The sequence below is a fragment of the Sphingomonas colocasiae genome (assembly GCF_019880585.1).
GTDB lineage: Bacteria > Pseudomonadota > Alphaproteobacteria > Sphingomonadales > Sphingomonadaceae > Sphingobium_A > Sphingobium_A colocasiae.
Map to the genome: position 1 here is coordinate 1 of NZ_JAINVV010000012.1, position 57215 is coordinate 57215.

51 protein-coding genes are annotated in these 57215 nt (G+C 65.7%); 28 read left to right on the forward strand and 23 right to left on the reverse strand.

Going from position 1 to position 57215, the window contains the following annotated elements:
* The first annotated feature begins 250 nt into the window (after positions 1 to 250).
* A complete protein-coding gene (locus K7G82_RS23840) occupies positions 251 to 1720 on the forward strand; it encodes a lipopolysaccharide biosynthesis protein (RefSeq protein ID WP_222992471.1) in 1470 nt (489 codons plus the stop codon).
* 216 nt (positions 1721 to 1936) lie between these two features.
* On the opposite strand, the gene K7G82_RS23845 is transcribed toward K7G82_RS23840, so the two are convergent.
* Complete coding sequence (locus K7G82_RS23845; RefSeq protein WP_222992472.1) at positions 1937 to 2365, reverse strand: CBS domain-containing protein; 429 nt, start codon at positions 2363 to 2365, stop codon at positions 1937 to 1939.
* A 71-nt stretch (positions 2366 to 2436) separates the two neighbouring features.
* On the opposite strand from K7G82_RS23845, the gene K7G82_RS23850 reads away from it, so the two are divergent.
* Both K7G82_RS23850 and K7G82_RS23855 read left to right on the forward strand, forming a co-directional pair.
* A complete protein-coding gene (locus K7G82_RS23850; RefSeq protein WP_222992473.1) occupies positions 2437 to 2730 on the forward strand; it encodes a hypothetical protein in 294 nt (97 codons plus the stop codon).
* A complete protein-coding gene (locus tag K7G82_RS23855; RefSeq protein WP_222992474.1) occupies positions 2727 to 3110 on the forward strand; it encodes an acyl-CoA thioesterase in 384 nt (127 codons plus the stop codon). The genes K7G82_RS23850 and K7G82_RS23855 overlap by 4 nt, the downstream gene beginning before the upstream one ends.
* A 103-nt stretch (positions 3111 to 3213) precedes the next feature.
* Here the strand turns inward: K7G82_RS23855 and K7G82_RS23860 are convergent, their stop codons facing one another.
* The 7 genes from K7G82_RS23860 to hisS form a co-directional block, all read right to left on the reverse strand.
* Positions 3214 to 4764: a DUF4139 domain-containing protein gene (locus tag K7G82_RS23860; protein WP_222992745.1), complete on the reverse strand. Its 1551-nt coding sequence runs from the start codon at positions 4762 to 4764 to the stop codon at positions 3214 to 3216.
* Positions 4765 to 4792: 28 nt separating this feature from the next.
* Positions 4793 to 6154 carry a DUF4139 domain-containing protein gene (locus K7G82_RS23865; RefSeq protein ID WP_222992475.1) on the reverse strand — a complete coding sequence of 454 codons (1362 nt, stop codon included), beginning with the start codon at positions 6152 to 6154 and terminating at the stop codon, positions 4793 to 4795.
* A gap of 113 nt (positions 6155 to 6267) precedes the next feature.
* Positions 6268 to 7707 (reverse strand): porin, encoded by a 1440-nt coding sequence (locus tag K7G82_RS23870; RefSeq protein WP_222992476.1) that lies wholly within the window; start codon positions 7705 to 7707, stop codon positions 6268 to 6270.
* 72 nt (positions 7708 to 7779) lie between these two features.
* Positions 7780 to 8631 carry a DUF4167 domain-containing protein gene (locus K7G82_RS23875; protein WP_222992477.1) on the reverse strand — a complete coding sequence of 284 codons (852 nt, stop codon included), beginning with the start codon at positions 8629 to 8631 and terminating at the stop codon, positions 7780 to 7782.
* Between the two features lie 271 nt (positions 8632 to 8902).
* Positions 8903 to 9727: a peptide chain release factor N(5)-glutamine methyltransferase gene (prmC, locus tag K7G82_RS23880; protein ID WP_222992478.1), complete on the reverse strand. Its 825-nt coding sequence runs from the start codon at positions 9725 to 9727 to the stop codon at positions 8903 to 8905.
* A complete protein-coding gene (prfA, locus tag K7G82_RS23885) occupies positions 9711 to 10793 on the reverse strand; it encodes a peptide chain release factor 1 (protein WP_222992479.1) in 1083 nt (360 codons plus the stop codon). The genes prmC and prfA overlap by 17 nt, the downstream gene beginning before the upstream one ends.
* Positions 10790 to 12034, reverse strand: coding sequence for a histidine--tRNA ligase (gene hisS / locus K7G82_RS23890; RefSeq protein WP_222992480.1), 1245 nt, complete (start codon positions 12032 to 12034; stop codon positions 10790 to 10792). Before hisS ends, prfA begins: the two co-directional genes overlap by 4 nt.
* Positions 12035 to 12122: 88 nt before the next feature.
* Here hisS and K7G82_RS23895 point away from each other — a divergent pair, with 88 nt between their 5' ends.
* The 3 genes from K7G82_RS23895 (at position 12123) to ppa (ending at position 15291) form a co-directional block, all read left to right on the forward strand.
* The gene (locus tag K7G82_RS23895; RefSeq protein WP_222992481.1) at positions 12123 to 12767 is read left to right on the forward strand and encodes a DUF1345 domain-containing protein; all 645 of its coding nucleotides are present in this window, start codon (positions 12123 to 12125) and stop codon (positions 12765 to 12767) included.
* A 65-nt stretch (positions 12768 to 12832) separates the two neighbouring features.
* On the forward strand, positions 12833 to 14737 hold the full coding sequence (locus tag K7G82_RS23900) for a M61 family metallopeptidase (protein ID WP_222992482.1): 1905 nt from the start codon (positions 12833 to 12835) through the stop codon (positions 14735 to 14737).
* Positions 14738 to 14748: 11 nt separating this feature from the next.
* Positions 14749 to 15291, forward strand: coding sequence for an inorganic diphosphatase (gene ppa, locus K7G82_RS23905; protein WP_222992483.1), 543 nt, complete (start codon positions 14749 to 14751; stop codon positions 15289 to 15291).
* Positions 15292 to 15462: 171 nt separating this feature from the next.
* Here ppa and recQ read toward each other — a convergent pair whose 3' ends face one another.
* Together recQ and K7G82_RS23915 are read right to left on the reverse strand one after the other, a co-directional pair.
* Positions 15463 to 17229: a DNA helicase RecQ gene (gene recQ, locus K7G82_RS23910; RefSeq protein ID WP_222992484.1), complete on the reverse strand. Its 1767-nt coding sequence runs from the start codon at positions 17227 to 17229 to the stop codon at positions 15463 to 15465.
* Between the two features lie 255 nt (positions 17230 to 17484).
* On the reverse strand, positions 17485 to 19293 hold the full coding sequence (locus K7G82_RS23915; protein ID WP_222992485.1) for an ABCB family ABC transporter ATP-binding protein/permease: 1809 nt from the start codon (positions 19291 to 19293) through the stop codon (positions 17485 to 17487).
* Positions 19294 to 19379: 86 nt separating this feature from the next.
* On the opposite strand from K7G82_RS23915, the gene K7G82_RS23920 reads away from it, so the two are divergent.
* Entirely contained in the window at positions 19380 to 19643 is a 264-nt protein-coding gene (locus K7G82_RS23920) for a hypothetical protein (protein ID WP_222992486.1), read from the forward strand.
* A 771-nt stretch (positions 19644 to 20414) separates the two neighbouring features.
* Positions 20415 to 22226 carry a tetratricopeptide repeat protein gene (locus K7G82_RS23925; protein ID WP_222992487.1) on the forward strand — a complete coding sequence of 604 codons (1812 nt, stop codon included), beginning with the start codon at positions 20415 to 20417 and terminating at the stop codon, positions 22224 to 22226.
* 152 nt (positions 22227 to 22378) lie between these two features.
* On the opposite strand, the gene K7G82_RS23930 is transcribed toward K7G82_RS23925, so the two are convergent.
* Both K7G82_RS23930 and K7G82_RS23935 read right to left on the reverse strand, forming a co-directional pair.
* Positions 22379 to 23311, reverse strand: coding sequence for an RcnB family protein (locus tag K7G82_RS23930; protein WP_246623836.1), 933 nt, complete (start codon positions 23309 to 23311; stop codon positions 22379 to 22381).
* Between the two features lie 106 nt (positions 23312 to 23417).
* A complete protein-coding gene (locus tag K7G82_RS23935) occupies positions 23418 to 23972 on the reverse strand; it encodes a (2Fe-2S)-binding protein (protein ID WP_222992488.1) in 555 nt (184 codons plus the stop codon).
* Positions 23973 to 24061: 89 nt separating this feature from the next.
* On the opposite strand from K7G82_RS23935, the gene K7G82_RS23940 reads away from it, so the two are divergent.
* Positions 24062 to 24859 carry a DODA-type extradiol aromatic ring-opening family dioxygenase gene (locus tag K7G82_RS23940; protein WP_222992489.1) on the forward strand — a complete coding sequence of 266 codons (798 nt, stop codon included), beginning with the start codon at positions 24062 to 24064 and terminating at the stop codon, positions 24857 to 24859.
* A 151-nt stretch (positions 24860 to 25010) separates the two neighbouring features.
* Here K7G82_RS23940 and K7G82_RS23945 read toward each other — a convergent pair whose 3' ends face one another.
* A complete protein-coding gene (locus tag K7G82_RS23945; protein WP_222992490.1) occupies positions 25011 to 25772 on the reverse strand; it encodes a class II aldolase/adducin family protein in 762 nt (253 codons plus the stop codon).
* A gap of 230 nt (positions 25773 to 26002) precedes the next feature.
* Between K7G82_RS23945 and rpsU the strand changes: the two genes are divergently transcribed.
* Entirely contained in the window at positions 26003 to 26209 is a 207-nt protein-coding gene (gene rpsU, locus K7G82_RS23950) for a 30S ribosomal protein S21 (protein WP_156680378.1), read from the forward strand.
* 30 nt (positions 26210 to 26239) lie between these two features.
* Positions 26240 to 26845: an FKBP-type peptidyl-prolyl cis-trans isomerase gene (locus K7G82_RS23955; protein WP_222992491.1), complete on the forward strand. Its 606-nt coding sequence runs from the start codon at positions 26240 to 26242 to the stop codon at positions 26843 to 26845.
* Positions 26846 to 26955: 110 nt separating this feature from the next.
* Here K7G82_RS23955 and K7G82_RS23960 read toward each other — a convergent pair whose 3' ends face one another.
* From K7G82_RS23960 to pyrE, 5 genes are read right to left on the reverse strand one after another with little or no spacing between them, the layout of a single operon-like run.
* Positions 26956 to 28050, reverse strand: coding sequence for an AI-2E family transporter (locus K7G82_RS23960; protein ID WP_222992492.1), 1095 nt, complete (start codon positions 28048 to 28050; stop codon positions 26956 to 26958).
* Between the two features lie 12 nt (positions 28051 to 28062).
* Positions 28063 to 28950, reverse strand: coding sequence for a signal peptidase I (gene lepB, locus K7G82_RS23965; protein WP_246623837.1), 888 nt, complete (start codon positions 28948 to 28950; stop codon positions 28063 to 28065).
* Entirely contained in the window at positions 28947 to 29363 is a 417-nt protein-coding gene (acpS, locus tag K7G82_RS23970; RefSeq protein WP_222992493.1) for a holo-ACP synthase, read from the reverse strand. Before acpS ends, lepB begins: the two co-directional genes overlap by 4 nt.
* Positions 29364 to 29370: 7 nt before the next feature.
* Complete coding sequence (locus tag K7G82_RS23975; protein WP_222992494.1) at positions 29371 to 30093, reverse strand: pyridoxine 5'-phosphate synthase; 723 nt, start codon at positions 30091 to 30093, stop codon at positions 29371 to 29373.
* Positions 30090 to 30677: an orotate phosphoribosyltransferase gene (pyrE, locus tag K7G82_RS23980; protein ID WP_222992495.1), complete on the reverse strand. Its 588-nt coding sequence runs from the start codon at positions 30675 to 30677 to the stop codon at positions 30090 to 30092. The genes K7G82_RS23975 and pyrE overlap by 4 nt, the downstream gene beginning before the upstream one ends.
* A gap of 190 nt (positions 30678 to 30867) precedes the next feature.
* Here pyrE and coxB point away from each other — a divergent pair, with 190 nt between their 5' ends.
* The 11 genes from coxB to K7G82_RS24030 all read left to right on the forward strand — a co-directional run bounded on the left by coxB (position 30868) and on the right by K7G82_RS24030 (position 41433).
* The gene (coxB, locus tag K7G82_RS23985) at positions 30868 to 31971 is read left to right on the forward strand and encodes a cytochrome c oxidase subunit II (protein ID WP_222992496.1); all 1104 of its coding nucleotides are present in this window, start codon (positions 30868 to 30870) and stop codon (positions 31969 to 31971) included.
* Positions 31972 to 31975: 4 nt separating this feature from the next.
* Positions 31976 to 33658 (forward strand): cytochrome c oxidase subunit I, encoded by a 1683-nt coding sequence (gene ctaD, locus K7G82_RS23990; RefSeq protein ID WP_222992497.1) that lies wholly within the window; start codon positions 31976 to 31978, stop codon positions 33656 to 33658.
* Positions 33659 to 33832: 174 nt separating this feature from the next.
* Complete coding sequence (gene dld / locus K7G82_RS23995; RefSeq protein ID WP_222992498.1) at positions 33833 to 35539, forward strand: D-lactate dehydrogenase; 1707 nt, start codon at positions 33833 to 33835, stop codon at positions 35537 to 35539.
* Positions 35540 to 35629: 90 nt separating this feature from the next.
* On the forward strand, positions 35630 to 36535 hold the full coding sequence (locus tag K7G82_RS24000; protein ID WP_222992499.1) for a heme o synthase: 906 nt from the start codon (positions 35630 to 35632) through the stop codon (positions 36533 to 36535).
* Entirely contained in the window at positions 36532 to 36660 is a 129-nt protein-coding gene (locus K7G82_RS30105) for a hypothetical protein (protein WP_281423060.1), read from the forward strand. Before K7G82_RS24000 ends, K7G82_RS30105 begins: the two co-directional genes overlap by 4 nt.
* The gene (locus tag K7G82_RS24005; protein WP_222992500.1) at positions 36657 to 37220 is read left to right on the forward strand and encodes a cytochrome c oxidase assembly protein; all 564 of its coding nucleotides are present in this window, start codon (positions 36657 to 36659) and stop codon (positions 37218 to 37220) included. Before K7G82_RS30105 ends, K7G82_RS24005 begins: the two co-directional genes overlap by 4 nt.
* 39 nt (positions 37221 to 37259) lie before the next feature.
* On the forward strand, positions 37260 to 38108 hold the full coding sequence (locus K7G82_RS24010; protein WP_222992501.1) for a cytochrome c oxidase subunit 3: 849 nt from the start codon (positions 37260 to 37262) through the stop codon (positions 38106 to 38108).
* A 19-nt stretch (positions 38109 to 38127) separates the two neighbouring features.
* Entirely contained in the window at positions 38128 to 38493 is a 366-nt protein-coding gene (locus K7G82_RS24015; protein ID WP_222992502.1) for a DUF983 domain-containing protein, read from the forward strand.
* On the forward strand, positions 38490 to 39119 hold the full coding sequence (locus K7G82_RS24020; protein WP_222992503.1) for an SURF1 family protein: 630 nt from the start codon (positions 38490 to 38492) through the stop codon (positions 39117 to 39119). Before K7G82_RS24015 ends, K7G82_RS24020 begins: the two co-directional genes overlap by 4 nt.
* A gap of 44 nt (positions 39120 to 39163) precedes the next feature.
* On the forward strand, positions 39164 to 40567 hold the full coding sequence (thrC, locus tag K7G82_RS24025; protein WP_222992504.1) for a threonine synthase: 1404 nt from the start codon (positions 39164 to 39166) through the stop codon (positions 40565 to 40567).
* Entirely contained in the window at positions 40564 to 41433 is an 870-nt protein-coding gene (locus K7G82_RS24030) for a class I SAM-dependent methyltransferase (RefSeq protein WP_222992505.1), read from the forward strand. Before thrC ends, K7G82_RS24030 begins: the two co-directional genes overlap by 4 nt.
* A 121-nt stretch (positions 41434 to 41554) precedes the next feature.
* On the opposite strand, the gene K7G82_RS24035 is transcribed toward K7G82_RS24030, so the two are convergent.
* Both K7G82_RS24035 and K7G82_RS24040 read right to left on the reverse strand, forming a co-directional pair.
* Complete coding sequence (locus K7G82_RS24035) at positions 41555 to 42601, reverse strand: beta-propeller fold lactonase family protein (RefSeq protein WP_222992506.1); 1047 nt, start codon at positions 42599 to 42601, stop codon at positions 41555 to 41557.
* Between the two features lie 37 nt (positions 42602 to 42638).
* Positions 42639 to 44951: a TonB-dependent receptor gene (locus tag K7G82_RS24040; protein ID WP_222992507.1), complete on the reverse strand. Its 2313-nt coding sequence runs from the start codon at positions 44949 to 44951 to the stop codon at positions 42639 to 42641.
* Between the two features lie 430 nt (positions 44952 to 45381).
* Between K7G82_RS24040 and K7G82_RS24045 the strand changes: the two genes are divergently transcribed.
* Entirely contained in the window at positions 45382 to 46434 is a 1053-nt protein-coding gene (locus K7G82_RS24045; RefSeq protein WP_222992508.1) for an NAD(P)H-quinone oxidoreductase, read from the forward strand.
* A 42-nt stretch (positions 46435 to 46476) separates the two neighbouring features.
* Here the strand turns inward: K7G82_RS24045 and K7G82_RS24050 are convergent, their stop codons facing one another.
* Positions 46477 to 47826, reverse strand: coding sequence for an MFS transporter (locus K7G82_RS24050; protein ID WP_222992509.1), 1350 nt, complete (start codon positions 47824 to 47826; stop codon positions 46477 to 46479).
* A gap of 186 nt (positions 47827 to 48012) precedes the next feature.
* Between K7G82_RS24050 and K7G82_RS24055 the strand changes: the two genes are divergently transcribed.
* The 5 genes from K7G82_RS24055 to K7G82_RS24075 are packed head-to-tail and all read left to right on the forward strand — an operon-like array spanning position 48013 to position 55108.
* Positions 48013 to 48942, forward strand: coding sequence for a 2-hydroxyacid dehydrogenase (locus tag K7G82_RS24055; protein WP_222992510.1), 930 nt, complete (start codon positions 48013 to 48015; stop codon positions 48940 to 48942).
* A gap of 1 nt (position 48943) precedes the next feature.
* Positions 48944 to 49777 carry a class II aldolase/adducin family protein gene (locus K7G82_RS24060; RefSeq protein WP_222992511.1) on the forward strand — a complete coding sequence of 278 codons (834 nt, stop codon included), beginning with the start codon at positions 48944 to 48946 and terminating at the stop codon, positions 49775 to 49777.
* Between the two features lie 50 nt (positions 49778 to 49827).
* Positions 49828 to 50676 (forward strand): enoyl-CoA hydratase, encoded by an 849-nt coding sequence (locus K7G82_RS24065; RefSeq protein ID WP_222992512.1) that lies wholly within the window; start codon positions 49828 to 49830, stop codon positions 50674 to 50676.
* Positions 50673 to 52979, forward strand: coding sequence for an acyl-CoA dehydrogenase family protein (locus K7G82_RS24070; protein WP_222992513.1), 2307 nt, complete (start codon positions 50673 to 50675; stop codon positions 52977 to 52979). The genes K7G82_RS24065 and K7G82_RS24070 overlap by 4 nt, the downstream gene beginning before the upstream one ends.
* An 11-nt stretch (positions 52980 to 52990) precedes the next feature.
* Positions 52991 to 55108: an acetate--CoA ligase family protein gene (locus K7G82_RS24075; RefSeq protein ID WP_222992514.1), complete on the forward strand. Its 2118-nt coding sequence runs from the start codon at positions 52991 to 52993 to the stop codon at positions 55106 to 55108.
* Positions 55109 to 55130: 22 nt separating this feature from the next.
* On the opposite strand, the gene K7G82_RS24080 is transcribed toward K7G82_RS24075, so the two are convergent.
* Together K7G82_RS24080 and K7G82_RS24085 are read right to left on the reverse strand one after the other, a co-directional pair.
* Positions 55131 to 55952, reverse strand: coding sequence for an alpha/beta fold hydrolase (locus tag K7G82_RS24080; protein ID WP_222992515.1), 822 nt, complete (start codon positions 55950 to 55952; stop codon positions 55131 to 55133).
* A complete protein-coding gene (locus K7G82_RS24085) occupies positions 55949 to 57151 on the reverse strand; it encodes an LLM class flavin-dependent oxidoreductase (protein ID WP_222992516.1) in 1203 nt (400 codons plus the stop codon). The genes K7G82_RS24080 and K7G82_RS24085 overlap by 4 nt, the downstream gene beginning before the upstream one ends.
* Positions 57152 to 57215 lie beyond the last annotated feature (64 nt).

Sequence of the window (57215 nt, forward strand, 5' to 3'; positions counted from 1 at the left end):
GAGCCAAAAACGCGGACGCCTGACCTTCCCCCTCTTACCGGGGCTGACCGGGCATCCTAGTTTTTTGCGACCGCTGCCAGAGCCAGTGTGGCCCCCCGCTGCGGTGAGAGGGCATATATGGAGGGCCTCCACACCCGTCAACCGCCATTTTTGCAAAATTGTTTCAGGCTGCCGTTCTATGCTCGGCAAAGCCGGAAAAACCGGGCTAATGGCGCAGTGACACGAGAGCGAAGCCAGACGGAGCGATTGGGTGGAAGACGCGGAGATTCAGGACGGCACCTTCGCGAATCGGGTGAGAAGCGCTGTTTTCTGGCGTTCCGGCAGCCAAATCGCGTCGCAGATCGTGATGTGGGGCTCCACCCTGCTGGTCATCCGCATCCTGAATCCCAGTGATTACGGGCTGTTCGCGATGACGCAGGTGATTCTCGCGCTCTTCAATTTCCTCAACGGCTATGGATTCGCGAGTTCGATCATCCAGTCCGATTCGGTCGAACCGCATCGAATCAGGCAGGCCTTCGGCATGTTGCTGCTGCTGAACGGCGGCCTTGCGATTCTCCAGCTCACGATCGCCCCTCTCGCGGCCGACTATTACAACCAGCCGATGGTGGCGGATCTGCTCCGCGTTCAGGCGCTGCTCTATCTGGCCACCCCCTTCATCGCCCTGCCCGACGTGTTGCTCAGCCGCGCGCTCGATTTCCGCAATCAGGCCAAGGCCAATTTCGCATCCGCGATCGTCGGCGCCGCCACCGCGCTCGCCTGCGCGCTCGCCGGCTGGGGGGTCTGGACGCTGGTCGCCGCGCCGATCGCGCTCTTCTATACGCGTGCGATCGCGCTCAACCTGGCGGCGCGCGTGCTGGTGTGGCCCAGCTTCGATTTCCGCGGCGCCGGCGCCATGTTCGGCTATGGCGGCGCGATCCTGATCACCCAGCTTTTCTGGATCGTCCAGAGCCAGTCCGACATCTTCATCGGCGGCCGCACGCTCGATCCCCATGCGCTGGGCATCTATGCCGAAGCGCTGTTCCTGACGCAGATCGTCGCCACCAAATTCGTGCCGCCGCTCAACGACGTCGCCTTTCCCGCCTATTCGCGGCTCCAGCATGACCGCGAGGCCTTTTCCGCCGCCTTCGTGAAAGCGATCAAACTGATCATGCTGGCGACCATGCCCATCTATTTCGGTCTCGCCGCCACGGCGGAGCCGCTGGTGGTCGCGATCTTCGGCATCAAATGGGAGGAGATGGTGCCGCTGGTCCGCGTGCTGGCGCTCGCCATGCCCTTCGTGACGCTGCAGATCCTCTATTCGCCCGCCACCAACGGCGTCGGCAAGCCCTGGATCGCGGCGCGTTCATCGATCGCGGGCGCCGCGATCATGACCGCCGCCTTCCTGATCGGCGTGCGCCATGGCGGCATGGGCCTGGCGCTCGCCTGGCTGATCGGCTTCCCGCTGTTCGCATTGGTCGCTTCGGCGATGTCGCTGCCCGCGATCGGCGTCTCGTGGCGCAGGCTGGCGCTGGCGATCGCGCCCGCGCTACTGGTCTCGGCGGCGATGGCCGCTCTGGTCTGGGGGCTCGACGAACTGCTGCCCCCGCTCAATCCCTTCGCCCGGCTCGCTCTGCTCGTGCCCGTCGGAGCAGCCGCTTATGGCGCCCTGCTTTTCCTGTTCGCGCGCGCCACGCTCGACGAGTTGCTGCGCCTGGTGATCAAGCGCAAGGCGGCGGCATAGGAATAGAGCTAAAAGTCTGTTGAGAATGTGCGGAAGAGCACATTTCCAAGGCCGCACCGCCCTCCACGGGCATTCCAACGATGCTTCGCATCGCCGGAACCTTGGCCTGTTCCGCCCGCTCCCCCACCCGACCTCCCAACGGCAGTATCATCTGGGAGGTCGGGTGGGGGAGCAGGCCGGTGCGGCATGCGCCAAAGGCGCATCTCCAAATGGTCTCTAGGCGCTCTGGATATAATCGCGCATCGCCGCCGCCTCCGATTCGATCCGGTCGATGCGATGCTTCACCAGATCGCCGATCGAAACGAAGCCGACGAGCGCGCCGCCGTCGATCACCGGCAGATGGCGGATGCGCCGGCGCGTCATCATCGACAATGCGCCGATCGCGGGGTGATCCAGATCGACGGTGATGACCGGCGCGGTCATCGCTTCGCGCACCGATCGCCCAAGCGCGGCCGCGCCGTCGCGGGCCAGGCAATAGATCACGTCACGTTCCGAAAACACGCCGACGACGGCGCCCCCTTCCACCACCGGCAATGCGCCGATCCGCTTTTCGGCGAGCAGCGCGACCGCGTCCGCCACGCTCGCGTCGACGCCGATGGTGATGACGGTGTGGGGATTGCCCTCGACGACCTTTCTGATGGTCATGGCTCGACTCCTCTCCAATTCCAGTGTCGTGCCCGGTTGATGTTCCCACGAACCGGCCGCAAAGGAAAGGCATGACCGACGAGAAGCCCGATCTTTCCGATCCGGATTATGCGCGATTCGCCTGGGCACGCTATCGGCGGCTGATGGCATGGATGGCGCTGGTCGCCGTCCTGTCCGTGATCGCGGCGATCGCCTATCTCCACGCCGTGCACGGCCCGATCCCGATCCATATGCTGATCGCGACGATCCTCGGCATCGGTCTGTCGGTGATGCTCGGTGCCGGCCTGATGGGGCTGGTGTTCCTGAGTTCGGGCACCGGCCATGACGAACGCATTCAAGATCATAGCGAGGACGAACCACGATGAGCGCCGATTGCCCCCAGGATCCCGTGCTGCGCGTCGTGCCCGGGCCCAGCGACATCAATTCCAACGGCCATATCTTCGGCGGCTGGGTGCTGAGCCAGATGGACATCGCGGCCGGCATCGTCGCGGCACGAACCGCGCAGGGGCCGACCGCCACGGTCGCGATCGATTCGATGGCCTTCATCGCGCCGATCCACCTGGGCGACGTGATCTCCGTCTATGCCAATCTCGAACGACGGGGCCGCACATCGATGGGCATAAAGATCGAGGTGATCGCGACGCGCGATCGCGGCAACAGCCAGGTGAAAGTGACGGAGGGCCTGTTCACCTTCGTCGCGCTCGACGAGAATCATCGCCCGCGCCCGCTGCCGCCGGCGGAGTGATATGTACCAAGACGCGATGAACTTGACTCATCGCATCTTGGCCAGGCTCACGCGATGCTTGAGCGAACCGGCCCCGGATGCGTCATTCGGGGCCCCATATGAATCAGCGTCCCCGTTCCAGCCGGACGACATAGGTGATGGACGCGGTTCCGTTCTCCGGCACGGTCACCGGCAACACCCAGCCGCCCCGCCCGCGCTCGATATCGGGTGATCGCTCGATCAGGTCATAGGGCACCAGGATCTCGGCCTTGACCGGAACGGGCCGCGCATTGGTCAGGTCCACGCGCCAGTCCTGCCGTTTCTTCGTCTCCGAGACCTTGATCAGCCGCCATTGCACGTCCGCGCTCTGCCCGATCGGCAGTTCGACCCGCTCGTCCACCGCCAGATCGGACAGGTCGGCATTGCCCACCAGCAATTCGTGTTCCTCGACCGTCTCGAAGATCGCCACCGCCCCGGCCGGCAACGGCAGGCCCAGCCCTTTCTCCTTGCTGTTCTTTCCCCTGAGCAGGAACGGCATCGCCCGATAATCGGGCTGCCCCATGCCGGCATTGACCGAATAGATGCGATCGAACGCCGCATCCGACTGATCGATCATCGCGACCTGCTTCTGCCCCTGCGCGGAGACGGTCACGCGTTCCGGCACGCGATAGAGTTTGAGATCGCCCAGATCCTCCTGCTGCGCGACCATCGCCACGGGCGCGGGCGGCGGAGGGGGTGGCGGTGGCGGCGCCATCGCATAGGCGACGCGCCCCCGGCGCTGCGCGGTCACGACGATGGAATCGGCCGATTCCATCATCACCTCCTCCTCGAATTGTGGCCAGGGCAGACGCGTGAAGACATATTTGGGATGCGTGCTGGTGATATCCATCGGCCAGCATTGCAGTTGCAGAGCCGATCTGGGTGGAGCGAGCGGCGGGGCATTGCGCTCCTTGCGCGGTTGTCCGGCGACAACCTGCAACCGGGCGTCCTTGAAACTCTGCACGCCGCCGTTCGCGACCGTCAGCCAGGCGAACAGGCCCAGCTTGCCCGTCGTCGCGTTCATCCGCGCGACATAGCTGGCCGACCAGTCGAAGCCCTGCGCCATATAGGTGAGCTGGATCGTCGCGGTCACCGGCCGATCGCTGCTCGTCAGCACCGACAATGTCGGGCGCGCCGACAGATCGGCCGGCACCTCGGGATAGAGCATCCGCTCGGGCAGCCCCGAACACCCCAGCGCCTCGAAACCTTCGGCGGTCTGCAGGATCACTCCGCCATTCGGCCCGGCCTGCACGATCGCATCCTGCTCGATCACCTTGCCCGTCTTGCGGTTGGTCCGCTTCAATCGCACGCTGCGCTTGAGATAGGCGTCGACCAGTCCGGCGGGCGAGATCAGCCGCGCATCGCGATTCTTTTCGCGAACGCCGTTGGGCAAACCGGTGACGATCGCCGTTTCCGGCAACAGCCCTTCCGCCACGCCTTCGAACCGGATCACATTCTCGCCCGCGGGAATCGTGATCGTTCGCGTCTCGCTGATCAGCGCGTAACCGCGCGGCCAGTTGCGATCCATCGCGCCGCTGCCGCGATTGGGCGCGCGATAGATGGTGACCGACGCGTCGGACACATCGCGCGATACCACGGTCTGCGCCGGCGCGGAGGCCGCCCAGCCCAGCAGCATCAGGAAAAGCGCGAAAGCGCGCACGCGCTCAGTACCGCGTGTCGAAGGTCGCGGTCAGCTCGGTCGTGCCGTTGGCGGCCACCGGCACCTTCCATTCGATGCGATCGGCCGAAACGCGCGCGCCCTCGATGCTCTGTTCCGCGATGCGGACATCGCCCCACAGTCCGTTCTGCGCGACATCGACCGTCACGGCCTCGGGTCGCGCATTGGTGACGATGTAGCGCATCCTGGTCTGCCAGCGCCGATTGGACAGCTTCGTACGCGCCTCGACCACGGTCTTCACCTTCACGTCGAAAGCCTCGCCGGTGCGGATCGCCATCGCCGATCCCATCGGCGTGTGATCGATGCGGCTTTCGCCGATGAACTGCGGATCGCCGCGCGCGTCGCGCAGATAGACGCGGATCGTGCCGGCCGGCAGCTGATCGCCCAGTCCACCCTGTTTGGAGGTCGAGAATTTGATCGCCGTCACCGCGCTGCGCGGCGTATCGTTGCTGCCCAGCCAGCCATTGACGAACTCATAGGCCTTGCGCGCCGGGGCCCCCTTCACGTCGAGGAAGCTCACCTGTTTCTGCTGCGCATTGGCGATCGTGGTGCGTTCGGCGAGCGGATAGAGATAATAGTCGCCCAGCCGCTCGCGCGTGCCGCTTTCGGTGCCCGCCGCTTCAAGCGTGGCGTTGAGCGCATTGAAACGGTTCTGCCCGCCACCGACATTGCCGGCGACCAGCAGCGTATCGGCATTGGTATAGGTGGTGCCGGTGTTGTTGGTGAGCGTGACCCAGCCCTGCATGTCCGCCGCGCCCGATTTCTCGTCGAACAGCATCACATAGTCGCTCGTCCAGCCCATGCCCGGCGTCAGATAGGAAAGGCGCGTCTGGACCGCCCCCGCCTTCGCAGCGTCGATCGTCACCGACAATGTCGGCCGCGCGCGCAGATTCTCCGGCACCTTGTCGAACACCACGCGCACCGGCAGTCCGTCGTCGCGCAGCACTTCGATACGGCCGCCGATCTGGAGGACGATGCCGCCATTGGCGGCGAGCACGCGCGCCTGCTCGCGCGTCTCCGCGCCCGTCGCCGGGTTGGTCCGCACGATGGTGATCATCTGGCCGACCGCCTTCTCCATCAGCTTGTCGGGAGACAGCAGGTCATAATCGAAATTCTGCTCGACGATCGCGATGCCCGATCCCGCCAGGCTCGCCGTCTCCGGCCGGATCTGTGCGGAGACATCGGGAAATTCCTGGCGGCTGCGCCCGGACGGCACCGTCAATGTCCGCGAATCCTGCACCAGCGCGATATTGTTGTTGTAGATGGTGACCGCGACATCGCCCTGCGCGGTCTGCGCCGCCGCGGCGCCAGGCATCAGGATCGCCGCCAGGATCAGGCCGTTACGCATCACGCATCTCCCCTTCAGACGCGGCGATGATGCCGCATCGGGGGATCGATGCGAAGCGCAAAAAATGCTCTGACCACGGAACCGATCCCCTCCCGCGGACGGGAGGGGGATGTTCAGAATTCCACCTGTGCGCGCAGCACCATCAGATCGGTCGAATATTGCCGCTTGTCGACAGGCAAGGCCGATCCCGGCACGACCAGCGCCGCCGATGGTCCGCCTTCCAGCTCCAGATGCGAATATTGCATCAGGAAGCGGATGTAATCGACCGGGTTCCAGATCGCGCCCAGCGAATATCCCGTCTGCTTGCCCCCATTGAGCAACACCGTGCCGCCGACCACGTCGGTCAGATCGACCAGGTCGACACGTGCATTGAGCTGGAGCGCCCCCCAGCCGCCATTGCCGACCGGACGCAGCACCCTGGTGCGATCCCATCGGCCGGTTCTGTAGCCGCGCGTCTCCCCGGTCAGATAATAGCCCATCTCCGCATAGCCGCTCACATAGCTTGGGCCGTTCGCGTAGAAGAGCCCCCCCTTGTCGAGCGACGCGCGATAATCGCTGACCCACAGTTTATGACCTTCGCCGGCGATGTGGAACGGCCCGAAAATGCCCGCCAGCTCCACGCCCAGCACATCGTCTCCGCCCGCGGTCAACAGCCCCGAATCGATGAAGCGGAAATCGGTGATCGTCGTCAGCGGCCGGGTGCGATACCGCACCTGCGGCACATCGGTCCGATTGCTGCGATGCTGGAAGCTGGCGCCGATATGAAGCCGCGCCTTCTCACCCAGCTTCGGCGAAAAGGTGCCGCGCACGCTCGCCTGCCAGCCATCGTCGCCGAAATCGCTGGTGACGCCGGTCTGATAGAGGCCGGCGGTGATGGTATAGCGATCGGCCGGATCGAGCAGGGCCAGCGATGCGCCGATCCGCCGATTGAAGTTGAACGCCTCGGTTGCCTGATCGCGATCACCGAACGAGGTCAGCCGCGAACTCGTCATCACGTCGAGGCCAGACAGCGGATAGGCGTTGCCGATCGTCAGCAGCAGCGGCGTGCCCTTGGGCTGCCAGGTCAGCACGACATCTTCATAACCGACATTGCCGTCGGCGAAGTTGAATTCGGCCTTGTAGCCGAAGCCGCCAGGCAAGCTTCCCTCGGCGCCGAAAACCGCGCGACGCAGACGCGTGCGATTGCCGAAATTGCCCGTCGCGTTCAGCGCGTCCGATGGATTGTAGACACGGCCGCTGTCGAACTGGAGGAACCCCTTGGGCTTGAAGCTGAAGCCCGACGCCTTGTCCTCGAACTGCGGCGCGCCCTTCCAGGCGATCGCGGTAGCCGGTGGTGAGGCCGGCGCGGCAGCTGGTGCCGCGGCGATGGCCGGAGCCGCCGTGGCCGCCCGCGATTCGGCGAGCTGCCGTTCAAGCTGATCGACCTTGTTGCGCAACGCATCCAGCTCGGCCCGCAACGCCTTGAAATCGGCGGTCGCGGGATCGGACTGCGCCATGACCGGCGCATCCACGAGCAGGGCTGCTGTCACGCTCAGCAGCACCATCGATTTCATCGCACCCTCTCCGCTAAAAGGAAGGGCGACGCCTTGCGGTGCCGCCCTTCAAAGTCAATCGATTCGGAGCCTTCAGCCCTCCGCCGCCGGCGCCTCGGCCACCTTGCGCGGCCGGCCACGGCGCTTGGGCGCCGGTGCGGGCTCGGCTTCGGTCGCTTCGAGCGCGAGCTCGGGTGCGCTTTCCTCGACACGGATGCCAAGCGAAGGCGGCAGACGATCGGCCTCGATGCCGGCGTCCTGCTCTGCGTGATGATGGCCATTGGCGGCGCCGTTGCGGCGCGGACGCAGGCCGCGCGCGGCGCGCGGCGCCTCGACCGGCTGTTCCTCGCGCACTTCGACGGGCGCTTCCTCGACTTCGGCCTGAACGGGCTGCTGGCGCGGGCGACGCTCCCGCTGCTCGCGGGGCTGGCGCGGCTCACGCGCTTCCCGCGGTTCGCGCGCCTCGACGGGCTCACGCTCTTCCCTGGGCTCACGCGCCTCGCGCGGTTCGCGATCGTCGCGGCGCGCGCGCTCACGGCGCGGTTCGCCACGATCCTGATCGCCACGGCCACGGTCTCCGCGACCCTGATCGCCCCTGGGCTGATCGATATCGTCGCTGTCGACGCCGGCCTCGCCGCGCAGTTCCTCGCCCTCGTCCTCATCGTCCTGATAATCATCACGGGGGCGACGATTCTCTTCGAAACGGGCGCGGCTTTCGCTCAGCACGCGGAAATAATGGTCCGCGAACTGGAGGTAATATTCGGTCATCACGCGATCGCCCTGGGTCTGCGCATCGCGGGCCAGGGTCTTGTATTTCTCGAGCAACTGGCTGGCATTACCGCGCGCACGATTGTCGATGCGGTTGCCCTGCTCGGGACGGCCAGGACCGCCCTGTGGGCGCTGACCGCCACGGCCGCGACGGCGGCCGGACTGACGATTGTTCATCAACTGACTGGTGTCCTCGCTCTTGGCGTACTTACACGACGCTCCCGGTCTTCCCGTACACAGCCCCCAATCCGAGCGCGGCGCCAGCTTCGCGAAAAGCGGGCGCTTCCCATCCTCCTGCCGCGATCCAGCGGACCTCAGCGACAGCATGACCATGGGGGCAGGGGTACGGCAAATCCAGCGCTATAAGCTGTCGATCTGCCCGTCCCTGCCCCCTATCTAGCGATCCGGATGGCCAAGGCCAAGGGGTAATCTGATCGATCTGTCGCGATTATCGCGCGAACAGGATGGCGCGATCATGTCCCGCCAGATCGCGACGACATGTGACGCTCTCCCCCTCCGCCGCGAACAGCGCGCTGACCGCTTCGCGCTGGCTCGCGCCGATCTCGAGCGCGGCCAGTCCGCCCGGTGCGACGAGCCGGACGATCTGCGGCACGACGATGCGATAGGCATCCAGACCGTCGATACCCGCGAACAGCGCTTCCGCCGGTTCGTGCCCGACGACGTCGACAGCGAGCACCTCGTTCGTGCCGATATAGGGCGGATTGCACAGAACCAGATCGAACGGTCCGTCGATCCCTTCCGCCCAATCGCCTTCGACGAAACGCACGCGCGCGCCGAAGCCGAGATCGGCGGCATTGCCCCGCGCGATCGTCAGTGCCTTGGCGCTCGCATCCACGCCGATCCCGTTCGCCTGCGGCCATTGATCGAGCGCGGCGAGCAGCAATGTGCCGGGCCCGGTGCCGAGATCGAGAATCCGCGCGGGCGGGCGCGACGCGAAATGGTCGACCGCCGCCTCGATCAGCGTCTCGCTGTCGGGCCGCGGGATCAGCACGCCCGGGCCGACGGCCAGGCTGATCGTCCAGAAGTCGCGGCGCCCGGTCAGATAGGCGATCGGTTCCCCTGCCACACGCCGCGCGACGAGTGCGGCGAACCCCCTAGGCTCGGGCGTGTCGCGCCGTCCCATCAGCAGGGCGCCGCGCGAAATGCCCAATATATGCGCCATCAGCAGTTCGGCATCCAGCCGCGGCGTCGCGCTCGCCTCCGCCAGTCGCGCGGTCGCGGCGCGCAGCGCCGCGTCAACCGTTTCCGGCATCCAGATTCGCCAGCCGCTCCGCCTGATCCTCGGCGATGAGCGTGGAGATGAGTTCGTCGAGCTGCCCTTCGAGGATCTCGGGCAGCCGGTGCAATGTCAGGTTGATGCGATGATCGGTCACCCGCCCCTGCGGGAAATTATAAGTGCGGATGCGTTCGGACCGGTCGCCCGATCCGACCATCGACTTGCGCGCGCCGGCCTGCGCGCTCGCCACGCGCTCGCGCTCCAGCTCGTAAAGCCGCGCGCGCAGCACCTTCATCGCCTTGGCCTTGTTCTTGTGCTGCGACTTCTCGTCCTGCTGGCTGACGACAAGGCCGCTGGGCAGGTGAGTGATGCGCACCGCCGAATCGGTGGTGTTCACATGCTGCCCGCCCGATCCCGACGCGCGGAACACGTCGATGCGCAGGTCCTTGTCGTCGATATGGACATCGACCTCCTCGGGTTCGGGCAGCACCGCCACCGTCGCCGCAGATGTGTGGATGCGCCCACCCGATTCGGTGACGGGAACGCGCTGCACGCGGTGAACCCCGCTTTCGAACTTCAGGCGCGCGAACACGCCCTGCCCGGTCACGCTGGCGACCACTTCCTTGTAGCCGCCGATGTCGGAGGCGTTGGCCGAGATCAGTTCGATGCGCCAGCCCCGGGTTTCGGCGTAGCGGCTGTACATGCGGAACAGGTCGCCCGCGAACAGCGCCGCCTCGTCCCCGCCGGTGCCGGCGCGGATCTCGAGCATGGCCGGGCGCTCGTCCGCCGCGTCGCGCGGCAGCAGCCGGATGGCGAGCGCGCGTTCCGCCTCGGGCATGCGCGCGTTGATATCGGCCAGTTCCTCGCTCGCCATCTGGCGGATGTCGCTGTCCGGATCCTGCGCCATCTCGCCGAGCACGACGATTTCGGCACGCAGCCGGCGCACTTCGCCAGCGGCCGCTGCCACGGGCTCGATCTCCGCATATTCCTTGGACGCGGCGACGAACCGATCGGGCGGCAGGTCCGCCGTGGCGAGCATCGCCTGCAATTCGTCGCGCCGCGCCTCGATCGCGGCGATGCGCTCGGCCGAGATTCGCGTCATCCGTTGCCGAGCGCCCCGACGATCGCGCCGAACGCGACTTCATCCTGCTGCCCCGTCGCCAGACGCTTGACCGAGGCCATGCCCTTGGCGACCTCGTCGTCGCCCAGGATCACCGCGAAGGTGGCGCCGCTCGCCGATGCGCGCGTCATCCGCTTCTTCATATTGCCCGAAAAGCCCATATCGGCGGCGATGCCGGCGCGGCGCAATTCCGCGATCAGCGCGATCGCCTGCGCTTCGGCGGCCGCCCCCATCGGGACCAGCACCGCAACGGGCGCTTCGGGCGCGGGCTGCGCGATCAGCATGGCCAGCCGCTCGATCCCGGCGGCCCAGCCGACGGCCGGCGTTTCCGGCCCGCCAAGCTGGCCGATCAGGCCGTCATAGCGGCCGCCGCCCAGCACGGTGCCCTGCGCGCCCAGCCGATCGGTGATGAACTCGAACGCGGTGTGGCGATAATAGTCGAGGCCGCGCACCAGGCGCGGGTCGCGCGTCCAGGGCACATTCGCGGCATCCAGGCCGCGCGTCACCTTCTCGAAGAAATTGCCTGCCTCGACCGAGAGATAATCGTCGATCGACGGCGCGGAATCGGCGATCGGCCGATCCTGCGCTTCCTTGCTGTCCAGGATGCGCAGCGGATTCTTCTCCAGCCGCTCCAGGCTCTGCTCGGAAAGCTGGTCGCGATTGGCGGTGAAGTGCGCGACGAGCGCATTGCGCCAGCCCGTGCGCGTCTCTGCGTCACCCAGCGTGTTGAGATTGAGCGTCACCCCATCGGCGATGCCGAGTTCCTCGAGCAATTGCTGCCCCAGCACGAGCAATTCGACATCGGCGGCGGGCTGATCGGTGCCGATGATCTCGGCATCGAGCTGGTGGAACTGGCGGAAACGCCCCTTTTGCGGCCGCTCGTACCGGAACAGCGGACCATGCGTCGCCAGCTTGAGCGGCGTGAACTGCTGCCAGCCCTCGGTCAGATAGGCGCGCGCGATCCCGGCGGTGAATTCCGGCCGCAAGGTGAGCGAATCCCCGCCGCGATCCTCGAAGCTGTACATCTCCTTGGAGACGACATCGGTGGTTTCGCCAAGCGAGCGCGCGAACACCGCCGTCGCCTCGAACACAGGCACTTCGACGCGCTGGAATCCATAGAGCCGCCGCACGCGATCGAAGGTATCGACGACATGCGCGAAAGCGCGCTGGGTTTCCCCCAGCATATCCTGGGTGCCACGGATGCGATTGGGTGTCTGGGCCATAGGCTGCGCTCTCTAGTGCGTCATCGCCCAACGTGGAAGCGCTTTGCGCGGCTGGCGGACCAACGCCCGAGCCGCTAGCCTGCCCGCGATGACAGCGCGGCAAACAAACGGCATCGGCAACCGGATCGCGCCACCGCGCTTCCTGTGGTTCGGCGCGACGCTGCTCGCCGGCTTCGCCGTCGCACTGCAATGGCTGGACTGGCGCCATGCGGTGCTGGCCGCGTTCAGCCCCGCCGCCGCGCTCTTTCTCGCCTCGATCGTGCCGCTGCTCGGGCAGGATGCGGACAGGATGCGCGCCAACGCCGCGCGCAACGACGCCAATCGCGTCGTGCTGCTGCTGTTGACGGTGCTGCTCGCGCTGGTGGTGCTCGTCGCGGTCGCCTCGGTCCTTGCCGAACGCGGCACGCCAAGCCCGGGCGCGATCGCGCTGATCGTGACGACGCTGGTGCTGGCCTGGACCTTCGCCAACACCGCCTTCGCGCTCCACTATGCACATCTCCATTATCTGCCCGGCAAGGGCGGCGATCGCGGCGGCCTGCAGTTTCCGGGGACGAAGGAACCCGATTATCCCGACTTCTTCTATTTCAGCTTCACGCTCGGCATGACCTTCCAGACCTCCGACGTGACGATCGCGACGCGCCATATGCGGCAGGTGGCGCTGCTGCAGAGCGTGGCCGCCTTCGTCTTCAACATCGGTATACTCGCCTTCACGATCAACGCCCTGGGTGGGTGACGGGCTGGACCTTCGGGTCTGGCGGGGTAAATTGGCTGTTTCCCCCCTCCCCATGAAAGCCGTTCATGAAATCCTGCCTGATGTTTCCGCTGCTCCTCGCCGCAACGCCCGCGCTCGCGCAGAACACGCTGCCCCAGCCCGCCTTGCTGGTCGATACCATCCCGGCGCCACGCGACGTCGCCTATCCCGGCACCATGACGATCGACGTCGACGCCACCGATGTCGATCGCGCGATCCTGAAGGTGAAGCAGATCATCCCCGTCGCCAAATCCGGCCCGATGACCCTGCTCTTCTCCAAATGGCTGCCGGGCAAGCATGCGCCGCGCGGCGAGATCGAGAAGCTGGCGGGGCTCCGGATCAGCGCGGGCGGCAAGACGATCGCCTGGCGGCGCGACAATCTGGACGTCTACGCCTTTCATATCGACGTGCCCTCGGGCGCCCGGCAGCTCGACATCGCGTTCGATTTCGTCTCCGCCACCCAGGGCGACCAGGGCCGCATCGTCATCACGCCCGCGATGATGAACCTCCAGTTCGAAATGGTCTCGCTCTATCCCGCCGGCTATTTCACGCGCCGCATCCCGGTGCGCGCCACCGTCACCTATCCCGATGGCTGGAAGGCGGCGTCGGGCCTGCCCGCGCGCGCGACGGGATCGACCTATGCATATGAGACCACCGACTATGAGACGCTGATCGATTCGCCGGTCTTCGCCGGCAGGCATTTCCGGCAGGAACAGCTCGCCCCGCGCGTCCGGCTCAACATCGTCGCCGACGAAGCCGCCAATCTCGCCGCCACCCAGCCGCAGATCGACGCGCACAAAAAGCTCGTCGATCAGGCGATCAAGCTGTTCGGATCGCAGCCATATGACCGCTACGAATTCCTGCTGGCGCTCACCAGGCAGATGGGCGGAATCGGCCTCGAGCATCACCGCTCCTCCGAAAACGGCGTGAACCCCGAATATTTCACCGAATGGGACAAGGGGCCGGGCCGACGCGGATTGCTGCCGCACGAATTCACGCATAGCTGGAACGGCAAGTTCCGCCGGCCCGCCGGCAACTGGACGCCCAATTTCAACACGCCGATGAACGACGACCTGCTCTGGGTCTATGAAGGGCAGACCCAGCTCTGGGGCTATGTGCTGGCCGCGCGGTCCGGCCTGTTCACCAAGCAGGAGGCGCTCGACGCGCTCGCCACCGTCGCCGCCAGCCTCGACATTCGACGCGGGCGCGACTGGCGCCCCCTGCGCGACACCACCAACGATCCCGTGATCACCGCGCGCCGCCCCAAGGGCTGGACGAGTTGGCAGCGGTCCGAGGATTATTACAATGAAGGCATGCTCGTCTGGCTGGAGGCCGACGCGATCATCCGCGAGAAGACCGGCGGCGCACGCGGGCTCGACGATTTCGCACGCACCTTCTTCAAGGGGCGTGACGGCGACTGGGGCACCAGCACCTATGAGTTCAACGACGTCGTCACCGCGCTCAACGGCGTGGTCGCTTATGACTGGGCGGGTTTCCTGACGCAGCGGCTGACCGAAACCGCCAGGGGCGCGCCACTGAACGGCTTCACCAAGGGCGGCTATCGCCTGACCTATGGCGAGACGGCGACCGGCGCGGTCAAGGATGCCGAACGCACCGGCGAATCGGTCGATCTCGTCTATTCGCTGGGGCTGAGCGTCGGCAAAGGCGGCAAGATCAGCCAGGTGATCTGGGATTCGCCCGCCTTCGACAAGGGCATGACGGTCGATGACGAGATCGTCGCGGTCAACAACCGCGCCTATTCGGGCGACGGCATCCGCACCGCGATCACCGATGCCAAGGACGGCAAGTCGCCGGTGCGGCTGCTGGTGAAATCGGGCGACCGATATCGCGATGTGACCATCGACTATCGCGGCGGGCTGCGCTATCCGCGCTTCGAAAAAATAGGTGCCGGAGAGGGCAGCCTGGACAAGCTTCTGTCACCACGATCCTGAAACGGAATAGCATGAATATCGATCTGATCCCGGTGGGCGACAATCCGCCGGAAAGCCTGAACGTCATCATCGAAGTTCCCGTCGGCGGCGAGCCGGTGAAATACGAGTTCGACAAGAAGTCGGGCGCGTTGTTCGTCGATCGCATCCTGCATACGCCGATGCGCTATCCGGCCAATTACGGCTTCGTTCCCCACACCCTGTCGCCAGACGGCGATCCGCTCGACGCGCTGGTCGTGGCGCGCTCGCCCTTCATCCCCGGCAGCGTGGTCCGCGTCCGTCCGATCGCGGTGCTCAAGCTGGAAGACGAAGCCGGCGGCGACGAGAAGCTGCTGACCGTGCCGGTCGACGGCACCTTCCCCTATTATGAGAATGTCGACGAGAAGGAGCATCTGCCCGCGATCGTGATGCAGCAGATCGAGCACTTCTTCACCCACTACAAGGATCTGGAGCCCAAGAAATGGGTGCGGATCGGTAGCTGGGGCGACGCCACCGAAGCCCGCCGGATCGTCATCGAAGCGATCGAGGCCGCCGAAGCCGCCAAGAAGGCGAAGTAAGGGCTGCCGCCAGTCCTGGCAGCCCCTTTTTCCAATGCCCTTCGGATGTCATTCCCGCGAAAGCGGGAATCCAGCTTCTTCTTTTTCCTGATGCTTCACGGAATAGCTGGATCCCCGCTTTCGCGGGGATGACATTGTTGGGCCGGCCGGCGAGACCAAACGCCCCGGGCCTTACCGCCCCTCGAACGCCAGGATCGTTTCCAGAAACGCCTCGCCATAGGCTTCGAGCTTGCGCGCGCCGATGCCCGAGATTCGCCCGAGCGCGGCGAGATTGATTGGGCGGATCATCGCCATTTCGCGCAGCGTCGAATCGTGAAAGATCACATAGGGCGGCACATCCGCCGCCTGCGCCAGGTCGCGGCGCCTGGCGCGCAGCGCCTCGAACAGCGGATCGCCGATCGGATTGGCCGAACCATCGCGCTTGCGCCGGCGCTCGCGCTTGGGCGGCAGCACCAGATCCACCGTCTGCTCGCCCTTCAGGATCGCACGCGCCTCCGGCCCGAATTCCAGCCCGCCATGTTCGGACGTGCGCAGCGCGTCGCGCAGTTGCAACGCGCGCGCGACTGGCTTGATCAGCAAGGCTTCCTCACCGTCGACGATGCCGAACACCGAAAGTGCGTCATGCCCGCGCTGCATCACCTTCTCGGTCGACTGGCCGAGCAGCACCGCTTCGATATGGCCGACTCCGAAGCTCTGACCAGTGCGGTAGACCGCCGACAGGAATTTGCGCGCGGTTTCGGTCGCATCGATCGCGGCGGGCGGATTAAGGCAATTGTCGCAATTGCCGCAGGTCTCCGCCGGCTCCTCGCCGAAATGCTTCAGCAGGATGCGGCGACGGCACCCGCCGGTCTCGACAAGCGCGCCGAGCGCACTCAATCGCGCCCGCTCACCGGGCTGGCGCTGCGGCTCGACCTCGCCGATGCGCTGGCGCGCGCGCACGAAATCCTCGGCGCCCCAGAAGAGATGCGCCACCGACGGTTCGCCGTCACGGCCGGCGCGGCCGGTTTCCTGATAATAGGCCTCGATCGACTTGGGCAGGCCGGCATGCGCGACGAAACGGACATCGGGCTTGTCGATGCCCATGCCGAAGGCGATCGTCGCCACCATCACCATATCCTCGCTTGCGACGAAATCATGCTGGTTCTTCGCGCGCACCGCCGGATCGAGCCCCGCATGATAGGCCCGAACCTGCCGCCCCTTGCCCGACAGGCTGGCGGCGAGCTTCTCGGTCGCGGCGCGGGTCTGCACATAGACGATGCCGGGGCCGGGCTGTTCGGCGACGAGATCGGCGATCTGCTGCGTCGTGCCCTGCCGGGGGGTGATATGGTAACGGATGTTGGGCCGGTCGAAGCCGGCGACGATCAGCCCCTCATGGGGAATGCCGAGCTGGACGAGGATATCCTCGCGCGTGTGCGCATCCGCCGTGGCGGTCAGCGCCAGCCGCGGAACATCGGGAAACTCGTCGAGCAACGGCCGCAGCAGGCGATAATCGGGGCGGAAATCATGCCCCCATTCGGAAACGCAATGCGCCTCGTCGATCGCGAAGAGCGACACTTTCGCGTCGCGCAGCAGGTTGCGGAATCCCTCGCCCGTCGCGCGTTCGGGCGCGGCATAGAGCAGGTCGAGCTCGCCCGCGCGGAACCGCGCCAGCGTTTCCGCGCGATTGTCGTCGGCGGAGGTCAGTGTCGCCGCCCGGATCCCGATCGCGGTCGCTGCGCGCAACTGGTCGTGCATCAGCGCGATCAGGGGAGACAGCACGATGCACGTCCCCTCAAGCGCGACGGCGGGAAGCTGGTAGCAGAGCGACTTGCCGGCGCCGGTCGGCATGACCGCCAGCGTATGGCGATTGCCCATGACCCGATCGACGACGTCGCGCTGGACGCCGCGAAAACCCGGGAAGCCGAATGTGGTTTGGAGGATCGCCTCGGGGGATTGCATGGCTTCCCCTAACCGCGCCCGCCGGATTCGTCATGCTGAACTTGTTCGGTCTCTCCGTACAACCGTGACCATGCATGTCGAAGGCCACCGATCCATGCTCCCGGCGATGTCGCCCCAGCGAAAGCTGGGGCCCATGCGATCTTTGAACCACGGTGCGATTGAACGCATCGGATGGGCTCCAGCTTTCGCTGGAGCGACAGAGAGAGTCACGCCAACTTCAAGCTCATACGCGGGTATGGAACCCATAACTGCTGGTCACGCCTCTTCCATCTCCGCCTCTGCCTGCTGCCGCATCCACATCTCGGCATAGAGCCCGTTTTTCCTGAGCAGACTGCGATGGGTGCCGCGTTCGGCGATACGGCCGGCTTCGAGCACGACGATCTCGTCTGCATCGACCACGGTCGACAGCCGGTGCGCGATCACGATCGTCGTGCGCCGCGCCGCGACCGTGCTCAGCGTCGCCTGGATTTCCGCCTCGGTGCGGCTGTCGAGCGCGCTGGTCGCTTCGTCGAGGATCAGGATCGGCGGATCCTTGAGCAGGGTGCGCGCGATCGCGACGCGCTGCTTCTCTCCGCCGGAAAGCTTCAGGCCGCGCTCACCCACCTTGGCGTCATAGCCATCGGGCAGGCTCTCGATAAAGCCATGGATGGCTGCCCCCCGCGCCGCGGCTTCGATCTCGGCCTGCCCGGCATCCTCGCGGCCATAGCCGATATTATAGCCGATCGTGTCGTTGAACAGCACGGTATCCTGGGGGACGATGCCGATTGCGGCGCGCAGGGAGGTCTGCGTGACCGCCGCGATATCCTGCCCGTCGATCAGGATGCGCCCGCCCGTCACGTCGTAGAAGCGGAAGATCAGCCGCGCGAGCGTCGATTTGCCCGCACCCGATGGCCCCACCACTGCCAGCGTCCCGCCCGCCGGTATCTCGAAGCTCACGCCCTTCAGGATCGGGCGCTCCGCATCATAGGCGAAGGAGACGTCCTCGAAGCTGAGCCGCCCCGCCGTCACCACCAAAGGCGGCGCACCGGAATGGTCCGTCACCTCCGCGCGGGTGTCGATCAGGTTGAACATCGCATCCATGTCGATCAGGCCCTGGCGCACGGTGCGATAGACCATGCCGAGCAGGTCGAGCGGGCGGAAAAGCTGGGCAAGCAGCGTGTTGACCAGCACCACGTCGCCGGTCGTGAAGCGCCCCGTGCTCCAGCCCCAGACGGTATAGCCCATCGCCCCGGCCATCATCAGGTTGGTGATCAGCGACTGGCCGACATTGAGCATCGCGAGCGACGTCTCGTTCTTCACCGCCGCATCGGCATAGGCTTTGACCGCCTTGCCATAACGCGCGGCTTCGCGGCGTTCGGCGTTGAAATATTTGACCGTCTCGTAGTTGAGCAGCGAATCCACAGCGCGCGCGACCGCGCCGGTGTCGAGCTCGTTCATCCGTTCGCGGAGCTTCGCGCGCCAGTCGGTCACCGCACGGGTGAACCAGATATAGGCGATGACCATCGCGAGCGTCGCGGCGACCAGCCCGAAACCGAACTTGACCTGAAAGATGATCGCGACCGCCCCAAGCTCGATCACCGTCGGCGCGATGTTGAACAACAGGAAATAGAGCATCACGTCGATGCTCTTGGTGCCGCGCTCGACCACCTTGGTCACCGCGCCGGTCCGCCGTTCGAGGTGGAAGCGCAGCGACAGGCCGTGGAGATGTTCGAAGACATGCGCGGAGAGGCGGCGCGTCGCGTCCTGGCCGACACGCTCGAAGATCGCGTTGCGGATATTGTCGAACAACACGCCGCCGAAGCGCGCGGCGGCATAGGCAACGACCAGCGCGATCGCCAGCGACGCGGCCGGCTCCATCCCCGGCACCATCCGGTCGATCGCCGCCTTGTAGGCGAAGGGCATCACCAGGGTCATGCCCTTGGCGATCAGCACCAGCAGCAGCGAAACAACGACACGAACGCGCAGCCCCGGATCGTCCTTGGGCCAGAGATAGGGCAGAAAGCGGCGAAGCGGTGCGAAGCCGGTCGGCGGGCGGTCTGTGGAATCGGTGGCGATCGGCGGCATCGCGCCTATCTAGGATGCGGCCGGCCTTCCGCCAATGGATGGAACCGGCCCCGCCATCATCGGTTGTTTCCTTGGAAGGAGCGGCCATGATGGAAGCACTGACCTATGTGATGGCGATACTGGGCTGCGCGGACGGCGGCGGCGCGTGCACGGAGGTTCGCCTGTCGCGCTATCGCTTCGCGGATCGCGCGCAGTGCGAACGCGCGATCGCTCCGATCCTCTCCGGTTCCACCGATGTCAGCTACCCCACCATCGCCGCGCGTTGCATTTCCGAACGGCATTATGCCGCACACAACGGCACAGCCGCGACCCGCGCAACGCTTGCGAGCCTGCAGCGATTCACGAACTGACGACCAGTCCGCTGAAGCGTCCAGCGAGTTCGGGAAAAGCCAGCGAGTTCGGGAAAAGCCAGTGAGTTCTGGAAAAGAAAGTGAGCCGGCGACGACAGTGTGGGGTTAGCCGCCGCCGGCTCGGAGATGCGCACATCTGCCGCCTGAGCGCGTCCGGTGGGGACTGAACGCAAGTGTCAGGCATTATCCGCACACATCGGCTCCGAACCGTGACCCGGCAAACGCAGCAAGACCAGAATCGCCACATTTACCGGCTCGTGCACGGAGCCGGATCGAATTTCGTTCCACCGTTTCCGGCCGCTGATGGTCGCGATATCGCAACCATCGAAACCTCACAGTGCCGAACAGCGGTTCAAAACCTTCGATCGAGTATGGATATGCCTGCCGATCGGTAGTTACGGGAGTTTCAGACCGTCTCATACCGTTACTTGAGCGGCCAATGCCCCCCGCCCCGGTCGCACGGGAAAGTTTCCGTTAAGGATTTTCTTTAGGGTTCCGTTACTTCCGGCGCTTTTTGACCCATGTTATCAGGTTGCCGCGCAGGTGCTTCAATCAACCGTTTGTACCGTTCAAAAGGTTACACTACCGAAATGACCACTGATTCTCCTGCGTTTCCCTGCTGTTTGCTGGTGATCTGGTCAGATCATGGGGAAAGATTGCGTTCCAGTATGATGGGTATCGCGTGACATGAACGTCGATGTAACCTGCGAATGATGTATGATGTAACCGTTACATGGCATCCGAAGCCGCGTGGCAACCGAAGGGAAGCTGATGGCCGCTGAGGAAAAACCTCAGGAGACAGGGCCCGAGCCCGGCCGGATCATGGCGGAGCTCGAAGCGATCTTCCGCACGCCCGAATTCGAGCGTGCACCCGTGATGCGGCAGTTGCTCAGCTTTCTTGTCCGTACCACGCTCGCCGGCGGCGGTGACGAACTCAAGGCCTATACGGTTGCCGTCGAGGGGCTGGGCCGCGATCCGGACTTCGATTCACAATCGGACAGCTATCCCCGCGTCCAGGTCGGCCGTCTGCGCAAGATGCTCGACGCCTATTATGCGAATAACGCGAACGCCTCGCTCGAAAACGGGGTCCGCCTGCATGTGAAGCAGGGATCCTATCGCGTTCACTTCGCCCTGCCCGATACACCCTCCGCGCCCTTGCGATCGCCGGTGTGGGAGCAGGCCGAGGATGTTCCGGCCAGGACATTGTTTCCGGAAAGCCCGCGTCGCTCGCCTCCTCTCCGGCTTCCGCGAGCGCCGTTCCCCTGGCGTCTGGTGGTGATCGGGACAATATTGCTGATCGCGTTCATCGCGTTGGTCTGGATCGTCCGCAGCGCCGGCGACCTTCGTGCACCGCTGCGGCAGGTGTCGCAGGCGCCGGTGCTCGAACTCGGCGAGATAACCGCCAATGGCGGGCCCGATGCGCGGGTGCTCGCCGCCGCCGGACGGACCTTGCTCGAAGATGCGCTGCACCGCTCCTGGTTGATACGGGTGCGCGAAAGCGATCCTGCCAGCAGTCGCGATCTGCCCGATGTCGATCAGCCTATCTACCGGCTGATCGGCCGCGCCGATACCAGTGGCGCATTCGGAGGCAGGCAGATCGCGCTGACCCTGCTCGATCTCCAGACGGGCGACCAGCTCTGGTCCGACGTGATCGACGTCACACCGCAGGCCTCCGTCGCCGGACAGCCATCCACGACACTGACCGATCGGATGCGCCCAGCGATCATCGCCCTCATCTCGCCATTCGGCGTTATCGCCTCGCATCAGCGCAGCCTGCTGCAGCCGGTCGGCGAGCCGGGCTATGCCTGCATGCTCGATTACGAAGAGTATTTCCGATATCGTGATCCGGCGGCGCGTACGCGCGTCCGCGATTGCGTGCGCGAAACCGTTCTGCGGGAGCCGATGGATCCCGTTGCGCTCGCGGCGGCCGCGTTCATGAATCTGGATCCGGCAATCGGCGGCGGCGGCCCCGACGGGCTCACCCGTGCCGCCGATCATGCACGTCGCGCGGTGGCCGCCAATTCCAAGAACGCCGAGGCACTGGTTGCGGATTCGCGGGTCGCGATGATGCACGGCCAATGCACGCGCGGCCGCGACCTCGGGCTGCGCGGCACAAGCCTGAACCCCTATAATCCGGAACTTGCCGGCATGGTCGGCTATCTGCTGATCACTTGCGGCGACCCTGACGGCGCCACAATGTTGCAGCGCGCCGTTGCAGAAGATCCCGACGTTCCGGCCTTTTACGGTGCGGCGTTGATCCTGGCCCTGGTCGAACGGGGCGAAACGCCGGCCGCCCTTCATGTCGCTGACACCATCAGGCCGCCCGGTGCCGGCATGTATGGGCAATATGAGGTAACGCAGACCTTTGCTGAAGCCGCGCGCGGCAATATTCCGGCGGCGCGCGCGCACTGGGCCAAAGCGAGCCGGACCGCCGGCAAATCGGCGACGGACGTCAATGCCGTGCTGTCGCGCTATTTCTACGTCGAATCACTGCGCGCCCGCATGGCGGCCTATCTGCGCCGAACGGGCGTGATCACCGAGCCCGGCGCGACGCCGCCAGCCACCGATCGGCCAGCCAGCTAGAGCGCTGTTCGGAAGAGCCCTCCCGCTCGGGAACGCAGAGCCGGGCTCCCATGGAATGACATCATCGCAAATATCCGGAGCAGAATCGCGACGAGCACGAAAAAGGGCGCCCCGCACGATGCGGGGCGCCCTCCGCCCTAGCCCCTCAGGGCTTACCAGAAGAAGTCGTGGATCACATCGACGACATAGCCGGTCCGGACATCGACCAGGATGACGTCGTCATAATAACGGACCCAGCGATACGGGCCGTAGGCGGGCGGCAGGCGATACGACCAGGGATCGTCCAGCCAGTAGCTCGAACCGAACAGCAGCGAGTTCAGCGTGACGCCGATCGAGAAGCGGCGATAGCCATAACCCCATCCACGCGGCGCATAGTAGCGCCCGACCCGATAGGCGTTGCGGTTATATTGGCGATAGCGCTGCCAGTCGTAGCGATTGTCGCTGCGCCAGTTGCGATCCCAACGGCGATTATCGTTCCGGTCCCAACGGCGATTGTCATTGCGATCCCAGCGACGATCATTGTTGCCGTCCCAGCGGCGATTGTCGCCACGATCCCAGCGGCCGTCATTGTTGTTGCGCCAGTCGCGGCGGTCGTCCTGCCGATCGCGGCGGAAATCCTGGCGATCGTCACGACGATCGGCACGGAAATCGCGGCGGTCGTCACGGCGGTCGGCGCGGAACTGATCCTGCGTCACCACGCCGTTCCTCAGGTCGCGACGGTCGTCGCGCCGTTCGCCACGGAAGGCACGCTGATCGTCGCGGCGCTCACGGCGGAAATCCTGCCGATCATCGCGCCGTTCCTGGCGGAAGCCCTGACGCTGACCGTCAAATTGCGGCCGTGCCTGCACGGGCGCGGAGGGCGCGGCCTGACGCACCGGCGCCTGACGCTGAAAGCGTTCGGACCGGGCCTGAGCGCGCTCGGCGCGGTATTGCCCGCGGTCGGCGCGTGGGGAGAAGCTTTGGCCCTGGCTGCGCTCCGCGCGCGGAGCGCGATCGCCACCGCGATCACCACGATCGCCGCGCTGTGCCATCGCCGGGGTCGCTGCCGTCGCGGCAAGCAGCGCCAGGATCATCAATTTCCTCATCACTGATACTCCACCGGCGACACCCTTGGCCGCCATCCATGCCTTAATGGACGATCACGCATGAGCGCGCGCTGAACCGGGTTGAAAGCGCGCTGAAAGCTTCCGATCAGCGTTTCCGGGCCCTGGGCGGCGGCGACAGCGCCGGAACGGCGCGCGCGGCATCCTCCGGATCGATGCCCGGCGGGGGTGCCGCCGCGATCCTCTCGCTCCCCGAAGCGATGCCCGCGGCGTGCCGGATCGCGCGGCGTATGCGCGGATATGTGCCGCACGGGCAGATATTGGTGATCGCGGCGTCGATATCCGCGTCGGTCGGATTGGGGTTCTTGTCGAGCAACACCGCCGCCGCCATGATCATGCCCGACTGGCAATAGCCGCATTGCGGCACATTCTCCGCCGCCCAGGCCTGTTGCACGGCATGGCTGCGGTCACGCGACAGCGCCTCGATCGTCGTCACGAAGCTGCCTTCGAGCTGGGCGATCGTGACGGTGCAGCTCCTGACGGCCTCGCCATCGACGATGACGGTGCAAGCCCCGCAATCGCCACGCCCGCAACCATATTTGGTGCCGGTCAGGTTGGATGCGTCGCGCAATGCCCAGAGCAGCGGGGTCTGCGGATCCATCCGATACTGGACGGGCTGGTTGTTGACGGTGAAGCGGGTCATGAAGCCTTCTAAATCCGGAAACGATGGTTTTCCAATCCCGACATCACCCGGCCATTGATGCGATTGTCCGCCAGGCCGATATTCGGGGCATGACGATGCCCACCCTCTTCATCCCGCATGGCGGCGGCCCCTGCTTCTTCATGAACCCCGGCGCGGCGCCCGATGCGATGTGGCGGCCGATGGAAGCCTATCTCAAGGGCCTGATCGCATCGCTGCCCGAACGGCCCAGGGCGATCCTGCTGATCTCGGGCCATTGGGAGGAAGCGGCGTTCACCGTCCACACCGGCGAACGGCCGGGCCTGTATTTCGACTATTACAACTTCCCGCCCCACACCTATCAGCTCCGCTGGGACGCGCCCGGCGCACCCGATCTGGCGTGCCGCGCGGCGGGCCTGCTCGAAGCGGAGGGTTTCGCGACGGGCGAGGAAGCGGTGCGCGGCTGGGATCACGGCGTCTTCATCCCGATGATGGTCTCGCTGCCAGACGCCGATATTCCTGTGGCGCAACTGTCGCTGCGGCGCGATCTCGATCCGGCCGCGCATATCGCCGCCGGCCGCGCGCTCGCTCCGCTGCGCGACGAAGGCGTGTTGATCGTCGGATCGGGCATGAGCTTCCACAATCTGCGCGAACGCGGCCCCCACGTCACCGAACGCGCCGATATCTGGGACGATGCGCTGACCGCGGCCGTCACCGATCCCGATCCGCAAACGCGCGCGAACCGCGTCGCCGCATGGACCGATCTGCCCGAAGCCCATTTCGCGCACCCGCGCGAGGAACATCTGCTGCCGCTGATGGTCGCGCTCGGCGCGGGCGGAAACGCCCCCGCCACCCGCGACTTCAGCGACCATGTTCTCGGCTGGACCGTCTCGGGCTACCGATTCGGTTAGCTGGGCCGGAGGACGGGCCGCATTTCGGGCCAGGCCGGAGCGAGAATGGTGCCGCGCGAGAACCGGCGCGCAGCGCACTTCAGTACGTGAGCACCGGAAGCGCAGCGCGGTGCCGTTCGCAGCCCGGCATCGCCCGAAAGGCGGCCCGTCCTTAGTCGCGCCAGCTTGTGTCGATTCTATCGACCTTCCGCACCATCGCGTCGAAATCGGCCTTGCCTGGTTCGGCATGCGCCTGCGCCATATAAAGGTCGCGCTGATGGACGGCGACAACCTCGGCCGGCACTTCGATCGGCGTTCCCATCGCGGCGGTGGCGACCTGGATCTCGCAGGCACGCTGAAGCGCCCAGTGCTTGACGAAGGCCTCGGGCAATGTTCGCCCCATCACGAGGATGCCGTGATTGCGCAGCAGCATCACCCTTTTATCGCCCAGTGCCTCGATCAGCCGCGGCCCTTCCTCGTCGCGCACGGTGACGCCCTCGAAATCATGATAGGCGATCTGGCCGGCGAAATTGCAGGCATAGAAATTGGTCGGCCGCAGTCCGCCTTCGACCGAGCTCACCGCCATGCCCGCCGTTGTATGGGTGTGCATGATGCAATGGGCGTCGGGCAGATTGCGGTGGAACAGGCTGTGCTGGACGAAGCCGGCGCGATTCACGGGCCAGGGATTATCGTCCAGCTTGTTGCCGTCGATGTCGATCTTCACCAGGTTGGACGCGGTCACTTCGCTAAAGTGCAGTCCGAACGGATTGATCAGGAAGGCGCCCTCCTCATCGGGCAGCTTCACGGTGATATGGTTGTAGATCATCTCGGACCAGCCGAGCATGTCGAACACCCGGTAGCATGCCGCAAGCTGCTGCCGCGCCTGCCACTCCGACTCGCTCCATTGCGTATTGCGCCTGATTGCGGTCGCCATGACGATCTCTCCTTGGTCCGTGCGAATTTCCTTGCGGCCGTTCATATCGTATCACGGGCGGACCGAGCAAATACGCTACGAGAAATGCCGCTTGCGGCTTGAAAATCGGCCGCCGCACTGTTAGGGGCCGCGCGATACGGCGCGGACTCGGTTCGCGGCGACCCCTGATTATTGCTTTTCGACTCACACAGAGCGTGAGTCGTTTCGATGGATTGGAGATAGACGGCCTTATGCAAATCCTCGTTCGCGACAATAATGTCGACCAGGCGCTGCGCGCGCTCAAGAAGAAGCTGCAGCGCGAAGGCGTCTACCGCGAGATGAAGCTGCGCCGTCATTACGAGAAGCCCTCCGAAAAGCGTGCGCGCGAGCGCGCTGCCGCGATTCGCCGCGCCCGCAAGCTGGAGCGCAAGCGCATGGAGCGCGACGGCGTCCGTTAAGCGTCAAGGCCCTTTCGGGAAGTTCAGTCCATGTCGGTGACCGCCGTTCCGCTTCGCCCGATCAAGAAGGGCGCGCTTCTCACTCTGTGGGTCGGCGTCGGCCTGGCCATCGCCGCTGCGGCGGGAGCCGCCTGGTACGGCACGCAGTCGCCCGCATTGCTCAATGCGGCGACGCCCGAGCAGTTCCTGGCCTGGAATGCGAAGCAGGATGGCGTGGTCACCACCGGCTCGGGCCTGCAATACAAGGTCCTGACCGCGGGCACGGGCGGCAGCCCGACCGATTCGGACGCGGTGCTGGTCGGTTACAAGGGCACGCTGCGCGACGGCACCGTCTTCGACGAGAATCCGCAGGCGAGCTTCCCGGTCGCGGGCGTTGTTCCGGGCTTTTCGGAAGCGCTCAAGCTGATGAAGCGCGGCGGCAAATACCGCCTCTGGATCCCGCCTGCGCTCGGCTATGGCGATCATGCCCAGGGTGATGCGATCCCGGCGAATTCGCTGCTCGTCTTCGACGTCGACCTGATCGACTACAAGTCGATCGCGGAAATCCAGGCCGAGATGGAGCGCCTCCGCGCGCAGGGCGCGCTGCCCTCGCAGGGCGGCATGCCGCCGGGTGGGATGCCCCCAGGCATTCAGTAATCGCCAAATTCCGTCACGGAACGAAAAGCCCGGAAGATGCCTTGTGAAGGCTTCTTCCGGGCTTTTCGTTTGAGTGGCGCTTCACGCCGGGAAGGATCTTCCAGGAAAACCTACCCCCCGCCGCGCCGCGCGATCCGCTGGCCGGCGGCCGTCGCGCCGGCCGGCACCTGCTCCGCTCTGCGCTCCAGCGCGACGCGGATCATCGCGACGATCGGATCGGCCAGCGCCAGGCCATAGATGCCGAACAATGTGCCGAAGATGATCTGCGTGCCCAATGTCAGCGCGGGCGGCATGTCCACCGTGCGCTTGGCGACCATCGGGATCAGCACATAGCCGTCGAAGGTCTGGACGACGAAATAGGTGCCGATCGCCCATAATCCGGTCTCGACGCCGGCGCTGAAGCCCACCGCGACCATCAGCACGCCGCTGACGAACGCCCCGATATTGGGAATGAAGGCCAGCATGCCGGTCAGGATGCCCAGGATCAGCGCCATCGGCACGCCGCCGATCACCAGCGCGATCCAGGTCAATATGCCTTCTGCGACCATGCCGATGATCCGCCCGAACATCAGCCGGCGCATCGTCTGGCCGATCCGCTCGAGCGTGATGCGCGCATCGTTGCGCTTGTCGGCGGGCAGCAGCCACTGGAAGCCGCGATCGTAAACGCGCGGCTCCATCGCCAGGAACAGGCCGATCACCACGATCATGAACAGGCTGGTGAGCGCGCCGAAGGCGGTGCTGACGAACCCGGTCACCCGGCCGATCGAGCCGACCGCTTCGCGCGCCAGCCCCTTCATGTCCTCCGCGCCGGGCATGATGCCCATCTGCTCCGCCCATTGCAGCAGCCGATCGCCCTGCACTTCCACGGTGTCGCGCAACTGGCCGGCCTGCTGCGCCAGCTCGACGCCCGTCATGTAGAGCGTGCCGAACAGGAAGGCGACGGCGGCGATCATCAGGATCGCGATCCGCCAGCCCCGCGCGATCGGCAGCGCCCGCCCGAGCAGCCGCGCGCCGCCGTCGAGGATGATCGCGAAGATGATCCCGCCCAGGATGAGCAGCAGCGGCTGGATCAGCAGCACGACCAGCGCGAAGGCGCTCGCCATGCTCAGCCAGATGAAGGCGCGCTTGATCTCCTGACGGGTTTCGGGATCGCGAACCTCGCTCGGTCCCGGAGCCTTGACGGTCTTGGCGCGCTCTCCGGTCATGCTGTCTGCGTCCTATTCCTTGTCGGGATGAAGGCCGGTCCAGGCCCGTCCGCCGCGCAAGGCGGTGAACCAGCTGATCGGGTTCCACCAGGCGGCGGACCCGTCGAGCGAGAAGGTGATGAACTCCGCGCGGCCGCCGACATTCTCCCACGGCACCGGGCCGCCCAGCCCCTTGCCCTCGACGGGGAAACGGCTGTCCGCCGAATGGTCGCGATTGTCGCCCATCAGGAAGACATGGTTCTTGGGGACCGCGACCGGGCCGTAGTCGTCACCCGGCGACCAGCCCGTATCGAGCACGACATAGTTGCGCCCGTCGGGCAGATATTCGCGGAAGGCCGGCAACTCGCAATAGAACCTGCCGTCGGGCCCGGGGCGGCGCGCCATCGGATAATCGTCCGGGCTGCACGGCGAATTGACGTCGACCGGAATCCGCGTCGCGCCCAGCGACACGCGGCGAAGCGGCTGATCGTTGAGCAGCACGATGCCGCCCCGCACCTCGATCTTGTCGCCGCCCACGCCGATGACGCGCTTGATATAGTCCTCGCGCTTGCCCGGCGGGCTCGCGATCACGACGTCGCCGCGTTCGGGCATCCGGCCGAACAGGCGGCCGTCGACGCGCGGCATCACATGGAAGCTGGGCGAGACATAGGACCAGCCATAGGGATATTTGGATACGACCAGCCGGTCACCGGTCAGCAGCCCCGGCATCATCGATTCGGACGGGATGTAGAACGGCTTGGCGATGAAGCTGTGAAAGCCGAGCACCGCCAGGACCAGCCAGAAGATCGCGCGCATCTCCGCCCACCAGTCGGTGCCGCCCTTGGGCTTGCCGTCGGTGGCTCTGGCATCGGTTGCGGGGGCGTCCTTGTCGGCGACCTCATTCTCGACGATTTCGGTCAAGCGTCTGCATCCTTGATGGGAATGGCTTCCAGGATCACGAAGGCCTGGGCCCAGGGGTGGTCGTCGGTCAGCGTCAGGTGCACGGCCATGGCGTGGCCCGGCGGCGTCAGCGCGTCAAGCCTCGCCTTCGCGCCGCCGGTGAGCGCGAGCGTCGGCGCACCGCTGGGCGCATTGACCACGCCGATATCCTTCATGAACACGCCGGCCTTGAAGCCGGTGCCCACCGCCTTGGAAAAGGCTTCCTTGGCGGCGAAGCGCTTCGCCAGCGTTCCCGCCTTGGTGAAAGGCCGTCGCGCGGCTTTCGCGCGTTCGAGATCGGTGAAGACGCGCTTTTCGAAGCGTTCGCCGAACCTGTCGAGAGAGGCCTGGATACGCTCGATGCTGCACAGATCGGATCCCAGGCCGATGATCATGCGGTCCTCACCGCGCCAGATCCATCAGTTCGCGCATCCGCGCCACGCTCGTATCGAGGCCCGTGAAGATCGCCTCTCCGATCAGGAAATGGCCGATATTGAGCTCGGCGAGCTGGGGAATGGCGGCGACCGGCGAGACATTGTCGAAGGTCAGGCCATGCCCCGCATGGGGCTCGATGCCGTTCTTCGCGGCCAGCGCGGCCGCATCGGCGATGCGGCGCAATTCCTGCGCCCGCGCCTCGCCGTCCAGATGCGCGTAACGGCCGGTGTGGAATTCCACGACCGGCGCCTTCAGCCGGATCGCGGCTTCGATCTGGCGCGGATCGGGCTCGATGAACAGGCTCACGCGGATATTCGCCGCGGACAGCCGCTCGATGAAGGGCTTCAGATGATTGTCCTGCCCCGCCGCATCCAGCCCGCCTTCGGTCGTCCGCTCCTCGCGCCGCTCGGGCACGATGCAGGCTGCATGCGGCCGATGGCGCAGCGCGATCTCGAGCATTTCCTCGGTCGCCGCCATCTCCAGGTTGAGCGGGATGGTCAGCGCCGCCATGAGCGCGTCGATATCGGCGTCGGTGATATGGCGCCGGTCCTCGCGGAGATGCGCGGTGATGCCGTCCGCCCCCGATTCGGCGGCGATCAGCGCCGCCTTCACCGGATCGGGGTGCGCGCCCCCACGCGCATTCCGGATCGTGGCGACATGATCGATGTTGACGCCGAGCCGGAGAGTCACGCGGCTTCCTTGCGGCTACCGGGCTTCACCGCCGGGATCGCCTCCAGCTCGGGCGGCAGCGCGTCGGGCGCATAGGTGGGAACCGCCAGCGTCAGCAGCGGGAAGAACGGCACATCGAACTGCGCGGCGCCGTTGGAGCGATCGACCAGCGCGGCGGCCGCGATCACCTCGCCGCCGGCCTCGCCGATCGCCGCGATCGCCTCGCGCGAGGACAGGCCGGTCGTAACCACGTCCTCCATCATCAGCACCTTCTGTCCCGGCTTCAGGCGGAAGCCGCGGCGCAGTTCGAAAACGCCCTCCGGCCGTTCGAGGAACATCGCCTCGACCCCCAGAGCGCGCGCCATTTCATGCCCGGCGATCACCCCGCCCATCGCGGGCGAAACCACCGCCTCGACGGAGGACCGGATGTCGCGCGGCATGCGCGCCACCAGCGCCGAAGACAGCCGCGCGCCGCGCATCGGGTCCATCAGCACGCGCGCACATTGCAGGTAGCGCGAGCTGCGCAAACCTGACGAGAGAATGAAATGCCCTTCCAGCAGCGCGTCTGCGGCGCGGAATTCCGCCAGAATCTCGTCGTCGTTCATGCCTTTGCCCCGGTGTTTCTACGAAGGGGGCCTTATAGTGGCTGGCGCGCGAGCGGCAACGGGGTCAATAAATCGTCACGCATGCTTGAGACGCGCGAATAGCGTGCCTATAAGCCGCCGCAAAATGACCGGTCGATCCGAGGAATCGGCGCGCCCGGTCCTCCAGGGGACAAGTGAGATCGAGACGCCTATGAACATGCTGAAGACAGCCCTGGCCGCACTTTGCATGGCGCTCGCGCCAGCAGCGGCGCAGGCGCAGCAGCCGGCGACCGCTCCGGCCGCGGCGGCGCCCGCCGCCGAGGCCGGCACGGCCGCCGAGAACGCCGCGACACCGGCAGCCGCGGATAACGCCGCGACTCCGGCCGCCAACGCGGAAGCAGCCAAGCCCGCCTTTCCGGAAGCGAAGCCGGTCGACGGCATCGGCCAGCCCGTCAACGGCGCGATCGGCCTTCAGCCGCAGGTGACGAAGCTGGGCGGCGAAGCGCACTGGATGCACGACTACATCCTGATGCCGATCATGACGATCATCTCGCTCTTCGTGCTCCTGCTCATGCTCTGGGTCGTCGCGCGCTACCGCGCCAAGGCGAATCCGGTTCCCTCCAAGACCACGCACAACACCTTTATCGAGGTGATCTGGACGCTGGTTCCGGTGCTGATCCTGGTCGGCATCGCGATTCCGTCGATCAGCCTGCTGGCGCGCCAGTACAAGCCCGCCCCCAAGGATGCGGTGACGCTCAAGGCGATCGGCAACCAGTGGTATTGGGGTTATGAATATCCCGATCACGGCATCGAGCTGACCGCGAACATGCTGCCGGAAGACGAAGCGAAGAAGCGCGGCGAACCCGGGCTTCTGGCGGTCGACAACCGTGTCATCCTGCCGGTCGGCGTGCCGATCAAGGTTCTCGTCACCGCCAACGACGTGATCCACAGCTGGGCGGTCCCCGCCTTCTGGATCAAGATGGACGCGGTTCCCGGCCGCACCAACGAGGTCACCTTCACCATCGACAAGCCCGGCGTCTATTACGGCCAGTGCTCCGAACTGTGCGGCGCGCGTCACGCCTATATGCCGATTGCCGTCGAGGCCGTTTCGCCCGAGCAGTTCGCCGCCTGGGTCAAGACCAAGGGCGGCAAGATGCCCGCCGAGAAGGCTGCCGAGGAAGCGGCGGCCGCCGCTGCCGAGGCTGCGAACGCGGCCAATGCCGCGAACGCCGCCGCAGCGAGCAACGCCGCCGAGGCGCCTGCCGCCAACGCCGCGAACGCCACCAATGCCGCCGCCGCGGCCACCGGAAGCTGAACCCATGACAGATATCGCTGCAACGCCTGCCGAGTTTCATGACGCGCACGCGCATGACCATCATCACGACGCCGATCACAAGCCGGGCTTCTTCGCCCGCTGGTTCATGTCCACGAACCACAAGGATATCGGTACGCTTTACCTGATCTTCGCGATCATCGCGGGCATCATCGGCGGCGGCATTTCGGGCCTGATGCGCCTCGAACTCGCCGAACCGGGCGTCCAGTATCTCCAGGCCTGGGCGGCAACGCTGGAAGGCCCGGGCGCCACGGCCGACCAGGCCAACCATCTCTGGAACGTGCTCATCACCGCGCACGGCCTGATCATGGTGTTCTTCATGGTCATGCCGGCGATGATCGGCGGCTTCGGCAACTGGTTCGTGCCGATCATGATCGGCGCCCCGGACATGGCGTTCCCGCGCATGAACAACATCAGCTTCTGGCTGATCGTACCGGCGTTCCTGCTGCTGCTCGGCTCGACCTTCGTCTCGGGCGGCACCGGCCTCGGCGCCGGCACCGGCTGGACGGTCTATGCGCCGCTCTCCACCTCGGGTTCGGCGGGTCCGGCGGTCGACATGGCGATCCTGTCGCTCCACCTTGCGGGCGCCAGCTCGATCCTGGGTGCGATCAACTTCATCACCACCATCTTCAATATGCGCGCACCGGGCATGACGCTGCACAAGATGCCGCTGTTCGTGTGGTCCGTGCTCGTCACCGCCTTCCTGCTGCTGCTCGCGCTGCCCGTGCTCGCCGCTGCGATCACGATGTTGCTGACCGACCGCAATTTCGGCACCACCTTCTTCGACGCGGCCGGCGGCGGCGATCCGCTGCTCTACCAGCACCTGTTCTGGTTCTTCGGCCACCCCGAAGTGTACATCATGATCCTGCCGGGCTTCGGCATCGTCAGCCAGATCGTCGCGACCTTCTCGAAAAAGCCGGTCTTCGGCTATCTCGGCATGGCCTATGCCATGGTCGCGATCGGCGTGGTCGGCTTCGTCGTGTGGGCGCACCACATGTTCACCGTCGGCCTGACCGTGAACATGAAGATGTACTTCACCGCGGCGACGATGGTCATCGCGGTGCCCACCGGCATCAAGATCTTCTCGTGGATCGCCACCATGTGGGGCGGCTCGCTCAGCTTCAAGACGCCGATGGTGTGGTCGCTGGGCTTCATCTTCATGTTCACCGTCGGCGGCGTCACCGGCGTGCTGCTCGCCAATGGCGGCATCGACAACTATATGCACGACACCTACTATGTCGTCGCGCACTTCCACTATGTGCTCTCGCTGGGCGCCGTGTTCTCGCTGTTCGCCGGCTTCTACTATTGGTTCGCCAAGATGTCGGGCAAGAACTACAACGAGTTCCTGGGCCAGCTGCACTTCTGGCTGTTCTTCATCGGCGTGAACATCCTGTTCTTCCCGATGCACTTCCTGGGCCTGCAGGGCATGCCGCGTCGCTATCCGGACTATCCGGCGGCCTATGAGTACTGGAACCACATCGCCAGCACCTATGGCTATACGCTGATGCTGGCCGGCATGGTGGTGTTCTTCGTGAACGTCATCATCTCGCTCGCTGCCGGCAAGAAGGCCGCCGGCAACCCCTGGGGCGAAGGCGCGACGACGCTGGAATGGACGCTGTCCAGCCCGCCGCCCTACCACCAGTTCGAGACGCTGCCCAAGGTCGACTGACCGCGGCGAAACGGCAAAGAAAGAACGCCCCGGTGAAAACCGGGGCGTTTTTTTTTGGCTTCGTTTCCGTGAGAAATGCGGGAACGCCCGCCGGGAACATGATCGACGAACCGGACCATGCAAGGCATGGGATCAACGGATTGCCACGACCGGGCATGGCAGGAATATGACGGCATGAAAAAAGCCGAAGACCATCGACATCTGATCGCCGCCTTGTCGGGCATCGTCGGCAGGCGCCATGTGCTGACCCAGGCGGGGGCGACGCGCTTCTACCGGCTCGGCTTCCGCAGCGGCGCGGGCGACGCACTCGCTGTGGTCAGGCCGGCAAGCCTTGTCCACCTGTGGCAGGTGTTGCAGGCGTGTGCGGGCGCGGACGTCGCCGTCATCATGCAGGCCGCGAATACCGGCCTGACCGGCGGCTCCACACCAGCGGAAGGCGGCTATGATCGCCCTGTGGTGATCGTCAGCGTCAGACGCATCAAGGGCATCGTGACGCTCGACGATGCCCGACAAGTCCTTTGCCTGCCCGGCTCGACTCTGCATGAACTCGAACGAACGCTGCGCCCGCTGGGTCGCGAACCGCATTCGGTGATCGGTTCGTCCTGCTTCGGCGCGTCCGTCATCGGCGGCGTCTGCAACAATTCCGGCGGATCGCTGGTCAGACGCGGAACCGCCTATACGCAATATGCCCTGTTTGTCCGATCAACGCCCGATGGCGGGCTGGAACTCGTCAACCATCTGGGCATTGATCTGGGCGACGACCCGATCGAGATGCTGCGCAGGATCGACGACGGTCATTTCACGCACCCGACAGCCGATGGCTCACTGTCGGCGAGCGACACCGGTTATGCCCGACAGATCCGCGATATCGATGCAGCAAGCCCGGCGCGCCACAACGCTGATCCGCGCTGCCTCTATGAAGCCTCGGGCTCCGCCGGCAAGGTCGCGGTGCTCGCGGTCCGCCTCGACACCTTCCCGCTCGAAGCGGAAACCCGTACCTTCTACATCGGATGCAATGATCCTGCCCGGCTCGCCGAACTCCGCCGGCGAATTCTTGGGGATTGCGACACGCTGCCGATTGCGGCGGAATATCTGCACGCCGAGGCCTTCGATCTCGCCGATCGTTACGGCAAGGATCAGTTCCTGCTGATCGACTGGCTCGGTACCGATCGACTGCCCCGATTCTTTGCGCTCAAGAGCCGGCTGGACGGGATGTTTTTCCGGTTCCGATGGCTGCCCGCCAACCTTGTCGATCGCGCGCTCCATATCGCCGGCCGATTCTGGCCGGATCACCTGCCGCACCGCATGCGCGCGTGGCGACAACGTTTCGAACACCATCTGCTGCTCAAGACATCCGCCGGCGCCGCGGCGTCCGAAATGCGTGAACTCTTGCACGATTGGCAGAGCCAGGATTGCGACGTTTTCGAATGTTCGGCGGCAGAGGCGCAGAAGGCCTTCCTTCACCGGTTCGTGATCGCCGGTGCCGCGATTCGCTGCCAGGCCGTCAATCCACGGCGAACCGGCGGCGTCCTAGCCCTGGATATCGCGCTGCGGCGCAACGATCGTGACTGGTTCGAGACGTTGCCGGAACCGATCTCCGCGCAACTGCTGCACCGCCTCTATTACGGTCATTTCCTCTGCCATGTGCTGCATCAGGATTACATCACCGCGCCCGGCACCGATTGCGAGGCACTGAAAGCGCAAATGCTGGCGCAGCTCGACGCGCGCGGCGCACGCTATCCGGCGGAGCACAATGTCGGGCATTCCTATCGTGCGCCGCCCGCGCTGGCCGACTTTTATCGCGACCTCGATCCCGCCAACCGGTTCAATCCCGGTATCGGCTTCACCTCCCGTCTACGCAACCACGCACCGGATCGCTGATCGATCGGCCCTTGCGCACCCGCGTCGCAAACGCCCGAATCGCCTACACCCTTTTCTCCGCGCCGCCTTCGGCCTATAGGCCCGGCTGAAATGACCCCGGCGACCTTGCCTTCCACTTCGATTCCGGCCGACTGGCGGGATTTCCTGGCGCTCACCAAACCATCGGTGATGCGCCTGGTGGTGTTCACGGGTCTCTGCGGCCTGCTCGTCGCCCCCGGCGGCATCCATCCGGTGCTCGGCTTCACCGCGATCCTCTGCATCGCGCTGGGCGCAGGCGCGGCCGGCGCGCTCAACCAGTGGTACGAGGCGGACGTCGATGCGAAGATGAAGCGGACGGAGCAGCGACCGCTGCCCGCCGGGCGCATGGATCGCCAGTCCGCGCTCCACTTCGGCGTGGGCCTGTCCTTCTTCTCGGTGATCCTGATGGGCGTGGCGACCAACTGGCTGGCCGCCGGCATCCTGGCGGTTTCGATCCTGTTCTACGTCATCGTCTACACGATGTGGCTGAAGCCGCGCACGCCGCAGAATATCGTGATCGGCGGCGCCGCCGGCGCCTTTCCGCCGCTGATCGGCTGGGCGGCCGTCACGGGTGACGTATCCGCGCTGCCGGCGCTGCTGTTCCTGATCGTCTTCCTGTGGACGCCGCCGCATTTCTGGGCGCTCGCGCTGTGGGTGCGCATCGACTATGCCGCCGCCGGCATTCCGATGCTGCCCGTCGTCGCGGGCGAGCGCACGACGCGGCGCCAGATCTTCCTCTACACCCTGCCGATGGCCGCCGCCGCGGTCGCGCCCTGGCCGCTCGGCCTGGCCGGCCCCGTCTACGGCATCTCGGCGATCGCGCTCACCGGCTGGTTCCTGGTCCGCGCCGCGATCGTGGGCTTTCGCCAGAGCACGCCCGACGATGCGATGAAGCCCGAAAAGGCGCTGTTCGCATGGTCGATCCTCTATCTTTTCCTCATCTTCGGCGCGCTCGTCGCCGACCATTGGCTGTCATGACCCCCGAAGAACAGGATCTTGTCCGCAAGCGCCAGAAGTCGCGCGCGATCGTCATGGGGCTGCTGCTCGTCGGCTTCGTCGTGCTGATCTATGGCATCACCATCGCGAAGCTGGCCGGATCATGACCGACGCGACGGCAGGCACGCTGGAGCGCGGCAAGCGCCGTACGGCCGTTTCGATGGTCATGCTCGTCACGGGCATGGTGTGCCTGGGCTATGCCTCCGTACCGCTCTATCGCCTGTTCTGTCAGGTCACGGGCTTCGGCGGCACGACGCAGCGTGCCGAGGCCGGCGCGATGGTCAAACCCGTCGCCGGCAAGACGATCTCGATCCGATTCGACGCGAATCATGCGCCGGCGCTGCCCTGGAGCTTCGAGCCGGAGAAGCATGTCGAGACCGTGACGATCGGCGCCAACGAAATGGCGTTCTATTCGGCGAAGAATCTGTCCGACAAGCCGGTGAGCGGTATCGCCAGCTACAATGTCAGCCCGACCCAGGCGGGCAAATATTTCACCAAAGTCGAGTGTTTCTGCTTCAGCCAGCAGACGTTGGAGCCGGGCCAGCAGGTGCGCATGCCCGTGATCTTCTTCGTCGATCCGAAGATCCTGGACGATCCGGACGCAAACGATATCAGCGAAATCACCCTCTCCTACACCTTCTTCCCGGTGGACCCGGAAAAAGGTTGAGGTTAGGGAACAGCCAAACAGGGTAAGGGACACGCCAAAATGGCCGGAGCGAAGAACCACGACTATCATATTCTGGCGCCGAGCCCGTGGCCGATCATCGGCTCGTTCTCGGCGCTCGCCATGGCGGCGGGCGGCATCATGTGGATGCACGACGTCGCGGGCGGCGGCTGGGTGTTCCTGGCCGGCCTGGCCGGCGTGCTCTTCACGATGTTCTCCTGGTGGTCCGACGTGATCAAGGAAGCCAATTCGGGCGATCACACGCCCGTCGTGCAGCTTCACCTGCGCTACGGCATGATCATGTTCATCGCGTCCGAAGTGATGTTCTTCGTCGGCTGGTTCTGGGCCTGGTTCGATTTCTCGCTCTTCCCGCGCCCGATCCAATATGTCGAAGGCGCGGTCGAGGTGATGGCGACCGGGATCGGCCAGTGGCCGCCCAAGGGCCTGGAAGTCCTGAACGCCTTCGAACTGCCGCTGCTCAACACGCTGATCCTGCTCTGCTCGGGCTGCACCGTCACCTGGGCGCACCACGCGCTGATCCATGGCGATCGCGAAGGCCTGAAGAAGGGCCTGTGGCTCACGATCCTGCTGGGCGCGCTGTTTTCCGCCATCCAGGCCTATGAATATGCGCATGCGCCGTTCGGCTTCGGCGGCAGCACCTACAGCTCGGCCTTCTACATGGCGACGGGCTTCCATGGCTTCCACGTGCTGATCGGCACGATCTTCCTGATCGTCTGCCTTGTCCGCGCCTATCGCGGCGATTTCACGCCCCGCCAGCATTTCGGCTTCGAAGCCGCCGCCTGGTACTGGCATTTCGTCGACGTCGTGTGGCTGTTCCTCTTCGTCGCCGTCTATGTCTGGGGCGGCTGGGGCGCGCCGGTCCACGGCTGACCCGATTGAAATACCGCCAATGACCCATCAGGCCCCCGATGCCGCGCGCGCCGCGCTCGGGGGCCTTTGTCCGCGCTGCGGCGCGAAGACCTTGTTTTCAGGCTGGGTGAAATTCGCGCCCGCCTGCCGGACCTGCGGCCTCGATCTTGCCCAGTTCAATGTCGGCGACGGGCCGGCCGCCTTCCTCATCATGATCGTCGGTGCGATCGTCACCATCGGCGCCGTCGCCCTCCAGCTTTCCGTCGAACCGCCCTTCTGGCTGCATATCCTGATCTGGGTGCCGCTGACGCTGGCGCTGGTGATCGGCCTGCTCCGCATCGCCAAGGGGGCGCTCGTTTCGCTCGAATATCGCAATCGCGCGCGCGAAGGCCGGCTGGTCGAATGAAACGCTGGCCTATAATCCCGACGATCATCGTCGCGGCCGCGATTCTTATCATGATCGCGCTCGGCATCTGGCAGTTGCGGCGCGCCGACGAGAAAGAAGCGCTGATCGCGGTCTATGCCGCCAACCAGAGCAAGGGCGAGATCGCCTATCCGACGCTCGCCCCCATTCCCGAATATGCGCTGTTCCGCCCGTCCTCCGCCAATTGCCTGGCGGTGACCGGATGGCGCAAGGAAGCCGGGCGCAGCGCCGACGGCCAATCCGGATACCGCTTCATCGCCGAATGCCGGACGGGCGCGGAAGGCCCGGGCCTGCTCGCCGATATGGGCGTGGGTCGCGATCCGCAGGCGGTGCCGAAATGGACCGGCGGCATGGTGCATGGCCGTATCGGCACCGAACCGCAGCATACCAGCCTGATCGATCAGTTGCGCAGCAAGGCGCCCCCGCCCCGGCCCATGCTGATCTCCCTCCAGGCCGCACCCGGCCTCAGCCCCAGCGCAAGACCCTCGCCCGAAGACATTCCCAACAATCATCTGGCCTATGCGGTCCAGTGGTTCCTGTTCGCTGGGATCGCGGGAATCATCTATTGGCTGGCGCTGAAACGACGCAGGCGCGCTCAAACGGCTTGAGCTCGGTTGCGCGGCCGCCCGCGCGCCGCTAAGGCCGCGCGGTCATGCGATATATCAGCACCAGGGGGAGCGCACCTGCGCTCGATTTCGAGAGCGTCACGCTCGCCGGGCTCGCCACGGACGGGGGGCTCTACGTCCCGGAAAAATGGCCATCGCTGTCGCAGGACGAGATCGCCGGCATGGCCGGGCTCTCCTATGTCGAGACCGCCGTCCGCGTCATCGCGCCCTTTGTCGGCGACGCACTCGACGAGGATGCGCTGCGCGCGCTCTGCACCCAGGCCTATGGCCGGTTCGAACATGACGCGGTCACGCCGCTCGTCCAGCTCGACCACCGCCACTGGCTGCTCGAACTCTTCCACGGCCCGACGCTCGCCTTCAAGGACGTCGCCCTCCAGTTGCTCGGCCTGCTGTTCGAGCGCTTCCTGAGCAATCGCGATACGCACCTGACCGTCGTCGGCGCGACATCGGGCGATACCGGTTCGGCGGCGATCGACGCGCTTGCCGGCCGCGCCAAGGTCGACATCTTCATGCTCCATCCCGATGGCCGCGTGTCCGACGTCCAGCGCCGGCAGATGACGACGGTGCTCGCGCCCAATGTCCACAACATCGCGATCCAGGGCGATTTCGACCAGGCCCAGGCGATGGTGAAGGCGATGTTCGCCGATCCCGATTTCTCGGGCCGGTTCGCGCTCTCGGCGGTCAATTCGATCAACTGGGCGCGGCTGATGGCGCAGGTGGTCTATTATTTCTACGCTGCGGTCCGGCTGGGCGCGCCGCATCGCCCGGTTGCCTTCTCGGTGCCGACGGGCAATTTCGGCGATGTCTTCGCCGGCTATGTCGCGGCCAAGATGGGCCTGCCGGTCGCGCGGCTGATCGTCGCCACCAACATCAACGACATCCTTCATCGCGCGCTTTCGGCCGGCGATTATTCGCAGGGCACCGTGGTGCCCACCGCGACGCCGTCTATGGACATTCAGGTCAGTTCCAATTTCGAACGGCTGCTGTTCGATCTGAACGGCCGCGACGCGTTCCAGCTCGCCGAATCGATGCGCGAGTTCGAAACCAATCGCGCGATCTCGCTCACCACGCGCCAGCGCGAGGGCGCGAGCGCGATCTTCACCAGCGCACGCGTCGATGGTGACGACATGCAGATGGCGATGCGCTGGGCCTGCGAACGTGCGGGCCAGGTGATCGATCCCCACAGCGCGATCGGCCTCGCCGCCGCCGCGCGCGCCGAGGATCTGGCCGCCGGCGTGCCGATCGTCACGCTCGCGACCGCGCATCCCGCCAAATTCCCCGACGCGGTCGAACGCGCGACAGGCGCCCGCCCGGCCCTGCCGCCGCGCGTCGCCAATCTGTTCGAACGCGAGGAGCGCTATACGGTGCTGCCGGCGACGCTCGACGCGGTCACCGCCTATATCGCAGAGCGCGCGACGCCGCGGGGATGACGCTCGAAACCCTGATCGCCGAACCCTGGGCCGATTACGGCCTGATCGACTGCGGTCATGGCCGTAAACTGGAACGCTATGGCCGGTATCGCTTCATCCGGCCGGAACCACAGGCGATGTGGGCGCCCGCGTCCGACGATTGGGATGCGCACGGCGAATTCGTGCCCGGATCCGACGAGGATGGCGGCGGGCGCTGGGAATTCGCGAAGCCGATTCCACGCGAAGGCTGGCCGCTCGGCTGGGACGATGTCCGCTTCACCGCGCATTGCACCCCGTTCCGCCATCTCGGCTTCTTCCCGGACATGAGCCCGGTCTGGTCGTGGATGCGCGATCAGGTGAGCGATCTGCCCCACCCCGCGATCATGAATCTGTTCGGCTATACCGGTGTCGGCACGCTGGCGATGGCCGCGCGCGGCGGCGAGATGGTGCATGTCGACGCATCGAAGAAATCGGTCGAGGCCGGCCGCCGCAATGCGACGCTGTCCGGCCTGGCGGACCGCCCGGTGCGCTGGATCATCGACGATGCCGCCAAGTTCACCGCACGCGAGGTACGGCGCGGCCGTCGCTATGACGGCATCCTGCTCGATCCGCCCAAATATGGCCGCGGCCCGGAAGGCGAGGTCTGGAAGCTCGAAGAAGGCCTGCCCGGGCTGATCGGCGATTGCAGCAAGCTGCTCGACGCCGAATCGCGCTTCTGCTTCCTCACCGTCTATGCCGTGCGCATGTCGGCGCTCGCGATCGGCGAACTGATGCGCCAGGCCATGGCCGGCCTGCCCGGCAAGGTCGAGGCCGGCGAACTCGCGGTGCGCGAGGAGCGTCGCGGCCTGTTGCTGCCCACCGCGATCTGGGCGCGCTGGTCGCGGTGATCGTCAGCCTCAGTCTCAGCGCCAGAGCGATTTCCAGTTCGATGGAATCGTCGAACGCCTCGGAAATCGCGGTAAAACAAAAACCTAGAGCATGTGATCCGCTTCCAGTGGATCACATGCTCTAAGGTACGTCGATCACGCTCAGCCGCTGCGGCAATGTGCCCGCCGGAACTTTCCTGATCTCCTTCAACCCGTCGAGATCGACGACGGAAATGCTGTTCGATTTGCGGTTGCTGACGAAAGCGACCTTCGAATCGGCGCGGATAGCGATCCAGTTGGGATCCTCGCCGACCGGCACCGTGCCGCGCAGCTTGAGGTCGGGCAGGCTGTAGACCGCGACATAATTGCCGGTCGAGGCCGCCGCGACGATCGCGCGGCCGTCGGGCGTGATCGCCAGCCCGTGATCGACGGTATGCGGATAGGCCTCCGGTGCCGGCACGCTGGCGGGCAGCTTGGGCAGTTCGACCACCTTTTCGAGCGCGCCGGTCGCGAGATCGCGCACTTCGAAGCCGTGGAAGCGCGAGAGCTGGTAATAGACCTTGCCCTGCTTATCGAACTGGAAGGGGCGCACCCCCTCCCGCGTATTGATCGTGCGGACGACATCGCCGCTGGCCGCGTCGTAGACGAGCATCGCATCGATGAACATGTTGCCGACCACGAGATGCTTGCCGTCCGGCGTCATCTTCGCGCCGTGATTGCCCATCACGCTGAACAGGCGCTTCAGGATACGTCCGGTGCGCGTGTCGAGCACGACGATCCAGCTCCTGTCGGCAAGCGTCACATAGAGTTCGCGGCCGTTGCTGTTGACGGCCATGTGATTGGGCAGCCCGTCAACGAAGGTTTCCCAGACCAGCTTGTTCGTCGCGGTATCGATGCCATGGACCAACCCGCCCTCGCCGACCGTGGACCCGAGCGGACTGTTGTTCGAAAGCATGACGTTGGTGAAGGCCATCGTGCCGTCGGGCAGCCCGACCACATCGTCGGTATAGCCGCCGATCGGGATGCGGGTGACCGGCTCGAAACTGTTCGCGTCGATCACGACGACTTCCTCGGACTTGCTGGCCTGGACATAGACCAGCTCGCGCGCACTCGCCGCACCCGGCACAAGCAGCGCCGCAGCCATCGCAACCGCGCTCATCGTCGCGCGCAGGCGTCCATCGAATCTCATTTTTCCCTCCCCGTGAATTGCCTCGCCGTCGCCGCGATCAGAATTCGTAGCGCGCGGAAATGCCCATGGTGCGCGGGGCGCCGATGGTCTTCACCGTGTATCCAAGGCCGGCCCCCGCCACCGAGACGCCGCTGGTGTAATATTTCTTGTCGGCGATGTTGCGGACCCAGACGCCCAGATCGAGCGGCTGGCCGAACGGCTGACGCCATTCCAGCCGCGCATTCATCGTCGTGTATCCGGGGTTGATGCCTTCGGGCAGGATATTGTCGTCCGAAAGCTGGGTCTTCGACTGGGTATAGACATCGAACTGCGCCGTCGCCTCGCCGGCATTGCCGCCCAGTTCGTGACGCAGCAGGATGCTGCCGCCGCCCGAATGCCTGGGCGTGTTGGCGAACATGAAGCCCGACCGATCCTGCACGCCACCGCCCACGATCGGCACCAGCCAGCTCTTATATTTGGCGTCGGCCAGGCTGTAATAGCCCCGGATCTGGATCGCGCGGATCGGCGACCAGAGGACATCGGCCTCGAGGCCGCGCACCCGCGCCGACGCCGCGTTGACCACGCGCGTGATGAGGATGGTCGAACTGCCGGTCGAGACCGTCTGGGTCTGGGTCCGCTGGATATCCTCATAATCCTGGTGGAAGAACGCCAGATTGGTGCGCAACGTGCCGCCGCCGATGTGCCAGTCCGCCTTCAGGCCGATCTCGTAATCGGTGACGAATTCGGGCTCGAACGGCGCGAACTGGGCGGGGATGTTCGCACGCTGATTGACGCCGCCCGACCGGTAGCCCTTGCGGCTCGCCACATAGAGCAGATGATCGGGGCTGATCTGCCAGTCCAGGCCCAGCGTCCAGGTCGGCGCGTCGGCCTTGTAGCCGGCCTGGCGGACGCAGGGGGAAAGCGGGGTGCCGCCGACATCGGCGGTCAGGAGAGCGCAATTGCCGTTGTTGAACGAAGTCCGCGCGATCTGCCGCTGATCCCAGGTATAGCGCAGCCCCCCGGTCGCGGAGAGCCCGTCCAGCCCCGGTATCTTCAACGTCGCCTGCGCGAAGAGCGACTGGCTCTCATTCTTGACGCGGCCGATGCTCTGCGCGTTCTGGATGAAGGTGGGGCGGTAATCGAGCAGCGTGTTCTGCCGCTCGGTACCCTTCTCCATGAACAGATAGCCGCCGCCGATCCATTCCAGCGCACCGCCGAACGACGATCCGCTGATCTGCAATTCGTTGCTATACTGGTTGCCGCGCAGATTGACGGTGCCGTTATACTGGTTCTGCGTGGTGCCGTCATAATCGAAGGGGGTCAGCGAGCGGACCCAGCGATATCCGAATATGTTCTTGATGGTCACATCGTCCAGATCGAACTCGGTGGTGTTGGCGATGGTGAGCGTCTTCACGTCGGTGCTGTCCGCCGGGATATTGGTGCGCACCGAATGGAAGGGTTCGTTCCGGCTCGACGCCAGTTCGCCCAGCGCAAGCTGGCCGAGCGTGGTGGAAGACAGCGTCGAACGCGCATTGAAGAGCTTGAAGGCGGTGCCGTTTTCGCTGGCCGCGAAATTGGTCACGAACAATGTGTTGGTCAGCCGGTCGCCAAGCCTGGCCTTGACGCCGAGGCGCAGCGAATAATTGTCGGCATCGTCATAGCGGACGCCGGTGCCGATGCCCGGCGTATAACCGCGATGCGCATAGGTGCGGCCGGACAGGCGGATCTGAAGCGCGTCGCTCAGCGGTATGTTCACCGCGCCCTCGAACGAGCGCAGGCCGTAATCGCCCAGTTCGGTCGCGACATAACCCTCGAACGAATCCGTCGGTGCCTGGGGCACGATCAGGATCGCGCCGCCCGTCGAATTGCGGCCGAACAATGTGCCCTGCGGGCCTTTCAGCACCTGGACCGACGCCAGATCGTACATGGCGCCATTAAGGCCATGCGCGCGCGCCTGGATGACGTCGGCGAAATAGACCGCGACCGACGGATCCTGCGAGAAGAGCGGTTCGAATTGCGATTGGGCGCGGATGACGAAGCGCGGGATGTTGGCGCTGAATGCGCTCGGCAACACCTGCAGCGACGGCACCGTGCGGGTGAGATCGGACAATGACACGACCGACTGGCGCGCGAGATCCGCACCGGCGATCGCGGTGACCGCGACGGGCACGTCCTGAAGCTGCTCCTCCTTGCGCCGCGCGACGACGACGATTTCCTCGAAGCCCGGCGCGCGTTCCTCCGCGGCGGTTTCGCCCTGTGCGGCGGCCGGCGTCGCCTGGGCATGCGCCGTCGCGGCGGCGAGCAGCGCGCCCGAACAGACCGAAGCGGACAGCATGAGGCGAACAGCCGGGTGCTGGATGAAGCATGTCATGAAATCTGATCCCCCGAAATGTGAAGCTGGCGGCCGGCGAGGAAGCCCGTGAACGGGCAAGCCGGCGGCACGGGAACAGAGAGGCGCAAGACGGGCGACAGGCATCGACGCAAGCCGAAACCGGCGGCGTGAACCTTGTTCGGATGATCCATGACACCCTCCCTATCCGCGGCCTCTCTGGGCGGCTCGGGACTCAATATGACCAAGATAATATCAATCGTCAACCTGGATAACGATTGTTCCAGCAATCCACCTTGCGCCGCAATCTCTCGTATTCTCAAATAATATATAATTATATCATATATTTATTTGATATATCAGAATCGATGCGGCGAAAGATTTTCCCACACCATCGATATTTAATCGTATTGCTGGTTTACGATCTGGACGCGACACGATAGGTCGCCGGCCGCAACGAGGGAGACAGGAATTGCGGGAATTGCCCAAGACCATGCGCGCGATCGAGATCGTCGCCCATGGCGCACCCGACATGCTGCGGCCGACCGAACGCCCCTGCCCCCGGCCCGAATCCGGCGAATTGCTGATCGAGGTCGCGGCGGCGGGCGTCAATCGGCCGGACGTGTTGCAGCGGGAGGGCAATTATCCGCCGCCGCCCGGGGCAAGCGATCTGCCGGGACTGGAAGTCGCGGGAATCGTGCGCGCCTGCGGCGACGGCGTTTCGCCGTCCTGGCTCGGCCGGACCGTCTGCGCGCTCGTGCCGGGCGGCGGCTATGCCGAATATTGCATTGCCGCCCCCGAACTGTGCCTGCCCGGCATTGCAGGCTTCAGCATCGCGGAAATGGCGGCGATCCCGGAGAACTGGTTCACCGCCTATGACCATGTCGTGCGCGGCTGCCGACTGATGCAGGGCGAGAGCCTGCTGGTGCATGGCGGAACGAGCGGCGTGGGCATCGCCGCGATCCAGCTCGGGCTGGCAACGGGCGCGCGCGTCTTCGCGACCGCCGGCAGCGACGCCAAGACCACCTGGCTTCGCGATCTCGGCTGCACCGAGGCCGTCAATTACCGGGAAGCGGATTTCGTATCGGCGCTGCGGCAGGCCACCGGCGATGCCGGCATCGATGTGATCATCGACATGGTCGCCGGCCCCTATCTTGCGCGCAACATCGATCTGCTGGCCGAACGCGGGCGCATTTCACTGATCGGGGGGATTGGCGGCGTGGTCGCGGACGGGATCTCGATCGCGCCGATCATGCTCAAACAGGTGACGGTGACGGGCAACGTGCTGCGCACCCGCCCCGCCGCCTACAAGGCGGAACTCGCCGCCTCGCTTCACCGCGCGGTCTGGCCGCTGTTCGAGCGCGGCGACGCCCGCCCGGTGATCGATCGCAGCTTTCCGCTCGACCGCGCCGCCGACGCGCACCGGCTGATGGAAAGCTCCACGCATATCGGCAAGATCATCCTTATACCAGGTCTCGATGAGCATGACTCGTCGAGATCTGGTATCAGCCCGCGCGGCGCTTGAGCGAACCGATCGAGGATGCGTCAGCATCTTCGAGATCGCGTATTACGCCCTGATCGCCTCCACAGCGGCACCGGCCTCTTCGTCCAGCGCCGCGAGATACGCCTTGCGGCCGGACATCAGCAGGAGGATCGCGATCGACAGGACGACGCCGCCGACCAGCGCGATCGATTTGCCGACGGCCAGCGGATCGCCGAAAAGACGATCGGTCACCAAGGCGATCAGCAAAGGACCGACGCCCAGGCCGACGGCATTGTTGACGATCAGATAGACCGCCGAGACACGCCCCCTGAGCCTGCCCGGCGTCATGAGCTGCAGCGACGCCGCGGTGATCCCGCTCCACACCGCGCCGAACAGCGCGAACAGCAGCACACCGGCGATGACGAGCGCATGCGACGACGCAAGCCCCATCGTCACGCCGGCGACGCCCAGGCCGAGCCCGATGACCGGCCCCAAGACGAAGGGCGCGTCGCGCCGCCCCCTGCTCACCAGCCGATCGTTGAACGCCCCCCAGAACAAGGTGCCCGACGCGCCGAGAATGATCGTGCCCAGACCGATGAGCAGGCCGACCTGATGCACCGGGAAGCCGTGGCTGCGCATCAGATAGGTCGGCAGCCAGGCGCCCGCTCCATAGCCGAACAGCGAGAACAGCCCGAAACCACCCATCAACGCCAGATAGGCATGGCGGCGGCGCGACAATTGGCGCCACAGCCCCCCGGCCTCGACGGCGGCGACAGGCGCGCGTCGTGGCGGCTCACGCACCGCCATCATCAGCGCGGCGAGCAGCAGCCCGGGAAGCCCGACGCTGACGAACACCACCTGCCAGGGGCGCAGCACGCCGAGCAACGGCACCGCCACCGCCCCCACCGACATCGAGGCTTCGATGACATAGCCGCCGATGATCGATGCGAGCCCGCTGCCGAAGACCACGCCAAGGCCGAAGACGGACATAGCGCGCGACAAATGGCTGGCGCGGAAATAGTCGGTGATCATCGAATAGGCGCCCGGGCCCAGCGTCGCCTCCCCCACGCCGACACCCATGCGCATCAGGAACAATTGCGCGTAGCTGGACGACAGCCCGCACCCGGCGGTGAAGAGCGACCAGGCGGCGACCCCGGTCGCGATCACGCCCTTGCGCGACACGCGATCGACCAGCGCGCCCATCGGCAACCCCATCAGCGCGAAGAAGATGGCGAAGGCGGGGCCGAGCAACAGGCTCATCTGCGTGTCGCTGAGCGCCAGGTCCCGCTGGATCGGTACGACCATCAACGCGATGATCTGCCGATCGATGAACGAACAGGCATAAAGCGCGCTCAGCACGCCGACCGCGAACCATCCTTGCGACGCGCGTGGATAATTTTCAGCCCTTTGCACGCCGGTTGACGTTTCTTCCATGCCCGATGGCTCCTCTGCCCAGACGCTCCATGGCCGACCGGATCGGTCCATCACCTGTGCGCCACGGCATGGCAATAGAACAAAACTTCGCCGGCCCAAACCACCAAATGGCTACCCGGTTGACCCTTGCCAAGAACCGCTTCAGGATCTAACCGCAACCGCCTGTTGAATCGAAAGGCAACTGGGTTGACGATAGATATCGCGACATTGGGCTTCTGGATGCACGACGAAGTCGCGGCATTGCTGGGCGGCGGATTCCGCCTGCACAAGCTGTGGAACGCCGACGATCTCGACGCCGCCGGCCCCGCGCTCGACGGGATACGCGCCATTCTGACCTATGCGGGTGCCCAGCCCGTCGGCCGCGCATTGCTGGATCGCCTGCCCGCGCTGGAGCTGATCGTCGTGATGGGTGCGGGCATCGACGCGATCGACGTCCAGACGACCTCGGAACGCGGCATCGCCGTCCGCAATACCCCCGGCACCAATGCCGACGACGTCGCCGAGCTGGCGATCGGCCTGATGATCGCGGCGGGCCGCGGCATCGTTTCGGCCGATGCCGCGATGCGCGCGGGCGACTGGATCAACCGCACCAGCGATCGATTGAGCGGGCGGCCGATCGGGCTTCTCGGCATGGGCAATATCGGCAAGGCGATCGCGCGCCGCGCCGCCGCCTTCGACATGCCGGTGCATTACCATGCACGCGCTCCGCAGCCCGATCTGCCTTATCATTTCCATGCCGAGCCCGGCGCGCTCGCACAGGCGGTGGACGTGCTTGTCGTGGCCGCGCCCGCGACGCCCGAAACATATCATATCGTCGACGATGCGATCCTGACGGCGCTCGGCGCCAGGGGCATCTTGGTCAATATCGCGCGCGGCTCGCTGGTGGACGAGGATGCGCTGCTCGCGGCGCTTTCCGAAGGACGGCTCGGCGCGGCGGGCCTCGACGTGTTCGAACATGAACCCGTTTATGCTCCCGCCTTCCGCACGCTGCCGAACGTCGTGCTGAGCCCGCATAACGGCGCCAACACCTTCCAGGCGTTCGCCGCGACCCGGTCGCTCGCGACCGCGCTGATGCGCGCGCATTTCGAACAGGAAACAATCGAGGGAGAGGTGTGAGATGACCGTGACCGCCATTGCGCCCGTAGAGCGCCGCAGCGCCAAGATCGAAAGCATCCCGATCGGCGACCCGGAAAGCTTCGTCACGCCGCAGCGCCAAAGCATCGAGGAGGAGCGGCTGTCGCGCAAGCAGCGCCTGGCCGCCGCCTATCGCATTTTCGGCCGCTTCCGGTTCGACATGGGTGGCGCCGGCCACATCACCGTGCGCGACCCCGAACATCCCGACCATTTCTGGGTCAATCCGTTCGGCGTGCATTTCACCAAGATCCGCGTGTCGGATCTGATGCTCGTCAACCATGCGGGCGAGATCGTGACCCCGCCGGCCCAGGTGAAGCCATGGCTCAACCAGGCGGCGTTCGCGATCCATTCGCGCCTGCACGCCATGCGCCCGGACATTACCGCCGCCGCGCATTCCCACTCGCTCTATGGCAAGGCCTTCGCGTCGCTCGGCCGCCTGCTCGATCCGATCAGCCAGGATTCCGCGGCGTTTTTCGAAGCGCATGCGCTCTTCGATGAATTCACCGGCGTCGTCTTCGACACCAGCGAAGGGGACCGGATCGGCGCCGCGCTCGGTCAAAATAATGCCGCCATCCTGCAGAATCACGGGCTGCTCACCGTCGGCCAATCGGTGGAAGCGGCGACCTGGCGCTATCTGGCGATGGAGAATGCCTGCCAGACGCAGTTGCTTGCGGAAGCGGCCGGCACCCCGATCAAGATGTCGCCGGAAATCGCCCGCCACACCCGCGACCAGCTCGGCGGCGAATGCGGCGCCTATTGCGGCTTCCAGCCCTATTGGGAGCAGATCACCGCCGAGGAGCCCGACCTGCTCGACTGAGCGCCCCCCCCAATGGCGACACGCAAGACAAAACAGGAAAGGGAGAGATCATGCCGGATGCCGCGCCCCCATTGGTGCTGTACGATCAGGATGTGCCGGGCGTGGCCCGGATCAGGCTCAATCGCCCGGAACAGCGCAACGCGCAGGATTTCCCCCTGCTCTACGCGCTCAACGACGCATTCGATCGCGCGATCGCGGACGAAACGGTACGCTGCATCATCCTGGGCGGCGAAGGCCGCGACTTCTCGGCCGGCCACGACCTCAAGGGCGCGGGCATGGCGCTCGGCCGGGATCGCCCCGCAACCGGCCAGTGGGGTGGCTTCGACGAACCCGGCGCGCATGGCTGGTATGCGAGCGAGCAGGAAATCTATCTCGGCCTCACCAAGCGCTGGCGCAACCTCGCGAAACCCACCATCGCCGCGGTCAGGGGCAATTGCCTCGGCGCCGGGCTCGCGCTCGCCTGGGCCTGCGATCTGATCGTCGCCGCCGACGATGCGCGCTTCGCCGATCCCGTCGTCACCTTCGGCATGATGGGCATCGAATGGTTCGCCCATCCCTGGGAACTGGGTCCACGCAAGGCCAAGGAACATCTGTTCACATCCGATTCCTGGGATGCGCAGGAGGCGTGGCGGCTGGGCATGGTGAACCATGTCGTTGCCGTCGACGCGCTGGACGGGTTCGTGCTCGACATGGCGTCCAGGATCGCCGCCAAGCCCGCCTTCGCGCTCAAGCTCGCGAAGGAAGCGGTCAATCGCTGCGTCGATACCGGGCAGCAGGCGACGGCGATCGACTCCGTCTTCGCGCTCCATCACCTGTGCCATCAGCATAACCAGTTGCTGTTCGGCCAGCTCATGGACCCGACCAACGCGCCATCCTTCCTGCGCAAACCCGACAGATGAGGCTTGAAACGGCGCCCGAGCAGCGGATGCTGGAAGACAGCATCCGCCGGCTGCTTGCCGATCGGCATGATCCGGCCGCCCGCCCCGCGCCGGGCGTGTTCCAGCCGGGCCTTTGGACCGCGCTGGCGGAACTCGGCATTCTCGGCATCGGGCTCGCCGGCGACCTTGGCGGCAGCGAGGGCGGATGCGACGAGATCGCGATCGTGGCGCGATCGCTGGGTGAGGCGCAGGTCCGCGCGCCGTTCGTCGAAACCGTCGTCACCTGTGGCGGGCTGATCGACCGGATCGGGACCGACGAACAGCGCGGAACGCTGATACCACCGCTCACCGCCGGCAAGACCGTGATGGCGCTGGCGACGGGGCGGATCGACGCGCACGCGTCCGGCGACAGCACGGTCCGGATCACGGGCTCCGCGCGCCTCGTCACCGCCGGGGGATGGGCGGACATGTTCCTGTTGGCCGCCCGGGAAGCGGATGGCGCGACCGCCATCTATCTCGTCGCCCGCGACGCACCGGGCCTGTCGCTCTCGCCAGTGCCGACGATCGACGGGTGCCTCTCGGCCGATCTCGATTTCGATCTTTCGCTCGCCGCCGGCCATCGGCTGGGAACGGGGGACGCGACCGGAATCCTCGCCCGCATCGCCGATCGCGCCGTCGCGGCACAGACCGCCATGATATCGGGCGCGATCGACGCGATGGTCGAGGCGACCCTGCAGCACAGCCGCATCCGGGAGCAGTTCGGCCGGCCGATCGGCGCGTTCCAAACGGTGCAGCACCGTGTCGCGCGCATGGCGGTGCTCGCGCAGGAAGCGCGCGCCGCCGCCGCTCTGGCGGTGATGGCCGAACGCGCGTGCCCCGCATTCCGTACACGCGCGATCGCCAGCGCCGTGCTCAGGGCGGCGGCGGTCGGCGACCATGTCGCGCGCGAGGCGGTGCAACTGCACGGTGCGCTCGGCATGACCGAGGCGCTCGGCATCGGCGGACATTTGAAGGCGGTGTTCGCCTTTGCGCAACTGCACGATCTGCGGGGCAAGAGGCGCGCGCTGGCCGCCGCGATGCGCGACGCCGATATCGCACGCGCCCCGCTCGTCCAGCCGCCCGACCCCGACGATAACGGCGTCGGCAGGACGCTGGCGCTTTCCCCGGACGAAGACCGGTTTCGCGCCGGCATCTCCGATTTTCTCGAAGAATCCCTTGATGAGGAGACGAAACGCGGCGCGAGGCTGACCGTGGGCGTGTTCGCCGAACCATCGATCGCTCAGCCCTGGCATAAGACGCTGTTCGAACGGGGCTGGATCGCGCCCTATCTTCCCGCCGATGCAGGCGGCACCGGCTGGAGCCCGCTCCAGGCCTATCTGTTCGAGAGCGAATATGCCCGCGCGGGCGCGCCGCCCCTGCAGCTTCAGGGCATTCGCATGCTCGCGCCCGTGCTGCTGCGCTTCGGCACGGCCGAACAGCAAAGCCACCATCTGCCCGGCATATTTTCGGGCAAGGACATATGGTGCCAAGGCTATTCGGAGCCGGGCGCGGGATCGGACCTCGCCGCGCTGCGCACGACGGCGGTGCGCGACGGTGATCATTATGTCGTCAACGGGTCGAAGATCTGGACCACCCAGGCCCAGCATGCGAACCGGATGTTCGCGCTGGTGCGCACCGCGAGCACGGGGCGGCGGCAGGACGGCATCAGCTTTCTGCTGATCGACATGGCCACCCCCGGCATCACCGTCCGGCCGATCGAGACGATCCCCGGCGAGCATGAGGTGAACGAGGTCTTTTTCGACGATGTCCGCGTGCCCGTCGCCAACCGCGTCGGTGTCGAGAATCACGGCTGGACATGCGCCAAATTCCTGCTCGAGCACGAACGCGGCGGCAGCGTGGTCGCACCGTCGCTGCGCGGCTATCTGGCCGGCGCGCTCGAATGCGTCGATGGCGATGCGTTCGATGATCGCATCGCCGATATCGCGGCAGCGATCGACGCGATCGAAATGCTGGAACTGCTTGCGATCGCCCAGCCCGAGGACGGGCTGGAAGCCGGCCTGTCCGCTTCCGCCCGCAAATTGCGGATGGCGGAGGTCCGGCAGCAGATCGGCGCGCTTGCCTGCGATGCGCTGGGCCCGGACGCATTGCGCTGGCCGCTCGCCCGGCCATTGCACGAACAGCCGGCAAGCGATCCGGTGGCGGAACGCCGGCGCGCGGCGGTGCCGATCGCGCTCAACGACCTCGCTTATTCCATCTTCGCCGGATCGAACGAGATCCAGCTTTCCATTCTTGCGCGCGGCATCGGGATGCCCGACCCGCGATGAGGGGCACGACCATGTCAGGCGGTTTCACGAACACACGCGACCTTTCGGCGCTGCTCGACCCGAAAAGCATCGCGATTGTCGGCGCTTCGCCCAACCCCTTGCGCATCGGCGGGATTCCGCTCGCCAACCTTTTGGCCCGCGGCTTTCCAGCGGACAGGATCCTGCCGGTCAATCCCAATCATGCCGAGATCCAGGGGCTGCGCTGCTATACCGATATCGGCGCCCTGCCATGGGCGCCCGACCTCGCGATCGTGGCGGTCGCCGCCGACGCGGCGCTCGACGCGCTCGATGCGCTCGATCGGCTGGGCGCCCGCGCCGCCATCCTGTTCGCCGCCGGCTTCGGTGAGGATCCGACCCCGGAAGGCCTGGCGCGCGACGCCCGGCTCAAGGCATTCATCGCCGGCAGCGCGATGGCGATCGCGGGACCGAACACGATCGGCATCGGCAATATCGCGACCGGCACCACCGCATCCTTCCTCACCACATTGGGCGAGCCGCTGCCCGCCGGGCCGCTCGCGCTGATCGGGCAGAGCGGCAACAGCGTGAGCATGATGGCCAGCGACGCGCGCGATTTCGGGATCGGCATGTCCTATTTCGTTTCGACCGGAAACGAGGCGGGGGTCGATTTCGCCGCCTATCTCGATCATTTCGCGGCCGATCCAGCGACCGGGGCCGTGCTCGGCTATTGCGAGCAGGTGCGCGACGGCGCCGCGTTCATGAACGCCGCCCTCCGCCTCCGCGACGCCGGCAAGCCGTTGTTCCTCGCCAAGGTCGGGCGATCGGAGAAGGGGCGCGAAGCGACGATATCGCACACCGGCGCGATGGCGGGCGACGCGATCGTGACCCAGGCCGCGTTCCGCCAGCTCGGCATCGGCATGGGCCGCGATCCGGCCGAAATCATGGATCTCACACGGCTGTGGAACACCGGCGCGCGCCCGGCCCGGCCGGGCGTCTGCATCGTCTCGCTGTCGGGCGCCGGCTGCGCCTTTCTTTCGGACATGTTCGACGATGCCGGCGTGCCCGTCCCCACCCTGCCCGATGCGGTGCAGGCGCGATTGCGCACCGCCATTCCCAGCTATGGCATGGTCAGCAATCCCGTCGACCTGACCGGCAATGTCATCAACGACATGAACCATCTGCGCACGGTTCTGGACGCGCTGATCGAATCCGACGCGATGGATTGCATCCTCATCTACATCATGGGCTCGCTGCTCGATGCCGCCGCGCCGATCCTGCTCGAAATCCGCCAGCGCACCGACAAGCTCATCGTCGCGCTCGATCCGTCGAATGCGCACTCGGCGGCGTCCCTGCGCGCCGCCGGGGTCGAGGTGTTCGCCGACGCCCTGCGCGCCGTTTCCGGGATCGCCGCCTATCTTCGCTGGGCGCGGGACATGTCCGAAGACCAGTGGCGGCCGGTCGCGCCGCAAGCGATCGCGGCCCCGGACTGGCTTGAACGCCTGCACGCCAGCGGCAGGCGGAGCCTCACCGAAGTCGAAGGCAAGAAATGGCTCGCTGAAGCCGGCGTCCCGACGGTCGAGGAGGTCGAGGCGGCGGACGAGGCGACGGCGTTGGCGGCAGCCGAAGCGCTCGGCTATCCGGTGGTGGTCAAGCTTTCGAGCCCCGATATCGCCCACAAGACCGAGATCGGCGGCGTCGCGCTCGACATCCGCGACGCGGAGCAGCTTCGAACGGCGTTCCGGTCTATCGTCGCACGGGCGAGCGCGGAACGGCCCGATGCAGAGATCCGGGGCGTGGTGGTGCAGAAGCAACTGGCCGGGCAGGACATGTTGATCGGCATCACCCGCGATCCGACCTTCGGGCCGGTGATGACATTGGGGCTGGGCGGCGTGCTGACCGAACTCTATCGCGACATCGCCGTGCGCCTGCTGCCGGTCGATCGCCGGACGGCCAGAGCGATGCTGGAAGAACTCACCTGCGCGCCGCTGCTGACGGGCTTTCGCGGCAGGCCCGTCGCCGATATCGACGCGCTGGCGGACGCGATGGCCACGCTTTCGGACCTGGCGCTCGCCAGCCCGCACATCGCCGAACTGGAGGTCAATCCGATGATCGTGCGTCCCGCGGGCGAAGGCTGTTTCGCGGTCGATGCGCTCGTACGGCTAGCCGATTGAACGGCTTCGCAGCCGATCCGCACTATCGCGACAGGAATTCGAGCGCGGCCGCGTTCACCGCGTCCGGCCGTTCGGTCATCGGCCAATGGCCGACCCCCGAATAGACGATCACGGTCGCATCGCCGCAACCGGTCGCGAATTTCAGCGCGCCCGAAACCGGGCAGATGCCGTCCGCCGCGCCCCAGATCACAAGAACCGACTGGTTCAACGCATCGAGGCGGTCGGTGAGATCAGGTAATCGCATCATGCCCAGCACTTCAGGCGGCTGCGTCCGCGCCACCAGCGTGCGCGCGGCCACGGCCTGGTCGCTGACGGCTGACGGGTCGGTCACGAAACTTTCCAGCATGGTCCGCATGCGGGCTTCGTCCATCGCGCCCGGCTGCGGCGCCAGCATGCGCTGCACCATCGGCTGCGCGAAATAGGTTTCCCGGCTTTCGAGTGCGCCGGGCGCGATCAGCACGGCACGCGACACCAGATCGGGATAGCGCAGCGCCGCATCGATCGAGACCGCACCGCCGAGCGAATTTCCGAAGAACGCGCCCCTGCTGATACCGGCACGCGTGAGCGCCTCTACCAGAGTGTCGGTGAAACGCTCCAGCGGATAACCCTGGTCATCCACCGGTTTGCCGGAGGCGCCGAAACCGATCAGGTCCGGCACCACCACGCGGTATCCCGCATCGACGAACGCATCGATATTGGCATGGAAATGCACCGGGCCGCTGGCGCCGAGCCCCGCGCCGTGCACCATGACGATGGGTGCCCCCTGCCCGAATTCGGCCAGGCGGATATGCCCGCCGCCGTCGAGCGGCACGTCCTGAACACGCGGCTCGGCGCGGATCCTCATCGCGAGGCCAACTCGGCGGCCTTGCGCTGCTGTTCCCACAGCGCGAATTCCTGCGCCACGCCCTTGTCGCGTTCAGCCATGCCGCTCAGATGATTGGCTTCCGCCCAATCCCAGGACCGGCTGCGCGCATCGTTCATGCGCTGGATATGCGGGATCACATATTCGGCGATCAGTTCGTAATGCCGCTTGGTCGCGGGATAATCGGCCCAGTTGTGCGCGCAATCGAGAATGGCGCCGAAGCCGCCGTTCGACTGCTCCCATAATTTGTCGATGCGCGCGATCAGATCGTCGGGCGTGCCGATCACCGTATGCTGCGCGATCATCGCGTCGATCTGTTCGTCCAGCGTCGCCGCGTGCGCGCCGGGCTTGGCCACCGGGAAGGTCGCGACGCGCTGGAAATAATCCAGCCACTGGCCCAGCCCATGGCGCACATTGGCGCGCGCCTGCTCGCGCGTCTCGGCGATGTGGAAGTTTCCGACCACGCGCCAGTCGGCGCGGTTGATCGTCTGGCCGTTCTGCCGCGCCGCATCGTTCCAGATGTCATAGGCGGCCTGAAGCGCGTTGAACGCCGCATCGGAAGACGTGGTGGCCGAAAGCAGCCCCAGGCCATAGGTGCCCGCGATGCGCGGGCCGCCCGGCGAAACCGCCGACGACATGAAGATCTGCGGGTGCGGCCGGGTATAGGGAAGGATGTGGCAGCGGGCATCCTTGAGCTCCCAATGATCGGTCTTCATCGACACCGTCTCGCCGCGCAGCAGTGGCAGCAGCGCATCGAATCCCTGCATCACATTGGTGCGCAATTCGGTCTGCGCCCGGCCGATCATATGCACGTCGGAGGGCAAGGCGCCGGGTCCGAAGCCGAACATGACGCGGCCGCGCGTCTGGTGATCGAGCTGGATGATGCGATCCGCCGTCATCAGAGGATTGTGATAGGGCAGAGAGATCACGCCGGTTCCGAAGCGGATATGCTTGGTGCGCTCGGCGGCGGCGGCGATGAAGATTTCGGGCGAGGCGATCACTTCCACGCCGGCGGAATGATGCTCGCCGATCCACGCCTCGTCATACCCCAGCCGATCGAGATGTTCGACAAGGTCGAGATCGCGATGGAGCGCCAGATGGACGCTCTTGTTCAGATTGGCGTGATAAGGCGCCATGAACGCACCGAACCGCAGACCCTGTTTTTCCAACACCTCGCGCATCGCGCCACTCTCCCATGACGCCGGACGCTCCTCGACGCCGGCACCGGAAAACTATGTCCGCACG

Excerpts from the sequence above, each read along its gene's own strand:
- K7G82_RS23935 (WP_222992488.1), bottom strand. The coding sequence starts at position 23,972 with ATGACCCGCTTCACCGTCAACAACCAGCCCGTCCAGTATCGGATGGAT.
- hisS (WP_222992480.1), bottom strand. The coding sequence starts at position 12,034 with ATGGCCCAGACACCCAATCGCATCCGTGGCACCCAGGATATGCTGGGG.
- ctaD (WP_222992497.1), top strand. The coding sequence starts at position 31,976 with ATGACAGATATCGCTGCAACGCCTGCCGAGTTTCATGACGCGCACGCG.
- K7G82_RS24080 (WP_222992515.1), bottom strand. The coding sequence starts at position 55,952 with ATGAGGATCCGCGCCGAGCCGCGTGTTCAGGACGTGCCGCTCGACGGC.
- K7G82_RS23915 (WP_222992485.1), bottom strand. The coding sequence starts at position 19,293 with ATGCCGCCGATCGCCACCGATTCCACAGACCGCCCGCCGACCGGCTTC.
- K7G82_RS23960 (WP_222992492.1), bottom strand. The coding sequence starts at position 28,050 with ATGACCGGAGAGCGCGCCAAGACCGTCAAGGCTCCGGGACCGAGCGAG.
- K7G82_RS24000 (WP_222992499.1), top strand. The coding sequence starts at position 35,630 with ATGACCCCGGCGACCTTGCCTTCCACTTCGATTCCGGCCGACTGGCGG.
- coxB (WP_222992496.1), top strand. The coding sequence starts at position 30,868 with ATGAACATGCTGAAGACAGCCCTGGCCGCACTTTGCATGGCGCTCGCG.
- K7G82_RS24020 (WP_222992503.1), top strand. The coding sequence starts at position 38,490 with ATGAAACGCTGGCCTATAATCCCGACGATCATCGTCGCGGCCGCGATT.
- K7G82_RS24070 (WP_222992513.1), top strand. The coding sequence starts at position 50,673 with ATGAGGCTTGAAACGGCGCCCGAGCAGCGGATGCTGGAAGACAGCATC.
- K7G82_RS23900 (WP_222992482.1), top strand. The coding sequence starts at position 12,833 with ATGAAATCCTGCCTGATGTTTCCGCTGCTCCTCGCCGCAACGCCCGCG.
- K7G82_RS23855 (WP_222992474.1), top strand. The coding sequence starts at position 2,727 with ATGAGCGCCGATTGCCCCCAGGATCCCGTGCTGCGCGTCGTGCCCGGG.
- K7G82_RS23870 (WP_222992476.1), bottom strand. The coding sequence starts at position 7,707 with ATGAAATCGATGGTGCTGCTGAGCGTGACAGCAGCCCTGCTCGTGGAT.
- rpsU (WP_156680378.1), top strand. The coding sequence starts at position 26,003 with ATGCAAATCCTCGTTCGCGACAATAATGTCGACCAGGCGCTGCGCGCG.
- K7G82_RS24075 (WP_222992514.1), top strand. The coding sequence starts at position 52,991 with ATGTCAGGCGGTTTCACGAACACACGCGACCTTTCGGCGCTGCTCGAC.
- K7G82_RS24035 (WP_222992506.1), bottom strand. The coding sequence starts at position 42,601 with ATGAGATTCGATGGACGCCTGCGCGCGACGATGAGCGCGGTTGCGATG.
- K7G82_RS24085 (WP_222992516.1), bottom strand. The coding sequence starts at position 57,151 with ATGCGCGAGGTGTTGGAAAAACAGGGTCTGCGGTTCGGTGCGTTCATG.
- K7G82_RS24030 (WP_222992505.1), top strand. The coding sequence starts at position 40,564 with ATGACGCTCGAAACCCTGATCGCCGAACCCTGGGCCGATTACGGCCTG.
- K7G82_RS23865 (WP_222992475.1), bottom strand. The coding sequence starts at position 6,154 with ATGCGTAACGGCCTGATCCTGGCGGCGATCCTGATGCCTGGCGCCGCG.
- K7G82_RS30105 (WP_281423060.1), top strand. The coding sequence starts at position 36,532 with ATGACCCCCGAAGAACAGGATCTTGTCCGCAAGCGCCAGAAGTCGCGC.
- K7G82_RS24040 (WP_222992507.1), bottom strand. The coding sequence starts at position 44,951 with ATGACATGCTTCATCCAGCACCCGGCTGTTCGCCTCATGCTGTCCGCT.
- thrC (WP_222992504.1), top strand. The coding sequence starts at position 39,164 with ATGCGATATATCAGCACCAGGGGGAGCGCACCTGCGCTCGATTTCGAG.
- ppa (WP_222992483.1), top strand. The coding sequence starts at position 14,749 with ATGAATATCGATCTGATCCCGGTGGGCGACAATCCGCCGGAAAGCCTG.
- K7G82_RS23925 (WP_222992487.1), top strand. The coding sequence starts at position 20,415 with ATGGCCGCTGAGGAAAAACCTCAGGAGACAGGGCCCGAGCCCGGCCGG.
- K7G82_RS24060 (WP_222992511.1), top strand. The coding sequence starts at position 48,944 with ATGACCGTGACCGCCATTGCGCCCGTAGAGCGCCGCAGCGCCAAGATC.
- prmC (WP_222992478.1), bottom strand. The coding sequence starts at position 9,727 with ATGCCGGAAACGGTTGACGCGGCGCTGCGCGCCGCGACCGCGCGACTG.
- K7G82_RS24065 (WP_222992512.1), top strand. The coding sequence starts at position 49,828 with ATGCCGGATGCCGCGCCCCCATTGGTGCTGTACGATCAGGATGTGCCG.
- K7G82_RS23920 (WP_222992486.1), top strand. The coding sequence starts at position 19,380 with ATGATGGAAGCACTGACCTATGTGATGGCGATACTGGGCTGCGCGGAC.
- K7G82_RS24050 (WP_222992509.1), bottom strand. The coding sequence starts at position 47,826 with ATGGAAGAAACGTCAACCGGCGTGCAAAGGGCTGAAAATTATCCACGC.
- prfA (WP_222992479.1), bottom strand. The coding sequence starts at position 10,793 with ATGACGCGAATCTCGGCCGAGCGCATCGCCGCGATCGAGGCGCGGCGC.
- K7G82_RS23875 (WP_222992477.1), bottom strand. The coding sequence starts at position 8,631 with ATGAACAATCGTCAGTCCGGCCGCCGTCGCGGCCGTGGCGGTCAGCGC.
- pyrE (WP_222992495.1), bottom strand. The coding sequence starts at position 30,677 with ATGAACGACGACGAGATTCTGGCGGAATTCCGCGCCGCAGACGCGCTG.
- K7G82_RS23955 (WP_222992491.1), top strand. The coding sequence starts at position 26,240 with ATGTCGGTGACCGCCGTTCCGCTTCGCCCGATCAAGAAGGGCGCGCTT.
- K7G82_RS24015 (WP_222992502.1), top strand. The coding sequence starts at position 38,128 with ATGACCCATCAGGCCCCCGATGCCGCGCGCGCCGCGCTCGGGGGCCTT.
- K7G82_RS23845 (WP_222992472.1), bottom strand. The coding sequence starts at position 2,365 with ATGACCATCAGAAAGGTCGTCGAGGGCAATCCCCACACCGTCATCACC.
- recQ (WP_222992484.1), bottom strand. The coding sequence starts at position 17,229 with ATGCAATCCCCCGAGGCGATCCTCCAAACCACATTCGGCTTCCCGGGT.
- K7G82_RS23895 (WP_222992481.1), top strand. The coding sequence starts at position 12,123 with ATGACAGCGCGGCAAACAAACGGCATCGGCAACCGGATCGCGCCACCG.
- dld (WP_222992498.1), top strand. The coding sequence starts at position 33,833 with ATGAAAAAAGCCGAAGACCATCGACATCTGATCGCCGCCTTGTCGGGC.
- K7G82_RS24005 (WP_222992500.1), top strand. The coding sequence starts at position 36,657 with ATGACCGACGCGACGGCAGGCACGCTGGAGCGCGGCAAGCGCCGTACG.
- K7G82_RS23945 (WP_222992490.1), bottom strand. The coding sequence starts at position 25,772 with ATGGCGACCGCAATCAGGCGCAATACGCAATGGAGCGAGTCGGAGTGG.
- K7G82_RS23930 (WP_246623836.1), bottom strand. The coding sequence starts at position 23,311 with ATGAGGAAATTGATGATCCTGGCGCTGCTTGCCGCGACGGCAGCGACC.
- K7G82_RS23850 (WP_222992473.1), top strand. The coding sequence starts at position 2,437 with ATGACCGACGAGAAGCCCGATCTTTCCGATCCGGATTATGCGCGATTC.
- K7G82_RS23940 (WP_222992489.1), top strand. The coding sequence starts at position 24,062 with ATGACGATGCCCACCCTCTTCATCCCGCATGGCGGCGGCCCCTGCTTC.
- K7G82_RS24010 (WP_222992501.1), top strand. The coding sequence starts at position 37,260 with ATGGCCGGAGCGAAGAACCACGACTATCATATTCTGGCGCCGAGCCCG.
- acpS (WP_222992493.1), bottom strand. The coding sequence starts at position 29,363 with ATGATCATCGGCCTGGGATCCGATCTGTGCAGCATCGAGCGTATCCAG.
- K7G82_RS23860 (WP_222992745.1), bottom strand. The coding sequence starts at position 4,764 with ATGCTGCTGGGCTGGGCGGCCTCCGCGCCGGCGCAGACCGTGGTATCG.